At 59.4% G+C, this 53653-nt stretch carries 64 protein-coding genes and 2 pseudogenes (1 of these 66 cut by a window edge); 31 read left to right on the top strand and 35 right to left on the bottom strand.

Annotated elements, in window-relative coordinates; genetic code table 11:
- The 3 genes and pseudogenes from N436_RS28465 to N436_RS09920 all read left to right on the top strand — a co-directional run.
- Window positions 1-1042: pseudogene (locus N436_RS28465) on the top strand (hypothetical protein); the annotation flags it as partial.
- The gene (locus tag N436_RS09915) at window positions 1035-1853 is read left to right on the top strand and encodes a DUF6708 domain-containing protein (protein WP_256589906.1); all 819 of its coding nucleotides are present in this window, start codon (window positions 1035-1037) and stop codon (window positions 1851-1853) included. The pseudogene N436_RS28465 and the gene N436_RS09915, both read left to right, overlap by 8 nt.
- Window positions 1850-2104 (top strand): PAAR domain-containing protein, encoded by a 255-nt coding sequence (locus N436_RS09920; RefSeq protein WP_110740891.1) that lies wholly within the window; start codon window positions 1850-1852, stop codon window positions 2102-2104. Before N436_RS09915 ends, N436_RS09920 begins: the two co-directional genes overlap by 4 nt.
- Here N436_RS09920 and N436_RS09925 read toward each other — a convergent pair.
- Window positions 2059-2946 carry a TIGR03915 family putative DNA repair protein gene (locus N436_RS09925; protein WP_110740892.1) on the bottom strand — a complete coding sequence of 296 codons (888 nt, stop codon included), beginning with the start codon at window positions 2944-2946 and terminating at the stop codon, window positions 2059-2061. The two genes, N436_RS09920 and N436_RS09925, sit on opposite strands and share 46 nt — an antisense overlap.
- Window positions 2937-4157, bottom strand: coding sequence for a putative DNA modification/repair radical SAM protein (locus N436_RS09930; RefSeq protein WP_110740893.1), 1221 nt, complete (start codon window positions 4155-4157; stop codon window positions 2937-2939). The genes N436_RS09925 and N436_RS09930 overlap by 10 nt, the downstream gene beginning before the upstream one ends.
- Window positions 4158-4308: 151 nt before the next feature.
- Here N436_RS09930 and mqo point away from each other — a divergent pair, with 151 nt between their 5' ends.
- Window positions 4309-5874: a malate dehydrogenase (quinone) gene (gene mqo, locus N436_RS09935; RefSeq protein ID WP_105948763.1), complete on the top strand. Its 1566-nt coding sequence runs from the start codon at window positions 4309-4311 to the stop codon at window positions 5872-5874.
- On the opposite strand, the gene N436_RS09940 is transcribed toward mqo, so the two are convergent.
- From N436_RS09940 to N436_RS09960, 5 genes are read right to left on the bottom strand one after another with little or no spacing between them, the layout of a single operon-like run.
- A complete protein-coding gene (locus tag N436_RS09940) occupies window positions 5855-7381 on the bottom strand; it encodes a glycosyltransferase family 39 protein (RefSeq protein WP_105948762.1) in 1527 nt (508 codons plus the stop codon). The two genes, mqo and N436_RS09940, sit on opposite strands and share 20 nt — an antisense overlap.
- Window positions 7382-7384: 3 nt before the next feature.
- A complete protein-coding gene (locus tag N436_RS09945; protein ID WP_016486575.1) occupies window positions 7385-7657 on the bottom strand; it encodes a lipid-A-disaccharide synthase N-terminal domain-containing protein in 273 nt (90 codons plus the stop codon).
- Window positions 7654-8397: a glycosyltransferase family 2 protein gene (locus N436_RS09950; RefSeq protein ID WP_105948761.1), complete on the bottom strand. Its 744-nt coding sequence runs from the start codon at window positions 8395-8397 to the stop codon at window positions 7654-7656. Before N436_RS09950 ends, N436_RS09945 begins: the two co-directional genes overlap by 4 nt.
- A 34-nt stretch (window positions 8398-8431) precedes the next feature.
- Entirely contained in the window at window positions 8432-9406 is a 975-nt protein-coding gene (locus N436_RS09955) for an NAD-dependent epimerase/dehydratase family protein (protein WP_110740894.1), read from the bottom strand.
- A complete protein-coding gene (locus tag N436_RS09960) occupies window positions 9394-10731 on the bottom strand; it encodes a UDP-glucose/GDP-mannose dehydrogenase family protein (RefSeq protein ID WP_110740895.1) in 1338 nt (445 codons plus the stop codon). The genes N436_RS09955 and N436_RS09960 overlap by 13 nt, the downstream gene beginning before the upstream one ends.
- A gap of 244 nt (window positions 10732-10975) precedes the next feature.
- On the opposite strand from N436_RS09960, the gene N436_RS09965 reads away from it, so the two are divergent.
- Window positions 10976-12022, top strand: coding sequence for a class I SAM-dependent methyltransferase (locus tag N436_RS09965; protein ID WP_110740896.1), 1047 nt, complete (start codon window positions 10976-10978; stop codon window positions 12020-12022).
- A 160-nt stretch (window positions 12023-12182) separates the two neighbouring features.
- On the opposite strand, the gene N436_RS09970 is transcribed toward N436_RS09965, so the two are convergent.
- The 4 genes from N436_RS09970 to yghU all read right to left on the bottom strand — a co-directional run bounded on the left by N436_RS09970 (window position 12183) and on the right by yghU (window position 17504).
- Window positions 12183-13427: a saccharopine dehydrogenase family protein gene (locus tag N436_RS09970; RefSeq protein ID WP_016394970.1), complete on the bottom strand. Its 1245-nt coding sequence runs from the start codon at window positions 13425-13427 to the stop codon at window positions 12183-12185.
- A 33-nt stretch (window positions 13428-13460) separates the two neighbouring features.
- Window positions 13461-14558 carry a carboxynorspermidine decarboxylase gene (nspC, locus tag N436_RS09975; RefSeq protein ID WP_016715639.1) on the bottom strand — a complete coding sequence of 366 codons (1098 nt, stop codon included), beginning with the start codon at window positions 14556-14558 and terminating at the stop codon, window positions 13461-13463.
- 262 nt (window positions 14559-14820) lie between these two features.
- Window positions 14821-16524 carry an amidase gene (locus N436_RS09980; protein WP_110740897.1) on the bottom strand — a complete coding sequence of 568 codons (1704 nt, stop codon included), beginning with the start codon at window positions 16522-16524 and terminating at the stop codon, window positions 14821-14823.
- A 140-nt stretch (window positions 16525-16664) separates the two neighbouring features.
- The gene (yghU, locus tag N436_RS09985; protein WP_060499038.1) at window positions 16665-17504 is read right to left on the bottom strand and encodes a glutathione-dependent disulfide-bond oxidoreductase; all 840 of its coding nucleotides are present in this window, start codon (window positions 17502-17504) and stop codon (window positions 16665-16667) included.
- A 200-nt stretch (window positions 17505-17704) separates the two neighbouring features.
- Here yghU and N436_RS09990 point away from each other — a divergent pair, with 200 nt between their 5' ends.
- Complete coding sequence (locus tag N436_RS09990) at window positions 17705-18751, top strand: dienelactone hydrolase (RefSeq protein ID WP_110740898.1); 1047 nt, start codon at window positions 17705-17707, stop codon at window positions 18749-18751.
- On the opposite strand, the gene N436_RS09995 is transcribed toward N436_RS09990, so the two are convergent.
- From N436_RS09995 to N436_RS10005, 3 genes are all read right to left on the bottom strand, one after another.
- The gene (locus N436_RS09995; RefSeq protein ID WP_105948754.1) at window positions 18713-19906 is read right to left on the bottom strand and encodes an MFS transporter; all 1194 of its coding nucleotides are present in this window, start codon (window positions 19904-19906) and stop codon (window positions 18713-18715) included. The two genes, N436_RS09990 and N436_RS09995, sit on opposite strands and share 39 nt — an antisense overlap.
- A 246-nt stretch (window positions 19907-20152) precedes the next feature.
- Window positions 20153-21739 carry an ABC-F family ATPase gene (locus N436_RS10000; RefSeq protein WP_016715632.1) on the bottom strand — a complete coding sequence of 529 codons (1587 nt, stop codon included), beginning with the start codon at window positions 21737-21739 and terminating at the stop codon, window positions 20153-20155.
- A 32-nt stretch (window positions 21740-21771) separates the two neighbouring features.
- A complete protein-coding gene (locus tag N436_RS10005; RefSeq protein WP_110740899.1) occupies window positions 21772-22986 on the bottom strand; it encodes a site-specific integrase in 1215 nt (404 codons plus the stop codon).
- Window positions 22987-23024: 38 nt separating this feature from the next.
- On the opposite strand from N436_RS10005, the gene N436_RS28470 reads away from it, so the two are divergent.
- Entirely contained in the window at window positions 23025-23195 is a 171-nt protein-coding gene (locus tag N436_RS28470; protein ID WP_158286271.1) for a hypothetical protein, read from the top strand.
- A gap of 42 nt (window positions 23196-23237) precedes the next feature.
- Here the strand turns inward: N436_RS28470 and N436_RS10010 are convergent, their stop codons facing one another.
- Window positions 23238-23735 (bottom strand): hypothetical protein, encoded by a 498-nt coding sequence (locus N436_RS10010; protein ID WP_110740900.1) that lies wholly within the window; start codon window positions 23733-23735, stop codon window positions 23238-23240.
- A 68-nt stretch (window positions 23736-23803) separates the two neighbouring features.
- Here N436_RS10010 and N436_RS10015 point away from each other — a divergent pair, with 68 nt between their 5' ends.
- Window positions 23804-23989, top strand: a complete 186-nt coding sequence (locus N436_RS10015; protein ID WP_110740901.1) for a hypothetical protein — start codon at window positions 23804-23806, stop codon at window positions 23987-23989.
- A 16-nt stretch (window positions 23990-24005) separates the two neighbouring features.
- Here N436_RS10015 and N436_RS10020 read toward each other — a convergent pair whose 3' ends face one another.
- The 7 genes from N436_RS10020 to N436_RS28555 form a co-directional block, all read right to left on the bottom strand.
- Complete coding sequence (locus N436_RS10020; RefSeq protein WP_110812369.1) at window positions 24006-24221, bottom strand: hypothetical protein; 216 nt, start codon at window positions 24219-24221, stop codon at window positions 24006-24008.
- 46 nt (window positions 24222-24267) lie between these two features.
- On the bottom strand, window positions 24268-24660 hold the full coding sequence (locus tag N436_RS10025) for a phage protein NinX family protein (RefSeq protein WP_110740903.1): 393 nt from the start codon (window positions 24658-24660) through the stop codon (window positions 24268-24270).
- Entirely contained in the window at window positions 24657-24869 is a 213-nt protein-coding gene (locus tag N436_RS10030; RefSeq protein ID WP_110740904.1) for a DUF551 domain-containing protein, read from the bottom strand. The genes N436_RS10025 and N436_RS10030 overlap by 4 nt, the downstream gene beginning before the upstream one ends.
- A complete protein-coding gene (locus N436_RS10035; protein ID WP_256589907.1) occupies window positions 24866-25126 on the bottom strand; it encodes a hypothetical protein in 261 nt (86 codons plus the stop codon). Before N436_RS10035 ends, N436_RS10030 begins: the two co-directional genes overlap by 4 nt.
- The gene (locus tag N436_RS10040; RefSeq protein WP_110740905.1) at window positions 25123-25416 is read right to left on the bottom strand and encodes a hypothetical protein; all 294 of its coding nucleotides are present in this window, start codon (window positions 25414-25416) and stop codon (window positions 25123-25125) included. Before N436_RS10040 ends, N436_RS10035 begins: the two co-directional genes overlap by 4 nt.
- Entirely contained in the window at window positions 25391-25777 is a 387-nt protein-coding gene (locus N436_RS10045) for an HNH endonuclease (RefSeq protein ID WP_110740906.1), read from the bottom strand. The genes N436_RS10040 and N436_RS10045 overlap by 26 nt, the downstream gene beginning before the upstream one ends.
- A gap of 77 nt (window positions 25778-25854) precedes the next feature.
- Window positions 25855-26754 (bottom strand): hypothetical protein, encoded by a 900-nt coding sequence (locus N436_RS28555; RefSeq protein ID WP_177410877.1) that lies wholly within the window; start codon window positions 26752-26754, stop codon window positions 25855-25857.
- 59 nt (window positions 26755-26813) lie between these two features.
- Between N436_RS28555 and N436_RS10055 the strand changes: the two genes are divergently transcribed.
- Window positions 26814-27236 carry a hypothetical protein gene (locus N436_RS10055; RefSeq protein WP_146232426.1) on the top strand — a complete coding sequence of 141 codons (423 nt, stop codon included), beginning with the start codon at window positions 26814-26816 and terminating at the stop codon, window positions 27234-27236.
- Here N436_RS10055 and N436_RS10060 read toward each other — a convergent pair whose 3' ends face one another.
- Window positions 27237-27398 (bottom strand): hypothetical protein, encoded by a 162-nt coding sequence (locus N436_RS10060; RefSeq protein ID WP_256589908.1) that lies wholly within the window; start codon window positions 27396-27398, stop codon window positions 27237-27239.
- Window positions 27399-27528: 130 nt separating this feature from the next.
- Here N436_RS10060 and N436_RS10065 point away from each other — a divergent pair, with 130 nt between their 5' ends.
- On the top strand, window positions 27529-28713 hold the full coding sequence (locus tag N436_RS10065) for an HNH endonuclease (RefSeq protein ID WP_110740908.1): 1185 nt from the start codon (window positions 27529-27531) through the stop codon (window positions 28711-28713).
- A 2-nt stretch (window positions 28714-28715) separates the two neighbouring features.
- On the opposite strand, the pseudogene N436_RS28695 reads toward N436_RS10065, so the two are convergent.
- Window positions 28716-28961 (bottom strand): annotated as a pseudogene (locus tag N436_RS28695) (DNA cytosine methyltransferase); the annotation flags it as partial.
- A gap of 69 nt (window positions 28962-29030) precedes the next feature.
- Here N436_RS28695 and N436_RS28385 point away from each other — a divergent pair.
- A complete protein-coding gene (locus N436_RS28385) occupies window positions 29031-29417 on the top strand; it encodes a hypothetical protein (RefSeq protein ID WP_110812368.1) in 387 nt (128 codons plus the stop codon).
- Between the two features lie 31 nt (window positions 29418-29448).
- Here N436_RS28385 and N436_RS10080 read toward each other — a convergent pair whose 3' ends face one another.
- Window positions 29449-30213 carry a hypothetical protein gene (locus tag N436_RS10080; protein ID WP_110740910.1) on the bottom strand — a complete coding sequence of 255 codons (765 nt, stop codon included), beginning with the start codon at window positions 30211-30213 and terminating at the stop codon, window positions 29449-29451.
- Window positions 30214-30262: 49 nt separating this feature from the next.
- On the opposite strand from N436_RS10080, the gene N436_RS10085 reads away from it, so the two are divergent.
- Window positions 30263-31141 carry a nuclease-related domain-containing protein gene (locus tag N436_RS10085; protein WP_110740911.1) on the top strand — a complete coding sequence of 293 codons (879 nt, stop codon included), beginning with the start codon at window positions 30263-30265 and terminating at the stop codon, window positions 31139-31141.
- A 579-nt stretch (window positions 31142-31720) separates the two neighbouring features.
- Here the strand turns inward: N436_RS10085 and N436_RS10090 are convergent.
- On the bottom strand, window positions 31721-32578 hold the full coding sequence (locus N436_RS10090; RefSeq protein WP_256589909.1) for a hypothetical protein: 858 nt from the start codon (window positions 32576-32578) through the stop codon (window positions 31721-31723).
- Window positions 32579-32686: 108 nt separating this feature from the next.
- Here N436_RS10090 and N436_RS10095 point away from each other — a divergent pair, with 108 nt between their 5' ends.
- Window positions 32687-33256, top strand: coding sequence for a hypothetical protein (locus N436_RS10095; RefSeq protein ID WP_110740912.1), 570 nt, complete (start codon window positions 32687-32689; stop codon window positions 33254-33256).
- A gap of 102 nt (window positions 33257-33358) precedes the next feature.
- Here N436_RS10095 and N436_RS10100 read toward each other — a convergent pair whose 3' ends face one another.
- From N436_RS10100 to N436_RS10125, 6 genes are all read right to left on the bottom strand, one after another.
- Entirely contained in the window at window positions 33359-34174 is an 816-nt protein-coding gene (locus tag N436_RS10100) for a DUF2303 family protein (protein WP_110740913.1), read from the bottom strand.
- Between the two features lie 26 nt (window positions 34175-34200).
- Complete coding sequence (locus N436_RS10105; RefSeq protein ID WP_014756073.1) at window positions 34201-34548, bottom strand: hypothetical protein; 348 nt, start codon at window positions 34546-34548, stop codon at window positions 34201-34203.
- Between the two features lie 88 nt (window positions 34549-34636).
- On the bottom strand, window positions 34637-35095 hold the full coding sequence (locus N436_RS10110) for a hypothetical protein (RefSeq protein ID WP_110740914.1): 459 nt from the start codon (window positions 35093-35095) through the stop codon (window positions 34637-34639).
- Window positions 35092-35361 (bottom strand): hypothetical protein, encoded by a 270-nt coding sequence (locus tag N436_RS10115; protein WP_110740915.1) that lies wholly within the window; start codon window positions 35359-35361, stop codon window positions 35092-35094. Before N436_RS10115 ends, N436_RS10110 begins: the two co-directional genes overlap by 4 nt.
- An 18-nt stretch (window positions 35362-35379) precedes the next feature.
- Window positions 35380-35763: a response regulator transcription factor gene (locus N436_RS10120; RefSeq protein WP_110740916.1), complete on the bottom strand. Its 384-nt coding sequence runs from the start codon at window positions 35761-35763 to the stop codon at window positions 35380-35382.
- A 6-nt stretch (window positions 35764-35769) separates the two neighbouring features.
- Window positions 35770-36621 (bottom strand): ParB N-terminal domain-containing protein, encoded by an 852-nt coding sequence (locus tag N436_RS10125; RefSeq protein WP_110740917.1) that lies wholly within the window; start codon window positions 36619-36621, stop codon window positions 35770-35772.
- A 709-nt stretch (window positions 36622-37330) separates the two neighbouring features.
- On the opposite strand from N436_RS10125, the gene N436_RS10130 reads away from it, so the two are divergent.
- Window positions 37331-37651: a DUF1654 domain-containing protein gene (locus N436_RS10130; protein ID WP_110740918.1), complete on the top strand. Its 321-nt coding sequence runs from the start codon at window positions 37331-37333 to the stop codon at window positions 37649-37651.
- A gap of 352 nt (window positions 37652-38003) precedes the next feature.
- Here the strand turns inward: N436_RS10130 and N436_RS10140 are convergent, their stop codons facing one another.
- From N436_RS10140 to N436_RS10155, 3 genes are all read right to left on the bottom strand, one after another.
- A complete protein-coding gene (locus N436_RS10140) occupies window positions 38004-38471 on the bottom strand; it encodes a DUF2846 domain-containing protein (protein ID WP_146232425.1) in 468 nt (155 codons plus the stop codon).
- A gap of 172 nt (window positions 38472-38643) precedes the next feature.
- The gene (locus tag N436_RS10145) at window positions 38644-39618 is read right to left on the bottom strand and encodes a hypothetical protein (RefSeq protein ID WP_110740921.1); all 975 of its coding nucleotides are present in this window, start codon (window positions 39616-39618) and stop codon (window positions 38644-38646) included.
- A 517-nt stretch (window positions 39619-40135) separates the two neighbouring features.
- Complete coding sequence (locus N436_RS10155) at window positions 40136-40942, bottom strand: XRE family transcriptional regulator (RefSeq protein ID WP_110740923.1); 807 nt, start codon at window positions 40940-40942, stop codon at window positions 40136-40138.
- Window positions 40943-41046: 104 nt separating this feature from the next.
- On the opposite strand from N436_RS10155, the gene N436_RS10160 reads away from it, so the two are divergent.
- The 17 genes from N436_RS10160 to N436_RS10245 all read left to right on the top strand — a co-directional run.
- On the top strand, window positions 41047-41271 hold the full coding sequence (locus N436_RS10160) for a helix-turn-helix transcriptional regulator (RefSeq protein WP_110740924.1): 225 nt from the start codon (window positions 41047-41049) through the stop codon (window positions 41269-41271).
- A gap of 323 nt (window positions 41272-41594) precedes the next feature.
- Window positions 41595-42317 carry a helix-turn-helix domain-containing protein gene (locus N436_RS10170; RefSeq protein WP_256589910.1) on the top strand — a complete coding sequence of 241 codons (723 nt, stop codon included), beginning with the start codon at window positions 41595-41597 and terminating at the stop codon, window positions 42315-42317.
- On the top strand, window positions 42310-43689 hold the full coding sequence (gene dnaB / locus N436_RS10175) for a replicative DNA helicase (protein WP_110740926.1): 1380 nt from the start codon (window positions 42310-42312) through the stop codon (window positions 43687-43689). The genes N436_RS10170 and dnaB overlap by 8 nt, the downstream gene beginning before the upstream one ends.
- Window positions 43686-43904 carry a hypothetical protein gene (locus N436_RS10180; RefSeq protein WP_256589914.1) on the top strand — a complete coding sequence of 73 codons (219 nt, stop codon included), beginning with the start codon at window positions 43686-43688 and terminating at the stop codon, window positions 43902-43904. The genes dnaB and N436_RS10180 overlap by 4 nt, the downstream gene beginning before the upstream one ends.
- Complete coding sequence (locus N436_RS10185; RefSeq protein ID WP_110740927.1) at window positions 43886-44182, top strand: DUF1364 domain-containing protein; 297 nt, start codon at window positions 43886-43888, stop codon at window positions 44180-44182. The genes N436_RS10180 and N436_RS10185 overlap by 19 nt, the downstream gene beginning before the upstream one ends.
- Window positions 44179-44607 (top strand): VRR-NUC domain-containing protein, encoded by a 429-nt coding sequence (locus tag N436_RS10190; RefSeq protein WP_110740928.1) that lies wholly within the window; start codon window positions 44179-44181, stop codon window positions 44605-44607. Before N436_RS10185 ends, N436_RS10190 begins: the two co-directional genes overlap by 4 nt.
- Window positions 44604-45893 (top strand): site-specific integrase, encoded by a 1290-nt coding sequence (locus tag N436_RS10195; protein ID WP_110740929.1) that lies wholly within the window; start codon window positions 44604-44606, stop codon window positions 45891-45893. The genes N436_RS10190 and N436_RS10195 overlap by 4 nt, the downstream gene beginning before the upstream one ends.
- Window positions 45890-46168 (top strand): hypothetical protein, encoded by a 279-nt coding sequence (locus N436_RS10200; protein ID WP_146232424.1) that lies wholly within the window; start codon window positions 45890-45892, stop codon window positions 46166-46168. Before N436_RS10195 ends, N436_RS10200 begins: the two co-directional genes overlap by 4 nt.
- Window positions 46165-46482 carry a hypothetical protein gene (locus N436_RS10205; protein WP_110740931.1) on the top strand — a complete coding sequence of 106 codons (318 nt, stop codon included), beginning with the start codon at window positions 46165-46167 and terminating at the stop codon, window positions 46480-46482. Before N436_RS10200 ends, N436_RS10205 begins: the two co-directional genes overlap by 4 nt.
- Window positions 46483-46493: 11 nt before the next feature.
- Window positions 46494-47180: a hypothetical protein gene (locus tag N436_RS10210; RefSeq protein ID WP_110740932.1), complete on the top strand. Its 687-nt coding sequence runs from the start codon at window positions 46494-46496 to the stop codon at window positions 47178-47180.
- A gap of 482 nt (window positions 47181-47662) precedes the next feature.
- Window positions 47663-49495, top strand: coding sequence for a right-handed parallel beta-helix repeat-containing protein (locus tag N436_RS10215; RefSeq protein WP_110740933.1), 1833 nt, complete (start codon window positions 47663-47665; stop codon window positions 49493-49495).
- 69 nt (window positions 49496-49564) lie between these two features.
- The gene (locus tag N436_RS10220) at window positions 49565-49888 is read left to right on the top strand and encodes a phage holin, lambda family (RefSeq protein WP_110740934.1); all 324 of its coding nucleotides are present in this window, start codon (window positions 49565-49567) and stop codon (window positions 49886-49888) included.
- A gap of 4 nt (window positions 49889-49892) precedes the next feature.
- Entirely contained in the window at window positions 49893-50087 is a 195-nt protein-coding gene (locus N436_RS10225; RefSeq protein WP_110740935.1) for a hypothetical protein, read from the top strand.
- Window positions 50087-50425, top strand: coding sequence for an HNH endonuclease (locus tag N436_RS10230; protein ID WP_110740936.1), 339 nt, complete (start codon window positions 50087-50089; stop codon window positions 50423-50425). Before N436_RS10225 ends, N436_RS10230 begins: the two co-directional genes overlap by 1 nt.
- A gap of 157 nt (window positions 50426-50582) precedes the next feature.
- Complete coding sequence (locus N436_RS10235; RefSeq protein WP_110740937.1) at window positions 50583-51131, top strand: terminase small subunit; 549 nt, start codon at window positions 50583-50585, stop codon at window positions 51129-51131.
- Window positions 51064-52743, top strand: a complete 1680-nt coding sequence (locus tag N436_RS10240) for a terminase large subunit (RefSeq protein ID WP_110740938.1) — start codon at window positions 51064-51066, stop codon at window positions 52741-52743. The genes N436_RS10235 and N436_RS10240 overlap by 68 nt, the downstream gene beginning before the upstream one ends.
- A gap of 207 nt (window positions 52744-52950) precedes the next feature.
- Window positions 52951-53653, top strand: partial view of a phage portal protein gene (locus N436_RS10245; RefSeq protein WP_371920903.1) — the 5' portion only. 539 nt of this gene lie beyond the right edge of the window; the window shows 703 of its 1242 coding nt (coding positions 1-703); its start codon is at window positions 52951-52953; its stop codon lies off the right edge, out of view.

Consider the following 53653-nt stretch of genomic DNA (forward strand, 5'->3'; position numbering starts at 1 on the left):
GGCGCATGAGGCCAAGCTGGCGTTGCAAGGTTCGCTGCTGGGGATATTGGGCGGGCAGATTGAGTTGGCCGGACTGGCAATGCGATCCAGTGCCACCTACATAAAGGCGCCCTGGTCCCAAGGGACGGCAGCAGTTGGAGTGGCGCTGGTTAAGTTCGGCGCCCTATTCAGTTCAATAGCCGGAATTTTTGATACTGCACAAGCGATATCTGCCGCCAAGCGAGCTGCTGCTGAGGGAGACAGTACAGCGCGGATTTTTCATGCTACCTCTGCAGTCTTTTACGGAGTAGGTGCTGCAGCGTTTGCTGGCGCCGTGTTCAAATCACTGATTTTAGGACCATTAGGCTTGGCTGTATTATTGAGCCTGACGGCATATGCATTGAGCAAGCACGCTGAAAAGAATGAATCTTCAGCGTTGGAACGCTGGGCAAGGCGATGTTTGTTCGGAAAGGCTGATGAAACACCGGCAGTGCATTGGAATACGCCTGAATACTCTGATATCGCGTTTGCAGAGCTGAATGCGGCAGTCCTTGGCGTTCAAGCAAAGTTTAATTTTGAGTCAAGCATCACGACAGACCCGGCAGCGCCAAGGATTGGAGGTCTAGTCGGTGTGATGACAGAACAAAAACTTAGATTTCATGTGGTTTTGCCAAATTATAGGGATGACATTTCTGCTTTCCGCTGGGGGCTGACTCTCCATCGTTTCGGCGATGGAGAATTTCCTGAGTACGAGGGTGGCGAGACCATTATTGTCGATGACTTTCACGCTATCACTACAGGCGCCGTGTCGAAATCAGCTAGGTTTTCTAGTTTCGCCCCACCACGGATACCCGACTATAAGACTGAATTTACAGTCCTAAAAAATCAAAAAGACGGTAAGCAGGAAGGTGTTAGTTGGTTGGATATCTCTGGAGTAGTAGAGCTCATGCCCACTATCGGTAGACACTCCATAATTGGAGCAACGCTATTGGTGATGTATTGGCCAGATCGGACGGTTCCGAGTGCGTATGTAGAAGTGTGCGAGCGGGGAGAAAATGAATAAGCGTGAATCAAAAGCGCAATGGGAGCGAGGGCTTGGGTGGAGCTACGATTTGCCACATGTCAGCGAAACACCTGATCTCTGGTGTGGGGTGAAAAATTTAAAGCCATCGCCAAACTATTATGATGACGTGTATCTAGAACTGCCAAGGTCAACGTTCAGCTTAAGAGGGGTGGCGGCTTTGGTGGTTGCCCCGATTTTGCTTTTTTGCACTGGGCTACTAGTGTGGTTATATTGGATTTTATTTATTGAAGGCTTATTGCGGGATTGGCTGATGAACGTGTTCTTGATACTGGGGCCTCCGGCGGCTATCTGGTTTGTTGTGCCTTATGTAAAGTTAGATTTAGTAACCCCTAGAGACGAGCCAATCCGTTTCAATCGCCTGCGTCAAAAAATCTACATCTACGAGTTCAGATACGACCGCATCTTCATATTCAGCCGCAAACGCTGGGGCGTCAGGCCCGTCGCCTACAACTGGGACGACGTTACCGCCGAGGTCTACCGCGTCTACGCCCCAGGCCACGGCGGCCTGATCGAAAATGTCATGCTGTCAGTCCGTAATCCCGAAACCAACGAAGTCATTGACCGTGTCTTCTTCACGCATACCCTGCATCAGGGCGAAGCCTACTGGGCCATCGCTCGGCTCTTCATGCAACAAGGCCCCAAAGCCTTGCCAAAATTCGTGCACCCACCCCGCGACTGGAACGATGACGATGGCCTCAGCCACATGCATTGCCTGGCCCCAAAGGTTGAGTGGCCAGCAGACATTGACCGTGAGTCCCGTACAGCACCGTCTGAAGGAGAAACCCAATGAACCCGGTTGTACTTGTAGGCCACCGACATGAATGCCCGCTGCATGGTGTCAATCAGGTAGAGAGCGGCAGCGTGACCTATACCTTCAACGGCAGGGCAGTTGCGAGGGTCGGTGACCGCACCACGTGTGGTGCGGTTATCGAGAGTGGGGCAGAGCATTTCCTGATCGAAGGCGCGGCGGTGGCGCGCAAAGGTGATCGAACGGATCATGGCGGTGTGCTGGATGAGGGCGATGTCGGGTGGTTGCTGTAGGACTGTGTGGGCTTGCAGATCTGTTTGCCGGCCTGGGAAGCCACTTCAAGGGCCTGGCCGTCCCGTTGCTTGCCTTGGCGGGCAAGGCCTTCAAGCTGCGGTATCAGCATGCCTTCCGGCAAATGCCGCCAGAAACGCCCGGGCATGTGCAGGCGCAGGGCATCCGGGTTGAGGCGGGCAGGGTTGAAGGTATGGCGGTAATAGGTGCGCCACAGTTCGGCGCCAGGGTCGTCGGCATTGCGTGCCCATTGCTGCCAATACTCAGGGCAATGGCGTTGGTAATCGAAATCCTGGCCGTCGAAGCGAATGCCATCCCGTGGCGTGGCGATCAACCAGCGTAAACGCCCCAGACGGTCGGCAAAATGAGGGCTGGCACTTTCCAGAACGTCATGCGCCGGTTCGTGATAGGCCACCAGATCAAGTTGCAGGCGATCAGCCAACGCCTCTGGCAGCGGTACGAAGCGCACAAAGGCATGCAGGTGATGCGCCTCCCGGGTGACTTGCTTGATACGCCGTTGCAACTCACTGCCCAACCGGTCACCCGCCAGCATGGCCGTGCGGTCGCCATGGGCAACACGCCAGAGCACTTCATACAGCAGGTTCCAGCGCTGTTCGCCACGATAACGGGCAGCCTGCTCCAACTGGCTCAGCAGCACGGCCGGGACTTTGGCACGAAAGGGGCCTGGGCCTTCCGGGGGCGCTTCCGGTACTGCCAGCAGGTCGGCCATCGGGCCTTGCGACCAGGTGACCTCGGAGGGGTCGATGCCATGCCCAAGCAATACCCGGGCCTGATCCCGCCAGGTGGCGAACTGGTCATCACAATCGAGCGCGATCATCCCCACAACCCCATCTGCACGGGCGCCTGCGGCTCACGCAAACGCGCCCTTAGCAGGCCGCTGCGCAACTCGGCCTGGGCCGGGCGATAATCGCTGGTGACGATGAACGGCCGTGCCTTGTCCAGCACGCAGCGCAGTTGAATGAGGTCGTCATAGCGAATGCGCCGCTCTCGGCGCAGTGCGACCAGGCGCTGTACGCTACGCAGGCCAATGCCGGGAATACGCGCCAGCAGCGCGGGCTCGGCGCGGTTCACGTCCAGCGGGAATACCTCTCGGTTGGCCAGCGCCCAGGCCAGCTTGGGGTCGATGTCCAGCGCCAGGTTGCCGCTCTGGCCCAGCAATTCACCCGCCTTGTAGCCGTAGCCACGCAGCAGGAAGTCGGCCTGGTACAGGCGATGCTCGCGCAGTAGCGGCGGGGCAGCCAAGGGCACGCTGCCCGGGCTGTCGGGGATCGGGCTGAACGCAGAGTAATACACGCGCTTGAGGCCGTAGCCTTGATACAGCGACTCGGCATTGCGCAGCAGGGTGCTGTCGTCGGTGCTGTCGGCACCGACGATCACTTGGGTGCTTTGCCCAGCAGGGGTGAAGCGCGGGGCCTTGGGTTCGTTGGCCACGGCTTGTTGGCCCAAGTGAATCACGCCCATTGCCTGGCGGATGGTATGCGCCTGTTTTTCCGGTGCCAGGCGCTTGAGGCTGGCGTCGGTGGGCAGCTCGATGTTGACACTGAGTCGGTCGGCCAGGCGGCCGGCTTCTTCGATCAGCAGGGGGTCGGCATCCGGGATGGTCTTGAGGTGAATGTAACCGCGGAAGTTGTGTTCTTCGCGCAGTAACCGGGCTACGCGGATCAATTGCTCCATGGTGTAGTCCGCCGAGCGGATGATGCCGGAGCTAAGGAACAGGCCACTGATGCAGTTTCGCCGGTAGAAGTCCAGCGTCAGGCGGACCACCTCTTCGGGCGTAAAGCGCGCGCGAGGTACGTTGCTGGAGCGGCGGTTGACGCAGTACTGGCAGTCGTACAGGCAAAAGTTGGTCAATAGCACCTTGAGCAGCGACACGCAGCGGCCGTCGGGGGTGTAGCTGTGGCAGATGCCCATGCCGTTGGTGGCGCCCAGGCCGTCACCGCCGCGTGAATTGCGCTTGGGCGCACCGCTGCTGGCGCAGGACGCGTCGTACTTGGCGGCGTCGGCGAGGATGCCGAGTTTGGCGATGAGCTGCATGTGACTGACTCGAAATACTGACTATTCATACAGTATTTTGAGAATTCATGAATTGCAAGAGGCACGAAGCTTCGCATTGAACATACCCGAGTAAATCCGTCAGCTAAGCTTGTGCTGGACTAACGGACAGCAACGAGGCACGGGAGAGGTTATGAAGATCACCATCAAGCCGGAACTGGCGCTGGCCGGGCTGGCGCTGGCATTGGGCATGCTCAATGCCCAGGCAGCGGAAACCAGAAAGGTGGATGTGATGCTGGTGGGCGGCGGCATCATGAGTTCTACGCTGGCCGTCTGGCTCAACGAGCTGGAGCCAGGCTGGTCGATGGAGATGGTCGAGCGCCTGGACAAGGTGGCCGAAGAAAGCTCCAACGGCTGGAACAACGCCGGCACCGGCCACTCGGCCCTGGCTGAACTCAACTACACGCCGGAAAAAGACGGCAAGATCGACATCAGCAAAGCCGTGGAGATCAACGAGTCGTTCCAGGTCACCCGCCAGTTCCTGGCCTGGCAGGTGAAGCAGGGCGTATTGAAGAACCCCCATTCCTTCATCAATACCACGCCGCACATGAGTTTCGTGTGGGGGGACGACAACATCCGCTTCCTGAAAAAGCGCTATGAGGCGCTGCAGGCCAGCCCGTTGTTCAAGCCCATGCAGTATTCCGAAGACCACGAGCAGATTCGCAAGTGGGTGCCGTTGATGATGGAAGGGCGCGATCCCAACCAGAAACTGGCCGTGACCTGGACGCCAATCGGCACCGATGTGAATTTTGGCGAGATCACCCGGCAGTACGTGGGCTATCTGCAGACCCGGCCTAACTTTGACCTCAAGCTGTCGAGCGAGGTGCAGGAAATCACCCGTAACGATGACGGCTCCTGGCACGTCGAGTACAAGAATCTGAAAGATGGCAGCAAGTCGGCTACCGACGCCAAGTTCCTGTTCATTGGTGCTGGCGGTGCGGCGTTGCCACTGCTGCAGAAGTCGGGCATCGACGAAGCCAAGGACTATGCCGGCTTCCCGGTCGGTGGCTCGTTCCTGGTCACCGACAACCCGGCCATCGCCCAGCGCCACATGGCCAAGGCCTACGGCATTGCCGCGACCGGTGCCCCGCCGATGTCGGTGCCGCACCTGGACACCCGGGTGCTCGATGGCAAGCGGATGATTCTGTTCGGGCCGTTCGCCACGTTCTCGACCAAGTTCCTCAAACAGGGCTCGCTGCTCGACCTGCTTGCCAGTACCAGTGTGCACAACGCCTGGCCGATGGTGCGGGTGGGCGTACGCGAGTTTGACCTGGTGCAGTACCTGATCGGCCAGGTGCTGCAATCCGACAATGACCGCTTCGAAGCGCTGCGCACCTACTTCCCCGAGGCGAAGAAGGAAGACTGGCGGCTGTGGCAGGCCGGCCAGCGGGTGCAGATCATCAAGAAAGACGAAGCATTGGGTGGCGTGCTCAAGCTCGGTACCGAGGTGGTGACGTCCAAGGATGGCAGTATCGCCGGCTTGCTGGGGGCTTCGCCGGGTGCCTCGACCGCACCACCCATCATGCTCGATGTGCTGAACAAGGTGTTCAAGGACAAGGTGGCAACGCCACAATGGCAGGCCAAGATCAAGGAGATTATCCCGTCCTATGGCATTCGCCTGAATGACCACCCGGACCAGGTGCAGAAGGAATGGGCATACACCAATGAGGTGCTGCAGCTCAATCCGCCTGTGCCTTAGCCCATGTGAAACGGTAGATGTGGTTGGGCGCTGCGCTCTGGCATTGGCCGTTTTCGGCATCGGCGCCCACCACATACCATTCGGCCCGTGAGGTCTGGCCCAGCTTGCGGGCCTTGCTGGCACTGAAGCAGCGGCCCAGTTCGGTGGCTGGAATCAGGGCGAAAGCGGCAGGGTTCTGGCGTAACCAGTAGGCCGCCGTATCTGCCCTGGATTGGCCGGTGAAGCCGAAATGCACAATCGGTTGTCGGGCAAACAGCCAATGCCCCTCGCGCCAGTTCACCAACACCAGCTCAGCGCCACCGGTGGCGCGTTTCGCCTCGCTCATCAGCGTTTCATGCGGGTTGCGACCCTCCTTTAGCGGCTCGACAAAGCCACGTGCAAACCACAGGGCAAACCACATCAAGGCCACGGCAGTGAACACGCTGCGCCATCCCGGTCGGCGTTGAAACCAGTGTTTGAGTAACCATGGCACCAGTGGTGCGATGGCCAGCACCAGGCCTGGCAGCGCGGGGAAGATATACAGCTTGCGCTTGCCGCTGCTGAGGCTGAAAAACAGCAGCACCAGCGCCACCCAGCCAAGCAACAGCAGAAAGCGCCCATCGCGCTTCTGCAATTGCCGGCGCCAGGCGGGCACCAGCCAGGGCAGGGCGAGGATCAGTGGCAGCCAGTATTTGGGGATGACCTTGACGAAGAAGTACCAGAATGGCTCGCGATGGTCCCAGGCGTTGGCATAGCGGCTTGCGGTCTGGCGTAGCAAAATCTCCTTGAGGTACGCCAGCTCCGCCGCGCCACCGCCATGGGCGATCGACACCAACAGGGGCAGCAGCCACACCGCGCAACCGGCCAGCAACCACAGCAGCCCCAGGCTCCAGCGCCAGCACTGGCCAGGCATGGCGACTACACCGTGCCAGCGCCGGCGCACCGCCCAGGCATAGGGAAGCAACATCAGCGCCGGGACAAAGCCCACACCCTTACTGATAATGCCCAGCCCCATGGCCGCACAGGCCAGGTAGAACCAGCCCCAGGCTGGGCCCAGCAGCAGGTGGCGCACCATGCCGTAAAAGCCCAGTGCCACCCACAGGCACAGGAAACTGTCGATCTGCCCCGTACGCAGGATGCTGTAGCTCTGGTAGGTGGCCAGGAACAGCAACGCGGCGATTACGCCGATACGCCGGTTCCACAGGCGCCGCCCCAGGTCATGCAGCACCCAGGTGATGGTCGCCGCCGACAGCAGGCCCGGCAGGTAGAGGGCTATCCTGGGCGAGCCGGTCAGTTGGCTGAACAGGGCCACGGTCCACATGAACAGCGGCGGCTTGTCGCCGTAGATTTCCGCTGCCCGGTGGGGGATGAACCAGTTGCCGCTCTGAAGCATTTCCAGGGCGACGCCGAGAAAGCGTTCTTCGTCCACATTCATTGGCTGGCGCCAGCCAATACCGGCGCCCACCAACAACACCGCGAGGGCAATCAGGGCCAGGCGTTCGGCCCCAAGTGTCTTGAACCTGCGCAAGGGCTATTCCTTCTGTTCCTGATGGCGGGCGATGAGTTGCAGGTTGCGCAGGTAAACCAAGAAGCCGAAGCTCTGGCCGATGATGAATACCGGGTCCTGGCGGTAAATGGCGTAGGTCAGCAGCAGCGCGCTGCCGAGCATGCTCAGGTACCAGAAACCTACCGGGATGACACTGCGGCGTTTGAACTCGCTGTACAGCCACTGCAGCACGAAGCGCCCGGTGAAAACGGCCTGGCCGGCGAAGCCGATGATCAGCCACAGGGTTTCGCGGGTCATCCTTCGAGCTCCTGGGGGCGCGTGTCCAGACGGGTGCGGCGGATCAGCCACCAGACCCCGAACAGGTCGAGGATGCCGACCAGGGCGCGGTCCAGGTTGCCGTACTTGGACACCCCGGCGTGACGTGGTCGGTGGTTGACCGGGTGCACCAGCATGCGGCCGTTGTGGCGCAGGATAAGTGCCGGGATAAAGCGGTGCATGTGGTCAAAGTAGGGCAGGCGCAGGAAGGCTGCGCGCTCTATCAGTTTCAGCCCGCAGCCGGTGTCGGGCGTGGCGTCTTTGAGCAGGCGGCTGCGCAGGCCGTTGGCGAAGCGCGATGCCCAGCGCTTGCTGGCGCTGTCACGGCGGTTGACCCGGTGCCCGGCCACCAGCTTCACACCACCGCCCAGATCTTGATTGGCGCGTACCAGGGCCAGCATGCCCGGGATGTCTGCCGGGTCGTTCTGGCCGTCGCCATCGAGGGTGGCCAGCCATTGGCCGCGGGCAGCCTGCGCGGCATGCCACAGCGAGGTGCTCTGGCCCAGCGAGCGGTCGTGGCGCAGGATGCGCAGTTGCGTGTAACCCTGGCTTTTCAGGTGTTGCAGCACGCTCAGGGTGCGGTCGCTGCTGCCATCGTCAACCACCAGCACTTCATAGTGTTCTGTCGCCAGCGCGCTGCGAATTTCCATCAGCAGTGACGGCAGGTTGTCGACCTCGTTCCTGGCAGGTATGAGCACCGAGAGGTCAAGTGGATCTGTCATGAGGCTACCTGTGATCGTGTTGTGATTGCGTGGCTCAAACCCGGTAGAAATCCCGGTACCAGCCCACGAAAGCGTTTACGCCGTGTTCCAGCGACGTGCCCGGAGTGAAGTCGATCCAGCGCGCCAGTGAGCCCACATCGGCCCACGTCTCCAGCACGTCACCCGCTTGCAGCGGCAGGTAGTCGCGCTGCGCCTTGATGCCCAAGGCGTCTTCCAGGCATTCGATAAAATGCAGCAGCCGCACGGGTTGGCCACGGCCGATGTTGAACAGCTGGCAGGGCGGTTGCCCTTCGCCAGGCTGTGGTGGCCTCAGGCGCAGGCGCAGGACGCTTTCGACGATGTCGTCGATGTAGGTGAAGTCGCGTCCCATCAGGCCGTTGTTGTAAACCTCGATCGGGCGGCCTTCGAGCATGGCGCGGGTGAATTTGAACAGCGCCATGTCGGGCCGGCCCCAAGGGCCGTACACCGTGAAAAAGCGCAGGCCTGTGGTCGGTAGCCGGTACAGGTGCGCATAGCTGTGCGCCATCAGTTCGTTGGCGCGCTTGCTGGCGGCATAGAGCGACACAGGTTGCTCGACCGGGTCATCGACACTGAACGGCAGCTTGGCATTGGCGCCGTACACCGAACTGCTGGAGGCGTAGATCAGGTGGCGTGGCGGTTGTTGGCGGCAGGCTTCGAGGATATTGAGGAAACCGACCAGGTTGGCCTGGCCGTATACGCCGGGGTTTTCCAGTGAATAGCGCACCCCGGCCTGGGCCGCCAGGTGGATCACTTCACTGAATGCCTGCCCGTTGAACAGCTGCTGCAGGTCGGCAGCATTGGCAAGGTCGAGGGTCTGGAAGCGGAAGTTGGCAAAGCCGAACAGCTGCCGCAGGCGCGCCAGTTTCAGCTCGACGCTGTAGTAGGCATTGAGGTTGTCGATGCCGACCACGTCGATACCCGCCTCGCACAAGCGCTGCGCGACGTGGTAGCCGATAAAGCCGGCGACGCCGGTGATCAGTACGGGCATGCTGGCTGCACCTGGCCACGGCCGATGCCGTAGTACGTCAGGCCAGCGGTGGCCATGTGTTCGGGCTCGAACAGGTTACGCCCGTCGAACACCACCCGGTCGGCCAGCAACTGCGGCACCTTGTCCAGGTTGAGCACGCGGTAGTCTTGCCATTCGGTAACGATGACCAACGCGTCGGCACCCTCTAGTGCATCGTCCTTGCAGGGCACCAGTTGCAGGTCGGCACGCGGGCCGTAGTGCCGCTGGATCTCCTCCATCGCTTGCGGGTCGTGGGCCTGCACCCTTGCGCCAGCGGCCCACAATGCTTCCAGCAGGACCCGGCTGGAAGCCTCGCGGATGTCGTTGGTGTTGGGTTTGAACGACAACCCCCACAAGGCGAATACCTTGCCCTGCAGGCCACCGGGATAATGCCGCTGGATCTTGCTGAACAGCCGGCCCTTTTGATGTTCGTTGACCGACTCTACCGCGCGCAGCAACTGGGGTTCGAACCCTTCAGCCTCGGCGCTGCGGCGCAGGGCTTGCAGGTCCTTGGGGAAGCACGAGCCGCCGAAGCCGCAACCGGCGTAGATGAAGTCGTAGCCGATGCGCGGGTCGGAGCCAATGCCACGGCGCACCATCTCGATGTCGGCCCCCAGGTGCTCGGCCAGGTTGGCGATTTCGTTGATGAACGAGATCTTGGTCGCCAGCATGCAGTTGGCCGCGTACTTGGTCAGTTCGGCGCTGCGCGCATCCATGATCATCAGTTTTTCGCGGTTACGGCTGAACGGCAGGTACAGCTCGCGCAGCAGCTCTACCTCAGCCGGTTCTGCACCGCCGATGATGATGCGCTCCGGGCGCATGCAGTCGTCCACGGCAGAGCCTTCCTTGAGAAATTCCGGGTTGCTGATGACCTGGAATCGACCGGGTTCGGCGCCGGCCTGGGCAATACGCGACTTGATGCGGTGCACGGTGCCGACCGGTGCGGTGGATTTGTTGACGATCACCTTGGGGCCATCGGCATGTTCAAGGATTCTGTCGACCACGGCAAACACGTGCTTCAGGTCGGCGCTGCCATCCGCTTGTGGCGGGGTGCCGACTGCGATGAATTGCAACCTGGCGTATTGGGCTGCTTTCCCGGCATCGGTGGTAAAGCGCAAGCGACCGCAGGCCAGGTTTTTCTCCAGCATTGGCGCAAGGCCCGGTTCGAAGATCGGGCAATGGCCTTCATTGAGGATGGCAACCCGTTCGGCGTCGACGTCCATGCACAACACGGAGTGCCCCACCTGCGCCAGGCACACTGCCTGGGTGAGGCCGACATACCCGGTACCGAAAACCGTGACCTTCATTGTTCAGCTCCTTGATAAGAAAGCTGAAAAAAAATGTCACATCGTTGTTTAGGAATTGTTACCTGATGGACGAATTCAACGGCTATGTAGCCTGGATCGCGTTTCATCCGGGCAGAAGATCTAAACTTACCAACAGCTCGCGGTAACGCGCTGTACCACGAGCCCAAACCCTTGAACCGACCACCGCCTCCCCGGAGCGGATGTCCCTCGCTGGCGATGGCCTTCTTGCAGAGGAGGGCAGGTCATGGACGAGGCAAGGCTTCATGATTTCATGGGCAAGCTGGTGGGCGACATGGGCGCCGCAGCGACGCTGGCAAATGTAATCTTGGGTGACGAGCTGGGCCTGTACCGGGCGATGGCCGACAGCCAGCCGACCACGCCCGAGGCGCTGGCGGCCAGGACCGGCTGTCACCCTCGGCTGGTGCGCGAATGGCTGAACGCCCAGGCGGCATCGGGCTACATGACGCACGACAAGGGCCTTTTTGTGTTGCCCGAAGAGCAGGCCATGGCCTTGGCGCTGGAGGATTCCCCGGCTTACATGGCGGGTGGCGCTGCAGTGATCGCGGCATTGTTCCATGACAAGGACAAGCTGGTCGCGGCCATGCGCGGCGATGGCGGGCTGGCCTGGGGCGACCACCATCCGTGCATGTTCAGTGGTACCGAACGGTTCTTCCGGCCAGGTTATCGAACGTTCCTGGTGGCTGAATGGCTACCGGCGCTGGAGGGGGTGGTGGCTAAACTGCATGCGGGCGCCAAGGTGGCGGATGTGGGGTGTGGGCACGGCGCCTCCACGCTGGTCATGGCCCAGGCATTTCCGGCGTCGACTTTTGTGGGTTATGACTACCACGGTCCCTCTATTACCACCGCCAATGAACGTGCGCGCGAAGCGGGGCTGGCGGAGCGGGTGAGTTTCCAGCAGGCAAGTGCCAAGGATTACCCGGGGCATGACCATGACCTGGTGTGCTTCTTCGATTGCCTGCACGACATGGGCGACCCGGTGGGGGCGGCCAGGCACGCCTACCGTGCATTGAGGCCTGACGGTACGGTGATGCTGGTAGAGCCTTATGCCGAGGATTCGCTGGACGGCAACCTGAACCCGGTCGGGCGGTTGTTCTATGCCGCGTCGACGTTCATCTGCACGCCGAATTCGTTGTCGCAGGAAGTGGGCCTGGGGCTGGGCGCGCAGGCTGGGGAGGCGCGGTTGCGGGCGGTGTTCGAAGAGGCGGGGTTCAGCCGGTTCCGGCGGGCGACGCAGACGCCGTTCAACCTGATTCTGGAGGCCCGAAAGTAGGGTGTAATCCTGTGCTGGCCTCTTCGCGGGCACGCCCGCTCCCACAGGATCATCACAGGCCTGAAACTGACGCATTACTTGTGGGAGCGGGCGAGCCCGCGAAGAGGCCTGGCCTGTAAAAGCAGAAGGGGCACCATGTGGCGCCCCTTCTGTTTGCTGCTTAGGCTTCAGCGTCCCAAGGACGATCGCCTTTTTCATCTTTCACGCGGGTCGGCAGGCCCATCACGTCCAGCGCCTTGAGGAACGGCTCGGCTGGCAGCTCCTCGACGTTGACCATGCGCTTGGCATCCCACTCGCCACGGGCTACCAGCAGGGCGGCAGCCACTGGCGGTACGCCGGCAGTGTAGGAAATACCCTGGCTGTCGGTTTCGGCGTAGGCCTCTTCGTGGTCAGCCACGTTGTAGATGAACACTTCGCGCGGCTGGCCATCCTTGGTGCCTTTGACCAGGTCACCGATGCAGGTCTTGCCGGTGTAGCCTGGGGCCAGCGAGGCTGGATCCGGCAGCACAGCCTTGACCACTTTCAGCGGTACCACTTCCAGGCCTTCGGCGGTTTTCACCGGTTGCTCGCTGAGCAGGCCCAGGTTTTTCAGCACGGTGAACACGTTGATGTAGTGTTCGCCGAAGCTCATCCAGAAGCGCACGTTCGGCACGTTGAGGTTCTTCGAAATCGAGTGAACTTCATCGTGACCGGTCAGGTACAGGTTTTGCGAACCTACCACCGGCAGGTCGTCGGTACGCTTGACCTCGAACATGGTATTGCTGGTCCACTGGCTGTTCTGCCAGCTCCACACTTGCCCGGTGAACTCGCGGAAGTTGATTTCCGGGTCGAAGTTGGTGGCAAAGTACTTGCCATGCGAACCGGCATTGACGTCGAGAATGTCGATCGAATCAATGCTGTCGAAGTATTGCTGCTGCGCCAGCTTGGCGTAGCTGTTCACCACACCCGGGTCGAAACCGACACCAAGAATGGCAGTGATGTTCTTTTGTTGGCACTCTTCGAGGTGTTTCCACTCGTAGTTGCCGTACCACGGCGGGGTTTCGCAGATCTTGCCCGGCTCTTCGTGGATGGCGGTGTCCAGGTAGGCGACACCGGTATCGATGCAGGCGCGCAGCACCGACATGTTGAGGAAGGCGGACCCCACGTTGATCACGATCTGCGATTCGGTTTCGCGGATCAGTGCCTTGGTTGCCTCGACATCGAGGGCGTTGAGCGAGAAGGCCTGGATGTCGGCGGGTACCTTGAGGCTACCCTTGGCCTTGACGCTGTCGATGATGGCCTGGCATTTGGAGATGTTCCGTGACGCGATAGCGATACGACCCAGTTCGTCGTTATGCTGCGCGCACTTGTGGGCCACCACCTTGGCGACACCTCCTGCACCAATGATAAGAACGTTCTTCTTCAATTTACCCTTTGCTCCTTACTTGAGTAGCCAGTCTTACGACAGGCTGGAAACGTAGTCTTCGAAACCGAACTCGCGGACGACTTCGACGCTGCCGTCGAGCTGCTTGACCACGATGGAAGGCATTTTCAGACCGTTGAACCAGTTTTTCTTGACCATGGTGTAACCCGCTGTGTCGACGAACGACAGGCGATCACCAATGGCCAACGGACGATCGAATTGGTACTCGCCGAAAATGTCACCGGCCAGGCACGACTTGCCGCAGACCATGTAGGTGTGCTCGCCGTCATTCGGGGCCATCTTGGCATTGAGGCGATAGATCAGCAGGTCGAGCAGGTGCGCTTCGATGGAGCTGTCGACCACGGCCAGGTGCTTGCCGTTGTACAGGGTGTCGAGCACGGTCACTTCCAGCGAGGCGCTGTTGGTGATGGCCGCTTCGCCCGGCTCCAGGTATACCTGCACGCCGTATTTCTCCGAGAAGGCCTTGAGGCGCGCGCAGAAGGCGTCTACCGCATAGTCTTCACCGGTGAAGTGGATGCCGCCACCCAGGCTGACCCACTCGACCTTGTGCAGCAGGTGGCCGAAGCGCTCTTCGATGTGCGTGAGCATCTTGTCGAACAGGCCGAAGTCGCCGTTCTCGCAGTTGTTGTGGAACATGAAGCCGGAGATCTGCTCGATCACCTGTTCGATCTTGGCCGGGTCCCATTCGCCCAGGCGGCTGAACGGGCGGGCCGGGTCGGCCAGCAGGTAGTCGGAGCTGCTGACTTGCGGGTTGACGCGCAGCCCGCGTACCTTGCCTTCGGACTGTTCGGCAAAGCGCTGCAACTGGCCGATCGAGTTGAAGATGATCTTGTCGCAGTTCTCCAGCATTTCCTCGACCTCATCGTCGGCCCAGGCCACGCTGTAGGCGTGGGTTTCGCCGGCGAACTTCTGGCGGCCGAGCTTGAGCTCGAAGAGGGAGGACGAGGTGGTGCCGTCCATGTACTGCTGCATCAGGTCGAACACCGACCAGGTGGCGAAGCACTTGAGGGCAAGCAGCGCCTTGGCACCGGAGTGTTCACGCACGTAGGCGATCTTCTCCATGTTGCTGAGCAGCTTGGTTTTGTCGATGAGGTAATACGGCGTCTTGATCATTTAAAGGCCCCCGGCCAGGCCGGCCAAAAAAAGGACACGCATTGTGCCTTCACTTGCCGCAGACCGAAAGGGTGCGATACGCATTTCGTCAGGGTTGACGCCGTTGCGAGGGCATTTTTCCGGTTGCAGTGGGCTTAGTAGATCAGGTGTATGTGACTATCGTAATCACCACCCACAGGTATTGCCGCGCATTCAAGGGCGCTGCAATACCTGTGGGGGCCGGTTTTTGCGCGAATGGGCCGCCAAGCGGCCCCGGTGAAACTCAGCCCAGGGCTGGGGTGCGTGGCGGGATCATGCGGCGCGAGCCGGTCGCCTCGAAGGCTGCACCAAAGCTCAACAGCGCATTGTCGCTATACGCGCGCCCGGCAAAGGTCAGCCCCACCGGCATGCCGATGTCGGCCATCACGCCCATCGGTACGGTGACGGTTGGCACCCCCAGGTGACGGATCGCCAGGTTGCCGTTGGCCACCCAGATACCGTTGCTCCAGGCGATGTCGGCCGAGGACGGGTTGACATCGGCGTCGGCCGGGCCTACATCGGCAACGGTCGGGAACAGCACCGCGTCCAGGCCCAGGTTGTCCATCCAGTCTTCCAGGTCCAGCTTGCGGGTCTTTTCCAGGCCACGCAGGCCGTCTGGCAGGGTCTCGATCTGGTCCCAGGTCTTCAGACCACGCTTGGCCATGTTGACGTATTCGTCCATGCCGGCAGCCAGGTCGTCCTCACGGTTGGGCAGGGTGCCCGGGTCGTGCGGGAAGATCTGTGGGCCGTCAACATCGGCCAGGCGGTTGAGCTTGGGGTCACCGTTGGCGCGCAGGAAGTCGTCGAAGCCCCAGCCCGACAGTTCCCACAGTTCGTCGTGCAGGAATTCCTTGCTGACGATGCCACGGTTGTAGACAGTCGGTGCGCCCGGGCGGTCGCCCTCGCAGTTGGACACCAGCGGGAAGTCCACTTCCAGCACTTCGGCACCGGCCGCTTCCAAGGCCTGGCGCGCCTGCTGCCACAAGTCGATCACCGTGGCGCGGGTGTTGATGCGCTGGCCGGTCGGGCCGCCGATGCCCGGCTTCTCGGAGGTGCCAGCTTCGGCATCCGCATTGATGTACATGCGTGGCACACCAAAGCGCTTGCCTTTGAGGGCACCGGCATCCACGGCCAGGTCCAGGTAAGACGCAGGGCGCACCGTCGACGCTGCCGGAATCGGCACCCAAGGCTGCAAGCGCCACAGGTCGCCGCGCTTGTCAGCGTCATCGGCTACCACCACATCGAGGATTTCCAGCAAGTCGGCCATGGTGCGGGCGTAAGGCACCACCACGTCCATGGTCGGGGTCAGCGGCCAGTTGCCACGCACCGAAATCACCCCGCGCGATGGGGTATAGGCGCACAAACCGTTGTTGGACGCCGGGCCACGGCCGCTGGACCAGGTTTCTTCAGCCAGGCCGAAGGCGCTGAAGCTGGCGGCGGTGGCGGTGCCGGCACCGTTGGACGAGCCCGAGGCGAATGGCGCGGTCAGGTAGTTGGCGTTGTACGGGCTTTCGGCGCGGCCATACACGCCGCGCTGCATACCACCGTTGGCCATGGGCGGCATGTTGGTCTTGCCCAGGCACACGGCGCCGGCGGCGCGCAGGCGCTCGATGGTGAAGGCGTCGCGCTGGGCGACCAGGTCCTTGAAGGCAGGGCTGCCGGAAGCAGCGGTCAAGCCTTTGACCAGGTAGCTGTCCTTGGCGGTGTAGGGGATGCCGTCCAGCGGGCTCAGCACCTGGCCCTGTGCGCGGCGGGCGTCGGAGGCCTCGGCTTCTTTCAGCGCCTCAGGGTTGCGCACCACCACGGCGTTCAGGGCCGTGGCGGTGTCGGCGCCATCGTAGGCGTCGATACGCGCCAGGTAGGCCTTGACCAGCTCGACCGCCGTCGTGCGGCCCGACTCGAGCGCGTCGCGCAGCTCGGCAATGGAAACCTCGGTTACCTCGATCATGCGTTCACCAAAAAAATGTGCAGGTGGGGGCTAATGCGAGGAGTGTACAAGAAGGGCTTGACGGACGCAGGTTTGCGCGGGGGCAAATGGTTTTATGCAGGCGGGCATTGTTGGGGTCGCGTAGCGAGCCCGGCTAGCCCTCAATCCAGGTCCGCCGCGCAATGCCGCTCGGGCACCTGGCTGTCTTCATCTCCCCAGGTCCGGTTCACCCGGGTACCGCGCTGCACCGCCGGGCGCTGGGCAATTTCCTCGGCCCAGCGCTGCACGTTGGGGTATTCGTCAACCGCCAGGAACTCCGCCGCGCCATACAGGTTGCCGCGCACCAACTGGCCATACCATGGCCACACGGCGATATCGGCAATGCTGTATTCGTCGCCGCCCAGGTAGCGGCTTTCGGCCAGGCGGCGGTCGAGTACATCCAGCTGGCGCTTGGCTTCCATGGTGAAGCGGTTGATGGCGTACTCGTACTTCTCTGGTGCATACACGTAGAAATGGCCAAAGCCACCCCCCAGGTAAGGCGCTGCGCCCATCTGCCAGAACAGCCAGTTCAGGCTTTCGGTGCGTGCAGCCGGCGATTTCGGCAGCAGGGCACCGAACTTGTCCGCCAGATACAGCAAGATCGACCCCGATTCGAACACCCGTACAGGTGGCTCGACGCTTCGGTCGAGCAGGGCAGGGATCTTCGAGTTGGGGTTTACCTGGACGAAGCCACTGGAGAACTGGTCGCCCTCGCCGATGCGGATCAGCCAGGCATCGTACTCGGCACCGCGATGGCCCAGAGCAAGCAGCTCTTCAAGGGCAACGGTGACCTTTACGCCATTGGGCGTGGCCAGGGAATACAGCTGCAGCGGGTGTTTGCCCTGCGGCAGGTCCTTGTCGTGCGTCGGGCCTGCAACCGGGCGGTTGATGCTGGCGAACTGGCCGCCGGATGCTGCGTCGTTGCGCCAGACCTTAGGTGGCACATAGGCGGGCTTGCTCATGCATGAATCTCCTTCAATGGCGCGAAACGGTCACGTAAAGACGTGGACCTGCATCTATGCCACGGGTTCGACGCCATGCGCAAATGCATAGGGCGCGCACGCCACATGCATGACGACGGTTTCATCCAGTTTTCATGCGGTTCCGGCCAGGCCGGCTCTATGCTGGGCTATCACTTCGCCCTGCAAGGAACCGCCGGCCGATGACCCTTCCACGCTGCATGTTGGCACTGGCGCTGCTCGGCGGCCTGCTGGCCCACGCCGAGGCTGCGCCATGGGTGGCCGGCCTGCACCACATGACACTGGCCGACCCGGTCGATAACCGGCCGATGCAAGCACTGGCTTTTTACCCGGCCGTTGGTTCAACCCATCGCAGCCGTATAGACGGCTACCCGGTCGAGGTGGCTGAAGAGGCACCCGTTGCCATGGGCCAGTTCCCGTTACTGGTGTTGTCCCACGGCAACACCGGCAGCCCGTTGGCCTTGCATTACCTGGCCACGTCCCTGGCGCGCCAGGGGTTCGTGGTGGTAGCGGTCGTGCACCCGGGGGACAACGCCCGCGACCACAGTCGCCTGGGTACCTTGAGCAATCTTTATGGCCGGCCGCTGCAAGTCAGCGCTGCCATCGGTGCTGCCCGTGACGATGCATTGCTCGGGCCTTACCTGAATGATGGCAAGGTCGGTGTGATCGGCTATTCGGCCGGCGGCGAAACCGCGTTGATATTGTCTGGTGCGCGCCCCGACCTGGACCGCCTGCGCCAGTACTGCCTGGAACGCCCGAACGACGCCGACGCCTGCAAAACCCACGGGATTCTGATTGCCGACCGCAGCGAGCTGGCGCCGCAGGCAGACCAGCGGGTGGGGGCGGTGATGCTGATGGCCCCGTTAAGCTTGCTGTTCGGGCGCCATGCCCTGGCCGGGGTGCAGGTACCCGCCCTGATCTATAGCGGAGACAGCGATCAACTGGTGGCCGTGGACCGCAACGCCGAAGCATTGGCCCGCAAACTGCCGGTTACACCGGATTACCGCCTGCTGGCCGGCGCTGGGCACTTTGTGTTCATGGCCCATTGCGACGTCGAGCAATACACGCGAATGCCCGTACTGTGCAAAGATGCCGAGGGCGTGGATCGCCGCCATATTCATCATTCGCTGGAGCGCGAAACGGCGGCGTTCTTCAGCCAGGCACTGGGTGCACCGCAACCGGGCGAGCGGTCAGCCGAAGCGGGCGCGCCGCGACAGCAACAGCGTTAGGCCCACCCCGGCCAAAGCCAGCAGGGCCGCCACGCAGAAGATCGAGGCATAGCCGAAGTGCACGGCCACTGCGCCCATTACAGGCCCGGCGATGGCCAGGGCCATGTCAAAGAACACCGCATAGGCGCCTAGCCCCGCGCCACGGCTGCTGCTGGGGACCTGCTTGATTGCCTCGACGCCCAGCGCCGGGTACACCAACGACAGCCCGAAACCGGTAAGCCCTGCGCCGACCAGCGCCCAGGCCGGGGAAGGTGCCAGCCATAGCAAGCTCAGGCCAAGCACTTCGGTGGCCATGCAGGCGACCGCCACGTTGTAGCCACCAAAGCGGTTGACCGCATTGACGAACAACAGCCGCGAAATGATGAAGCACACACCAAACGCACTCAGGCACCAGGCAGCGCCGGCCCAGCCGCGCTCCAGGTAGTACAGGGTGACGAAGGTGGTCAGGGTGCCATAGCCGATCGAGGCGAGGGTCAGGCCCAGGCCACACGGGGCGACACGGCCGAACGCGGACCAGAAGGGCAGGCGCTCACCGCGCACCACCACCACGTCAGGACGTTTGCGCAGCACCAGCAGGGCAGCCACGGCCAGCACCAGCAAGGCGGGCCCCAGTACGCTGAAGTCCAGCCCGTCCACGGCCAGTACGCCCAAGGGGGCGCCTATCGCGATAGCACCATACGAGGCAATCCCGTTCCACGAGATCACCCTGGCGGTGTGTTCGGGGCCGACCTGGCTGATGCCCCAGCTCAATGTGGCTACACCAATCAACCCCTGGGCGATGCCCAGCAGCAAACGGCCTGCGAGCAGCAACGCAAGGCTCAGCAGCGGCAGCGTCAGGGTCCAGGCCGACAGCAGGGTCAACACCCCGCAGCCGGCAATCCCCAGCAGGCCGAAGCGGATGGCCTGCTTGCCCCCAAGCGTATCGGCAACGCGCCCGGCAAACGGGCGGCTGAGCAAGGTGGCCAGGTATTGCAGGCCAATGGTCACCCCGGCGATCACCGCGCCAAAACCCAGCTGGTCATGCACATAGCTGGGCAGTACCGCAATCGGCAGGCCGATGCAGAGGAAGGCAATGAAGGTGTAGAAAACGATCGACAGGATCTGCAGGGTGATGTGCAGGGTATTGCGGGTGGGGGCGGGTTGTTGCGCGGTCATGGGCTCTTTCGCGGGCGGGCGGTTGGGCGTGGTTCCATGATGGCTGTTACAGGAAGGAAATGAAAGCAGGCTAACGAATTATTCGTCGGGGAATGCCAGCCTGAGGGACTGGCGGTGGATGCTTCGCGGGCTCGCCCGCTCCCACAGCTACTGCACAGTACTCAAGGCCTGCGCAGTACCTGTGGGAGCGGGCATGCCCGCGAAGAGGCCGGCTCAGCCATATAGATGGCCATGCCGCCCCATCAATCAGACCAGCACACCCTGGCTACGCAGGTAGTCGTCATAGGTACCGCTGAAGTCCACTACGCCATCGGCCGACAGCTCGATGATGCGCGTGGCCAGCGACGATACGAACTCGCGGTCGTGGCTGACGAACAGCAGGGTGCCTGGGTAGTTTTCCAGCGCCAGGTTCAGCGCTTCGATCGATTCCATGTCCAGGTGGTTGGTCGGCTCGTCCATCACCAGTACGTTCGGCTTCTGCAGGATCAGCTTGCCGAACAGCATACGGCCTTGCTCACCACCGGAAATCACCTTCACCGACTTGAGAATCTCGTCGTTGGAGAACAGCATGCGCCCCAGGGTGCCGCGGATCACCTGCTCGCCAGAGGTCCACTGGCCCATCCAGTCGAAAAGGGTCATGTCGTCTTCGAAGTCGTGGGCGTGGTCCTGGGCGTAGTAGCCCACTTCAGCGCTGTCGGTCCACTTGACCGAACCAGCATCCGGGGTCATCTCGCCGACCAGGGTGCGCAGCAGCGTGGTCTTGCCAATACCGTTGGGGCCGATGATGGCAACGCGCTCGCCCGCTTCGACGGTGATGTCGAAGTTCTTGAACAACACCTTGTCGTCGAAGGCTTTGGCCATTTTTTCGACGACCACGGCCTGGCGGTGCAGTTTCTTGGTCTGTTCGAAACGAATGAACGGGCTGACACGGCTGGACGGCTTGACCTCGGCCAGCTGGATCTTGTCGATCTGCTTGGCGCGCGAAGTCGCCTGCTTGGCCTTCGAGGCGTTGGCCGAGAAGCGGCTGACGAAGGTCTGCAGCTCGGCGATCTGGGCTTTCTTCTTGGCGTTGTCCGACAGCAGTTGCTCACGCGACTGGGTGGCTGCGGTCATGTACTCGTCATAGTTGCCCGGGAACAGGCGCAGTTCGCCGTAATCCAGGTCAGCCATGTGGGTGCAGACGCTGTTGAGGAAGTGTCGGTCGTGGGAAATGATGATCATGGTGCTGTTACGCGCCGTGAGGATCGTTTCCAGCCAGCGGATGGTGTTGATGTCCAGGTGGTTGGTCGGTTCGTCGAGCAGCAGCACGTCCGGGTCCGAGAACAGCGCCTGGGCCAGCAGTACACGCAGCTTCCAGCCCGGTGCCACTTCGCTCATCGGGCCGAAGTGTTGCTCCAGTGGAATACCCAGGCCCAGCAGCAGTTCACCGGCGCGGGATTCGGCGGTGTAGCCGTCCATTTCGGCGAATTCGGTTTCCAGTTCGGCGACGGCCATACCGTCTTCCTCGGTCATTTCCGGCAGCGAGTAGATGCGGTCGCGCTCGGCCTTGACCTTCCACAGTTGACCGTGGCCCATGATCACCGTATCGATCACGGTGAATTCCTCGTAGGCGAACTGGTCCTGGCGCAGTTTGCCCAGACGGGTGTTCGGCTCGAGCATGACCTGGCCCCCGGATGGCTCCAGGTCACCGCCGAGGATCTTCATGAAGGTCGACTTGCCGCAACCGTTGGCGCCGATCAGGCCGTAGCGGTTGCCGTTGTTGAATTTGACGGAAACGTTTTCGAACAGCGGCTTGGAGCCGAACTGCATGGTGATGTTAGCTGTGGAGATCAAGTGCTTGTCCTGCGGGGGTTCCAGAGGTGTATTTAGGCCTTCGTGTCAGTTTTGGGCCAATTTTGGGCCAATTCGACTCGGGGCGGCAGCTTCTCCAGCTCCCTCCAGTCCGAGGAGGAGCTGATCCATTTCGCGTAGGTAGAAAGCAACATCTCAACGCTGTGGCCAAGCTGGTTCGCTATGAACGCAGGGTTCATCCCAGACATTAGGCACATGGTTGCGTAGGTGTGGCGGGTGTCGTACTGACGGCGTTCACGGATGTTCAGCGCCTTGAGCGCTGATTTGAAGTGGCGGATTGTAACACTTGGCTCGTTGATCCACAGCCCACCTTTGCTCGGTTGGAACACAAAAGGGCTTACTGGGTGGGCCGATTTGGATGCCATGCGTCGAAGTGTCGCCATCCGCTGGGCCTGATTGATGGCGTTCAGCGCGCGCTCGTTGAGCAACACCACCCGGTGATACTTGGTCTTCGTGCGCTCCTCAGGCGCCCGATTGACGATGATCCGGCGAATCGTTGCTGATCGCTGATCCAGGTCGACATCCTCCCACTTCAGGCCCATGGCTTCGCCAGGCCGGACCCCGGTGAAGAAGCAAAACTCGAAGAACGCAGCGTAGATCTGGCAGTATTTCTGAAGAGTCGCGTAGAGGTGCGAGATAATCGTCTCTGCCTCCGACCTGGTGTAAGGGTCCACAACTTTTTTGACAACCCTAGGTTTGTCCAGTGATGCGGTGGGGTTCTTGGTGATCAAACCGTCGAAAACCGCTGTTTTGAACACGCTCGCCAGCTTGATGATTGCATTGCGCTTGACCCCGACCGACGTCCATTGAATCTGCGAGATAACTCCACGAAGCATGGTCGGCGTGATCATGTCGATCCGGCGTAAGCCGAGGTAGGGCATCCAATAGATGTTGAAGACGCTCTTGTAGTTGTCCCGGGTGCCCTGAACAATGTCTCGACTATCCAGCCACATCTGTGTGTAGGCACCCAGGCTGGGAATAGCGTCAGCAGCTTGCCGCGCCGCCTCCGAGCCCGGGAAGAGCTCGGCGTACTTCTCGTCATCAAGCAAGTTGTGCCGAATGAGGTTGACTACTTGATCACGTAAACGGCTGGCAGCTTTGATCCCCTGCGCTGTCGGGGGATGTGCGACGGTTTCCCCGCGACGCTCACCGTTCCAAGTGAAACGGATTCGGAGCGAGTCTCCTCGGATTTCAATTCCAAGGGGCAGACCCACAGGCTTTCGAGCCATTCCTCATATCTCCATCTGCTGTACATGATGTTGCGGCCGTGTCTATTCCAGACGCCCTCAGGGATCTTCCCGCGCTGGCGCCTGGTTTGAAGCGCGCGCAGCGTAATACCCAGCAGTTCGGCCATCTTCTCTTCCGTCACCTTGTCCATTTCCTGGGCAACGGCTTGTTCTTGCCCGGCATTTTCGTCGCCCGGCTTTTTCCTTTTTGAGTGCATAGGGTCTCCGCGCCGCCGGTGGCGGCAGGTTGGTGGTCAGGCCGGAATCTTTTCGAGCACCGCGTCAGCCACCTTGATAGCGGCTTGGGCGTCGTTGACGTAGGCAGAGTCGAAGCCACCGGCGTAGTGGATAACGCGCTGGCAGGCGTCCAGCGCTTTGCGCATCAGGCGCAGCGCCTGCACCAGTTCTTCCTGTAGAGCGCCTTCGGCGCGGCCGATATCCCAGAACTCTTGGCCCCAGTGACCTTCCGGCGGAGGGTTGCTGTTCTGCTTGCCCATGGTCAGTGAGCCGATGATTACGTCACAGAGCAGGCGCTTGTAGACGTTCTCGCCATCAAGGCCCAGGCCGCCGCGCCGCCGCAGGGTGCTCACGACCTCGTCAACGTTCAGGCCGCTGTCTTTGAGCACGATGTCGAGCTCGGGCTTGTCTTGGGTGTAGATGACCAAAGCCAGCTTGGCGCCTGGCCAGAGGTCAGCCGCGATACGCTCCAGGCAGTCGTTCGCGGTGTGGTGGAATCGTTCTGTTGCGGACATAGGGAATCCTCGCCTGCGCCTGTCGGCGGGCTCATGTGGTTTAATCGGGGTTCAAGAGGAGGAACGATATGGCCAAGGAAACTAGAAAGCCGTGGGGCTATGCAGCAGTCACCCTGATACCAACCGGTATCGGGTTCGCTTTCAGTGGGCTGATGACAGAACAGCCTGCATTCATCTACAGCGGCCTTGGCATGGCCATACCGGGTGTTCTGCTTGCCGCGACGCACTTCTGGTCGTCACGCCGGCGGGCTTGAGTTGTAGGGGGAGGGGTTAAGCAGGAATGTTCAGATCTGCAGCAACGATGCCGTGATCAACTGGAGGCGGAATCGCGTACCCGCAGGTCACCTCCAGAGCAGCCTTTTCGGTTCGGTAGCTGAGCACCACAATGGTCGGTGGTTCAGCATCGGTTTTGACGATCACGCTCCAGTATCCGAACTTTCGATGTGCCGGAGTGATTACCGCAGCGACATGGCGATCGTCGTTCATCGCGGCGCCTTCCATACCAAGTAGGCCATGTACATCAGGGGCAGGATCATTGGCATAGCTCCTTGGGAACCTGGACGGTATCGCCGAGCATCAACGCAACTACCACCCCGCAGGCCGCTATGGTTTCAGTGGTCCCGCCCATGAGCACGTCCTTATCATCGATCGTTCTCCACGCTGCCCAACAGTCCGAGCCGTGCTGAGGGGCGTGGAGGCTAATGTTGTGCTTGCGTATCAGGCCGCCGGCCAGAGCCCAGTTCTCGTGGGGGTCATAGCGCACATCGCGGATGGTGACCTCGCCGGTGTAGCGCACGAACACCCGCCATGGGTTGCCGTAAATTGGTGGTGCGAGCAGTACGTCCAGGCCTTCCGCTTTGCCGACGGCCCAGGCCAACTGTTCGCCGACTAGGTCAGCTGTCTTCACTTCTATTAGGTCAGTCATGGCTGCTCACCCGGCGGTGATGGGAGAGGCTGCCAGTGAGTAACCTGGCTATCCCAGAATTCGAAACGGCCCTTCTTCCCGGCGCGCTTATTCCAAACAGCGCAATCCGAGATCCGCCCCATGCTGTGATGATTGATCGCCACGATCACCGCAAATCCATCAAGTTCGTCAGCGGGCTGTTTGTCGCTGTATTTAATCCATTCGCTCACAGCTGATACCTCTCATCAATCCAGCGCCCAGGCGCCAGAGCGGGTGTAGGTTCGGGTTGGGTTTCGTGCGGGGAGAGCTGGCGCTGGTTGCCGGCTTGCGGGTTGATCACTGGCGCGCATTTCGTTTGCGGCTCGGGGTCAGCTCCAGCGCCGGTGACGAAGACCAGCAGGCAGAACAGGAAGGCAACTGCGATGATCTCGTCCAAGTCGAAAAGGCCGCCCGTTGCTTTACGGACTGGATCGTTGGCGCCGATCATGAATGCACCTCGGCGTTGTAGCGCTTGTAGTCCTCGCCGAACTCCCAGCAGTAGGTCGCCGGCCATGCACCACGGGTACCCTGCGGCACGATGTTGTACATGCAGTCGTAGGTGCCGTGGCCCGGGGTTGTCTTGATCCAGACATGCTCAGGACCACCCAAGCACCAGCCAGGGTGATCCGCAACGGCAGCCTTCATGAACTCTTCCAGGTTGTGGTGACCCTTGCTCATGCAGATGTAGGTGTCTTCGCCGACGCTACGTACATCAAGCGGATAGGTTTTGGATGCCATCGTGCTGCACCTTTTCAAAGTGGAAGACGACCTCAACCCCGGTCTCGGCGATCAAGCCGTAGGCCTTGGCCAGGCGGTAGATGGGGTGGTACTGGTTGAGGCTGTTTACGTGGCCGGCCAGCCAGCTGCGCCAGTCCTCCAGCTGCATGCGAGACTTGCTCAGGTTGCAGGGCACGCAGGCGGGCATCATGTTGGCCAGGTTGTGGTTCTGCATCTGCTCGGCCATCCGGTCATCAGGCAGTCGAATCACAGGGGAGAAGTGGTCGGCGTGCCAGCGATCGCCCAGGTCGTTGCCGCAGTACGCGCAGCGGCCGCCGTACTTCATGCGGACCTGCTCGCGCTCAGCTTTCTTCAGGCGCACGGATGCTCCTTGGCCGCCATATCGCGGCAGTGAATAGAGGGGAGAGGGTTTACAGCTTGGGAGTACGGATGTTCTCTTTACGCCCCGGGCAGAGCGAAGGCGCCTCTGAACTCTTGCTCCAGGTCTCGGACCTCGCGCTCAAGATCAAGGAGGTCGACGCTATCTTCTCGTTGGCCGCGACCAAGCAATGAATCGCCGTAGTGGCCAATGGCGGTGGCCGCTCGATCCAGCAGGTCTTGGATATCATTCGCCCGCACTGCTTTAAGGGGTGCACCTTGTTTGCCTGGCGCCTCCGGCTCTGCGCTGAGGGATATGGCTTTGATCCGGGTAACGAGATCGGCAGGCAAATCGAAATCGACGCCCGACCAGTGGCGCTTCTCGATGTCAGTCAGCAGCGCATCCCGCTCGGCCAGCTGGGCCCGCAAGCTGTCGCGCTCTTCCTCGAGCAGGATGATTTCGTAGCCACTGTGGCGGCACAGCTCCAGTTCACTGGCCGCCGTCGGATCAACATCGAAGTGCTGTCGCAGCTCGTCCTCTTTCCAATGGCTACCCCATTCGCCTGTGCACCCGATTTGATGGCTCCCGATGAAGTCATCCAGACCAGTCTCGGCCTCTAGCGCGATGATCATTTCAACCACCTCGGTACGACCCTGGGCGCGAGCAGCCAGCAGCTCCTGCTTCAGCCGATCAACCTCGACGGTATCGAACATAGGCCCGAACGGTGTGATGGTCTTGCCAGTTGTCGCCGCATCCCTCTCTGCCTCTTCTTTGGTCCACCAGATGGCAGTACCAACCATCCAGGCTATAGGCTCGGGGTGGGGCTGCGGGGTGGAAATGGCCTTGAGCTGTCGCAGGAAATTGGCAGCATCGCTCATGAAGCCAAGCGCGCTATCGCCTGCATAAGCCTCTTCAAGCGATTCGATGGTTGCTTGCACGCTTACCATCTCGGTGTTGCTGGATCGGTTTTCTGTGGGCATGGGGATACCTCGCGGCTATAGTTTGCGCTCTGGGGAAGGGGATCAATGGAATGCGGTTCTTGCAGAACTATTTGAAATACAGGCGTGCGCTCCGGGCGCAGGCGAAGGCAGAGAGAGAACTCGAGAAGATCTATCCGCCGAACTTGTCTTCTGATTTTGATAGCGGAGAGTTCGCAGACTACATTCGGCGAGAGGATCAGCTCTATGAATGGAAGAAGCTCATCCAGACAGACTATTTCCGGAACAAAGCGATCAATTTGAACGTGCCTATGCCGGATCAGGAAGATAAGGAAATGTACGGTACCGTCGATTGGGATGATGATCCCAAGCAGCCCAAGTATCTGACTGACAAAGGGCTTAGGGTCATCCGTGATGCAATCAGAGAGGAGCAGAGGCAGCGCCGTGAGCCAGTCAATTACTGGTTTGCAATAGTGGTTGGGGTGATTGGCTCGATAGCCGGGCTGATCTCTGCTTTCAAGTGATCAGTCCCCGCAGAAGCAGTCGATGTCTTCAGCCAGGTAGTCGAAATCGAAATCCGTCTGCTTGGCGCGCTGGTCCGCTGACCAAGCCAACACTCGGTAGTTGGGCCGGTCCTGCCGGAACACCTGACCGAACCGCTCTTCGGTGCCAGACCACCAGATCACCCTGGGAGGGGTCTTCCTGGATGGTCCTGATCAGTTTGACCGGGTCTGTACGAATGCAAGGATTGCTGCTAGTGCGTGATGGCAATATGATTCCTGCTTTTGCGCTCAGAGGTGACTGGTGAGTAAGTACATGCCCCTGGCCGATTTTCTTCGGTCCCAGACTGTTAACTCCGTTGAACTGACCTTCGCGCAAATTGATGAGCTAGTGGGCGGTCTGCCACCGGTCGCGAGAAATCACAACGCTTGGTGGGCAAATTCCAGGACTGATGATTCACACACCTGGGCGCATCTTTGGATCGAAGCTGGTTGGGAGCGCAAGTCCCTTGACTTGAGTGCAGAGGTTGTAGTTTTTGAACGGCACTCACGCGAGCAAGAGATTTCAGGCTTCTGGTGGGTCAATCATAAGCAGACTTACCAAGCCGAACTTGAAGGGGGCTACATCTGGTCACCCACAAAAAATAAAAATGGCGCTCGAAACCAGACATACATCAACCTGACGCTGGTTAGAGCCGGCGACGTTGTCATTTCCTACGCTGGAGGGCAGATCCGGGCTATCGGCGTTGCGACTTCTGTTTATACCGAACAGACGAAGCCGGAAGCCTTTGGTCAAGCCGGCCAGAATTGGTCTGATACGGGATGGTTAGTTCCTATCGAGTGGACCGTACTGGACAAGGCTGTTTTGCCTAAGGATCACATTACTGCTATTTCAAGTCTCTTGCCTGCGAAAAACTCCCCTTTGCAAGCTAATGGCAACGGTAACCAGGGATGTTACCTCGCTAGTATCTCGCCCGAGCTAGGCTCCTTCATTCTCCGCCTATCTAATAGTGCTGGGAGCGCGATTATCGAGCGGGTTCATGAACTGGAAGACCAGGTAAGAGCGGACGAAGCTGAGCGTGAAATCCAGCTAAATCAGGAACTGGCTGCTACTGAGCGCGAACAGTTGGTCCGCTCGCGTGTCGGCCAGGGAACATTCCGCCTTCAGGTACTGGACCGTGAGAAGTCGTGCCGTCTGACTGGGGTTTCCGATAAGCGATTCCTGATCGCTAGCCACATCAAACCTTGGAAGGATTGCTCGAACCTTGAGCGTTTGGACGGTAACAATGGACTCATGTTGGCGCCACATGTGGATAAGCTGTTTGACCGAGGCTGGATAACGTTCTTGGATGATGGGGAATTGCTGGTTGCCGATCCTGCGAAGGAGGTTGTGTCAGCATGGGGATTGGCGTCTGGCATGAATGTTGGGGACTTCACAGTAGAGCAGCGAGGCTACCTGAGTTACCACCGGTCTGAGGTCTATAAGGGCAAGCTCCAGTGAGATGCACAGGTCGTCGTGCGCGATGCGTTGTGCTCCGGGTGGTATGACTTCTTTCCGCGAGCTTTCGCGTGCGATGCCTGTAGGATGTCGAGCGGGGGCACATGCTCCCAGCGAGTTAGGTGTAGGTCCTGGCAAGCGGGCTGTGTAGGGGAGACGGCTACCGGCCAGTGGTTTGCTGCCCAGAGAACATGGACGCCTGCGGTGCTCCATCCGCCGAGGCCGGCGAACAGGTCGATTGCCGTGGACATGGGGATACCTTGACCTCATGGATTTCTAGATAGACTGGCCCCCGCATATCTACTGATCAGGTGAGGGCTATGGATGTGAATCGACAAGCAGCATTTCGGAAACAGGCATGGCTGGACTATTGTGGGGTTACCGCTTTGCTGCTTATCGCGCTAGCGGTACCTGCACTGTCTTTTCTAGAAGCGGCTCGGCCATCAGGTGAGTCGCTGGGAGTATGGTTTCAGCGTAGTGGCGCTATCACGACCGTGTTTTCAATGTTCGCCGCAGCCACCAACAAGGTTTTGGTCGATAGGCTGCATGTACCAGGTACTTGGGGCGATGATGATGGGCTCGCCGTTCTGGAGGGGTTCAAAGTACGTCTCGCTGTAGCCAACAAGTTGTCTTTTGGACTGATCGTGATTGGCACCGTGGTTTGGGGCTACGGCGATGTGATCATCAATCGTTTAATTGCAGGCTAACCGGCCTAGCCATGCGGCACATGTGCGAATTTCAGGCCTTGGCGATGATGTCGGCCTCTGCGATCTCGCAGAAGAACGAGCAGGATGGGATCTTCTCGTTGCGGCGCACCGGGCCATCGCCGAGGTCGCGCAGGGAGAAACGCACGTTGGTGGTGCGGTTGCGGAACAGGTAGGAGCCTGGGCCCAGTTCGTCCTGGATCGCGCACAGCGCTTCGAAATCTTCAGGAAAATCCTCACGAATGGCCCGAAAGTACCCTTCGCCACCCTTCACGCAGCCTTTGCAATTGGCGTTGTCGTAGCCCATCCGGTACATCAGCGGCAGCTCGATGCCGGCGCGCAGCAGAATTGCCTTGCAGTCGTCCTTGCCGAGGCCTCGATCAATCAGCGGGGCGATCACTGGGCGGTCTGGATTGCGCTCCCGGAAGTCATCCAGGCGATCTGCCTCCTCGGCGGTGTAACCGAACACCATCACGTCGCCTGGCTGCTTCCAAGTGTCGAGCAATCGCCGTTTGAGGATCTTGGTGCAGGGTGCGCCGGTTCGGCCCTTCATGTAGCGCTCGCGGCGGAACACCTCGTGAGCGTCGGCACCGTACTTCTCGTCCCGCAGGACGGTGATCGGCTGGTTGAACCATGCTTCGCAGTCCAGGGCGAACCGGCGGTTGTCCTCATGCTCATTGGCGAGGAAAGCGTTGATGATCTGCACATCGTGCGTTGTGCCGTACTCGGCGAGGGCCAGCTTCGTGGCCACCGCCGAAGCGGCGCCGCAACTGAACTGGCAGACGATTCGATTGGGCATGATGGCTCCTGGCCTGTATCATCGCTGGCGGATGAAGTGAGGTCGTCAAATGGCTGAAGAGTATTCAAAAATGCTACTTAGTATGGATGGCGCATCAGCTCTGATGGCTCAGATTTTTGGAGTGGTTGGGCTGTTTTGGATGCTTATATTCAGTCTTGTGTGCCGAGATACTGTCTCGTCAACCAAGCTGATTGGAAGCGCCTTGGTATTAGGTATGGCTTTCGCTGCTAATCACGTTGTGACTTATGGTTTGTCTATATTTATAGTGGCCACTCTGGTCACTGAGTTGCATTTTCTTGAAAAAATAGCCGCATTGTTCTGGAATAGAGACAAGTATTGGGAGCACCTTCAAAAGCAGAGTCCCGAAGCTATCGTCCAAAAAGCTGAAGCTGAAGCTTTGGAGATGCAAAGCGAGTCCTCCTCGGCTGGAAATGAACCCTCAAAAGACGATGTTAACCCAAGATCTTCTTCCAGAGAGAATGCTGAGCCCCGTGGGTATACTGACTTCAGCACTGCCAGAGATAAAACCGTCGAACAGTTGCTGAAAGCTGAAGATCGGGTACTTCAAAATCTTGTGGATTCAGGAGGTTATTTTGAAGGCGGAGAGCTGCTAAGAAGATATGCGATTCGCTACGCGGATAAGTTCGCTCAGTTTGACGGAATCATTAAGTTTGCCGACGTCCATTATGTCGTCGAGGTTAAGCATGGTGCAGCAGTGCGTAGTGCCAATAACGCGATTGCTAAAACTAAAGAACTTGCAATGATTTACAAAAAGATTACTCTTCGTCAAGGTTTGGAGGTTGGCGTCAGGCCAGTTGTGATCTTCCCTAATACGATATCAAAGGATGGGGTTGATACAGCTTCGGCAACGTTATTCGTATTTGATCCACAGGACTATCGGGTGACGAAGTGGAGTATTCATAAATGATGCATCGTGGATGTGCTGCTTTGTCCAGCAACCTTGCACAGACGCCGCCCTCGCCGGGCAGGCGTTATCGTTGAATAGGGGAAGGCAGTGGGCCGCGTGAGCTATAGTGCGGCTCAAAAAAGGAGGCGTTATGTATTGGTTGCTAGCGGCCGTTCCGGTCTTTATTTATTGGGTTTTTCAGAATGACAGGTCGCACAACCGCACCATTCGTGAGTGCTACGAGTTAAGAGAGGAGTTGAAAGAGCTCCGGCAGCGGGTGGCTTCACTCGAAATCGATCTGGAGCGTGTCCAGTCAGGTAGGTAGTCTTGATCGTCTTCTGCTCCATCGTGGAGGGCGCTGGCGGGAAGCGCCGGGGTGGCGTACGTCGTTAAATTGGGCTAATGGTGAGGTGACCGGTATGGAGCCGGAAGCGGGGACTCTCAGTGGCAAAAAAACCAAGACTTACCAGGGCTGAGCGGCATCAAAAGAAGCATCAGTTTGACGATCTCGCTGCTCTTCTTGAGGCAACTCCGGTTGAGTACCGGGCGAAGCTCTACGAGAAGATAGAGCGAGAACGAGTAGCTGTAGCTATGGAAAAGTCAGGGAAGAAGCGCCGCGGCGGCTGGCCGTTTGTTCCCGGAAGCTTTGAGGGTGGCTCTCGCTAGTAATGAAATACCCCAGGCGGACAGCGCCGGAGGGTCAGGCGGCTTTGACCCGCCCTGCTGGGCGACGATTGCTTTGGCCGCATGGTTGATCAGGTAAAGGCGGTTGATCAGGCTGTCGCGCGGCTTGTCGATGGTGATCTCCCAGTAGTCGCAGCCCAGGCCAAGCACTTCGTGGTGCTCGCCCATGAACATGCGGGCTTGCTCGACGTAGCTGATGTCGTCGGCCTCGTTCAGGCGGTCATTCAGCGAGTCCCAGAATTCGCGGCCATCACCGCCATATTCAATGGCTGCGAGATGCTCTTTAACTACCTTCCGGAGCTCGTCCCAGCGGCTGGCCTCGTGGCGCCCACCGTCGTTGCGCATCCACTCGGGAAGGGCGCTGTACTGATCCTCGTCGATTTGCTCGCAGACCTGGTTGCATACGCCAGTCACCAGTGCCGCGCGGAAGGCTTGCTCATCAAATTCACGCTCGCGACAGTGCTCTTCGAGCTTCGAATGGATGTAGTAGCCGATGTCGTCACCGGCCAGGAACTCGATGCCGTAGGACAGTCCGACGTTGAAGGTCAGGCCGTCGATATCACCGATCGTGGCGATACCGAAGCGGGTGATCAGGATGTCGAAAGCGTAGCTGGTGATTCGCGGTGCCTTGCAGCGCCAGGCCTTCAACTGGTCAGTGTCAGCCAGCACGGTGTATTCGTGGTCCTTCAGGCACTCGGCGGCGCGGTCGCGGCGTTTGGCCTTTTCGGCTTTTCGCTGGGCGATCCATTCTTGGTGGCGTTGTTCGTCGTTCATGACTTTTCCCTGAGCATGCGCCGCCCTCCGTGGCCGGATGCGGCATGGTGGCAATTTGGTTTTTGTTAGTGTCTGATACGCGCCTGAAAAAATTCAGCAGGTGCGGAAATGAAAGAAGAACTGGTCGTGCCAGCTGTTGCTGCGCTAGTCGTAGGTCTGATCGCTGGGATAGTGTCACTGGTCGTTTCTATTCTGGCGAAGGACCAAAAGACCTCGGAATTTAGACAGGCCTGGATTGATGGACTGCGAAACGATGTATCTCAGCTCGTGGCTCACTTTGGCGTCATGAAAACTGTTGCAGGAATTGTGAGGGAGCGAACTCAGGCAGAAATTGATGACTACCTGATCAACAAGCAAGAGCAGTTTCTTGAGATTGAGATGCTCGTGTCTCGCATCCGGCTACGGTTGAATCCGGAAGAACACGTAGAAATGCTTCGATTGCTGGAAGATCTTGAAACCATTCGTGATAGCGAAATCAGCCCGCGGGCAGAGAATATTTCAGTCCAGGCTCAGGACATTCTCAAAACTGAGTGGGAGCGGGTAAAGCGAGGGGAACCGTCCTTCGTCTGGCTTAAGCGCGTCTCAAAATGGGGCGTTTTGTCAACGTTGTCCGCGGGCGCGGGTGTATGCGCCGCGATAGTCTATGAACACTTTGGTCTACCCGGAATAACCGGGTGACAGTACCTAGTCACCAGGATCCTGCTGAATCATCAGCATGCTCTTACAATAGAACGCCAGCGCCACAGATCAGAATCATGCGATCTGTAGCGCTGAGCCTGGCTATTTGGCGTCAAAGGTGCCCAGGGACAGTTTCGCGGCGGTGCCGACTTTGGAGTCGAGAACGGCCTTGAACTCCTGCGCAATGGCCTCGCGCTGGGCTTCCTCGCCGATCCAGCGCAGTTTCAGCACCGGTTGCGCGCCGCCGGTGATAACTGACAGGCGCAGGCGGATTACTTGCTCGCCCAGGCCTTCGAACGGTATGACTTTGAAATCCAGCCAAGCCGGCAGGGTTTCTTTGCTGCTTGCCTCGATCTGGTCCATGGTGCTGCGGCTGGCGCGGGTTTCACCTACGGCGTGGTCGCTCTCGGACGATGCCTTCACGGTTATGGTGCGAACTGCGGCGATCGCTTTGGCGATGCTCATGGTCTGGCCATTCTCATCGGTGGCCGACAGGTGCTGGTTCCAGTCTTCGATCCAGTCGCTCATGGCCTTCTGCACCAGGCTTTGACCGCACACTGCCTGAACGGCGGCGAATGCAGCAGAAGCCTTCAGGCGCAGCACGGCGCGGTCATCGGCATGGCCTGGTTCTTCGGCGGTACCGATGTTGAACACCACGATGCAGCTCATGTTGTCCTGATCGATGAAGCCGCGCGCTGCTGGCGCCGACCGCTCGACAACGTAGGCGCTGTAGTCAGCCAGCGAGTGGGTGGCGTAGGTACCACGGAAGCGGTTGCGGCCGGCCTGGTAGCGTTCCAAGTCAACCACGTTGAAGTTCTGCGGGACAACGGCAACCTCGCCGAGGGCCGGCAGCTTGATGCCTGCTGCAGCGACGGCGTTTTCTTGGATCAGTTCGAGAGCTTCTTTGCTGAGGGACATGCGCTTTTCCTTGTAGGTGCAGTGAGTTACGAGCGTGGGTGTACAGGTGCTTCGTCACGGGTGAAGAGCTGGTCGTGTTTTTCGGGGAACAGAGAGATGTTGCCGCCGGTACCGACGTACATCGGCGTGTCGAGGCTGGTGTTCTCGCTGCGGGTGCCGCGCTTGGTAGGCACCTTGTAGTCGAGCTTGTGCTTGATCTTCACCTGGTGGGAGTCGCCGATCTGGCTGAAGTCCAAGGTGATGGTGATCTTTCCGGCCTTGCCGTGATCGACAACACCCGCAGCTACCTCGGAGAGGGCGTGGCCAATCTGGCTGGCGAAGGCGCCGCCATTGAGCTCCTGCAGGAACTCGGTGGTGTCAGTGGGCTTGGACATTGCTGCGTCTCCTGGTGAACGATGCCGCTGGGCGGCAGATTGATGTGTTGCTGGCGCCGGCCGTGCCGGGCGCGTGCGGTGGTGCGGTTCATGCTGCTTTCTGCTGATTCCAGGCCCCGACAGCGGCAAAGATCTTTGCAGCCTCTGCTTCGTCGAGCGTTGTGTCGGTGGGTATGGCGATCCAGCCGGCCGCGACCAAGTGGTTAGGGTTGGCCGTGGCCCGCAGGTCGGTGTAGGTAGTCTCGATTAAGTCGGTCAGATGGTCGGCCCGGTAGTTGCCTTGTGGCGCGACCTCAATCGACTTGTGGTACCTCTCGCCGAGCTCTGTCCGGCACATCACGCTCAAGTAGATGGTCCATCGGTGCGGGATGTCGCACACGGCATCAACCACCTGGCGCACGCAGATTTGCTTGAGGTTTTTCCAGTTCATCAACACCTGCTGGCCGCTGGGGTCAATGTTCACGACGGCCGCGTGGTTGGCCGAGACCAAAGCCCGGCAGGTCCGCTCTAGCCGTGAGCGCATGTTGTGTGGCTTGCGCTTGCTCATTGCATGCCGCCTTGCTTGCTCGCTGCTCCTGCCTCCATAGCGTCCACGAACCGAATTGCAGTCTCGTAGGTGAAGGCGAAGCCCTGCTTGGCGCCTGTAGCGATTTCGATCACATCCCAAACTCTGTCCTTGCCCGACGCCTGATAGCGCGGGGCGCCTTTGCCAATCTTCGCAAAGGCCTCGTTGCGGGCCTCTTGGGTTCGCGCCAAGAGCGCCTTGAGCATGTCCACCTTCTCTTGGAAGGCCGGGTGCATTGTTGTCTGCATGGGTGATCCTCGGGTGGGTCAGGCGTGGTATTCGAAGGCTTCGGCCTTTCGAACGATTCGAACTTGGGCGGTGCGGCGCTCTGGCGCGCGGCGGTCGCGGCGCATGGGGTCGCTGTCGTTGATCACCGCATGCATGGCAATGAGAGCGGCGAGGGCGATGCAGAGCGGGCTGATGATCTGCTGACGCATGGCCTTGGTGACCGCCTCGATACGGCGGCCAGCTTCCAGCTTGAACAGAGCGGCCTCGATGCGGTTGGCCACGGTGCCCGGGCTGACCGCCATCTCGCGGGCGATTTCTTTAGTGGTGAGGCCTTGGGCCACCCACAGCAATGCTTCCAGCTCACGGGGAGCCAGCGCCCTGCCGAGCTGGCCAATCCATGAGCCGCAAGTGATCGTGTCCATGAGCTGTTATCTCGGTTTGGCGCCGTCCAGGGCTTCGCGCAGTTGCAGGACAAGCGCAGTGGGAATGGTAAGGGTGCGGCTGTCCTCATCGATCGAGTCCAGTGATGCAATTAAATTGCGTGACGCGGTGTGCACTGCTTCAAGCCTTGGCTTCGGTATCGAAGGCCCTTTCATCGAACCAACAGTCACTCGCTTCTTGCCGCTTGCCTGGGCTTTCTCAAGTTCGGCTCCCAGTACCTTGCCTGCACCGTCTCCGTGCTCCCGGACGACTTGCGCAGCTGTCGTAGCTGAAACGTGGCCGGCAGCTACCAGGTTCTGCACATCAGTGTTTGCGTTGCCGACAGTGAGCACCTGCTCGACGTGCTGCCGTGTCTTGCCGACTTTGGTGGCTATCTGCTCCACCGGCCAGCCGAAAGCCCGGAGGCGCTTGTAGCCTTGAGCCAGCTCCAAGGGGGAGAGCTTTTCGTTTTCCTGGCTGGTGATGATGCGTGCCACTCGATCGGCATCGCTGCCTTCGAACGCGATCACGGGCACCCAGGCTTCCAGTACCTGTGGCCTATCTTTGTTGGGCGTCCGTGGCAGACGGCCCTTGGCATCAAGCTTCAACAGCGCCCGGCGCCTGCGGTGGCCATCAACCAGCCAAACACCACCTTCGGCCCGTGGGCGAACTTCCAGCGGAGGGATTTGACCGCCTGCTGCGATGAACTCTGCGAGAGCATTGATGCTCGCTTCGAGTGCATCGCCTTCGGTGCGGAGGTTGAAACCTGGCTCCTCGTGCAGATCCTCCAGTTGAACCTTCATGGCATCGGCGCGCCGCACCTCGCCATCCTTGATCATTTGCTTGAACGACTTCGCCATTTGAGTTCACTTCCGTTGGGCTGCATTGGTCGTGACGCTCGCTGCCGTGTACCTCCCGGACCAAGGGGAGGGCGAACGTCACGACCAATGCAGTCGATAAGGTTGATGGTGGTGAGGCGTAAGTGGCGTAAGGCGCACGATGTTGAGCTTTACGGAATTGGTGCCCCGGCCTCGCTACTGGCGACAGGCCGGGGATGCTGCATCATCGGTGATTCGTTGTTTCGGGTGGGCTACCGGGTTCTCCGGCCGATGCGCGGTGACATCGACGCCACAACTTACCGCTGCCTGTCATGGTTACGGGTGCAGCCTTCAGGCTTCCTGCACCTCACGGGTGAATCGCTACCTACTTCATGGCGAGGGTTCTCCTCTGGCCGTGGTTAAGGGTTTGCCACCAAGATCCGAGGTCGATACGGCGTCGCTTAGGGAGGCTCCTGCCTATGAGCGTGCTAGCTACCTTTCCCACCTGGTGGGGTAACGCGTCGAGTTGTGTAAAGAGCGGTGGCCGGTGAGGGCCTCGGCAGTCCCCTGGTGAGTGACTGCGTGTTGATGTAAATATCACGCATCGTGTTTTTTATGTCAACACAATATGTGATTTATTTTGCCTGAGGGTGTGTTGAGGACTTTCCCTACGAGGCGGGTTCACGTTTCACGAGGCGTGATGTATGCTCATTGCAATAGCTGGATGGATATACAGTAAAGGAGATGTCTTATGTCCAAGCAGAAGAAGACGGCACCACAAGGACGCCAAGAGATGACCGGGGTAGAGCGGCTTGGGCTGCGGGTTTCGTCGATGATCAATCATCCCATTGCACAGTCTCAGCGCTGGGTGACGATCCATCGCCTGGACACGGATGGAGCCATGGAGTGGGAGGAGGTGATGGGGCTGCTGGCCGAGACGCCAGAGCTGGATCTGAGTTTCAACGACGACGAGAGCGTGACCGTTCGGTGGGAGCCGCAGAGCGCCGAAGATCGTGACGATCTGGTCGTGGAGCGTGATTGGGAGAAGGTGGAGGAAGAGGCGCCTTTCTGACTGCGCAGGGCAGGGTGAGCGGGAGGAGCTATAAATGATAATGATTTGTATTATCTTATATTGTAGAATCCCTCCCTCCACGGAGGAGCAGCTCAATGAACAGTACCCAAACCCGCTCAGCAGCATTCATCGCATGGCTTTCGCGGCACATGCGCAGACCCGTTCTCGATGAGGCAGCTTACGATCGAGCATTGCTTGAGGCGGCGAACTTGGAGCATCGGCGGCAGGTCTCGCATGTCGAATGGGTCGAGATGGTGCGCACAGCGAACAGGGCCTTGATCCAATGGTCCGTGTAGGGAGCAGGCAAAAAAAGCCCGCTTCGGGGCGGGCTTCATGCTAGCAAGATGACCTGTTAGTACTGCGACTCGATGAGCTTGCACTCGCGTACGCCGGCCTGCCCCTCCTTGCTGTCGACGATCGTCATACCGCTACGCCCGACCGCAAATCCCATTTTGATTTGCTGGTGGATGAAAACGTTCTGCCCTGGTCGGGTCTCCACCTTCAGAATGTCCGTATTCTCTCCGTCGGCAGTGATGATGTGCTTCCCTGGGGGAACCTCTTTGTACAGATAGCTGTACGCGACTGTTTTTCCCAGCTCCCTGCCATTGAGCAAGACCGGCATTTTGATGGCCGCGCCGAAGTACTCATTCCGGTAGATGTAAATGCCCGACATGTCTGGGGAGGGCGAAAACTTCTTGGCCGCTCCATCGTCATTGGTGTTGGCCATTGGTACAGAAGCGCAGCCTACCAGTGAAAGGCAGAGGAGTGCAGTGGCAGCGAGTGATCGCATCAGCGTGATCCGTTTGGTGTGGGTGGTCACGCATGATATCAAAATGCCCTCTAGCGTCACGCTTGCTGCCCATCGCGCAGCCAAAGAAAAGCCCGCACTGCTATGCGGGCTAACGTAGGGAAGCGGATGAGCTTTCACTGTGAATAGTAGGGCGTGAAAAAAGCGTGAAGGCGTAAAAAGCCCGTCGAGGCTGGCCCTTACATCATTGTGGCTGGAGGGCAGGGTGAACTACCGCCAGCACCGACGAGCTTATGATCTCTCCGGCCTCGATGACTGCGAACTGTTGCACCTTAATGGGGCGTGAGTCTCGCATCGAGTCGAACAGCACTTTCACATCCTGGGGAGCGAATGTTGAAAGATCCACCTTTCCAGGAAAGCTGTATTCGGAGTCAGTCATCTTAAGAGTGAGCGAAAGACTTGTTTTACTACGTTTGATCATCTCGATGTAAAGGGTGTCAGTGCGCGGCTCTCGAACCCTGTCCGGTGCCTCGTTATCACGGACCATCTGAAGATCCTGGGCGTCATAATGCTCTCCCTGGATCTCCATACCTGTAGCGTCCGGAGCGCCTTTGGCGATTGCGCGATAGCCTTCAACAGCGTGCGATCGCACACGAACTCCTTGGTCCGGAAGGTCTTTGTCAATAAGCGCTTTCGCGAGAATCTCAGAGAGCTTGGCGTGCTGAGCTTTATCAACCGTATCAGCTTCGATCTGATGAGTTCGAGTCGCTAACGCCGTCCACTCCTTGAACGTCAGAACCCCTGCGATTGAAAGCACAATCACTATCACGATAGAGGCTGTCTGGGCCCCCGTCAGCTTATTCATCGGAAGAACACTGAATAGCTTGTTGAGAATTTCATCCAGCGCCCCCTTTCCTTCGGTGCAGCCTTTCGATATGGAAAAGACAAGATCTAGCTCTGCTTTCTCCAGATTCGTCAGTCTCCCCTTTGATGGAGAACCATACCGGACGTCCGCATAAGCCCTCAAGATCTGATCGTGGAATTCGACAAAGCCTTCCATCAGACGAGGGGTCATGGTTCCGTGATAGCGCTCTCCTTCGATAGCCACATGAAAAATCGGCCAGCCTTTGAATCGAGGCGCTGAACATTCGCCCCGTGCAATTTTCTCAATTGCCAATATGAAGGATTCTGGGCCATCGACCAAAACGCTATCTTTCATCAACCGCATTCCTTGCAAGTATTCTATGTCGTGCTCGGGTCTTTTATCTGGAGGGACTGCCGATGCCTATGGCTGACGTCTACCTCTCTCAATACTTCCCGGCTTCACCTCTTCCTCGCACCCCGCCAACCGATCCACCCAAGTCTGCATCACCTGGCAGATCCTGATCACTGTCTGGGCGTCATACTCGTTTCCGGCTTGGCTAGACCTATGAGCCTCATCAGATAACCCCGTACCAGTGGCTCAGCACCATCAGCTCCAGGACCACTACGAACACGCATAGCAAGATGAAGCCGGGACTGAAGACCCGCTTTCGATTGGAGCCTCCGCCCAGGCAAGAAAGGTCAGCGCCGTCGGATGCAGCAACGAGGAGCCCTAGAAGGGCATAGATCCACGCCTTACTCCAGAAACCACGCTCTCGCCACTCAGTCATTCGATTCCGTCCGCACTTTCAATCCGTTGTCTTGCTTCGCCTCTGACCCCGGTAACCAGAGGGCTGTCCTGGCAAAAGACCTGGCTAGACCAGGTGGGCATTCCATACCAGGAGCACCCTGGCCTGGATGTAGGTCTCATCAACCCGGATGTCTTCAGGCGGATGATTCGTGTTGTCCGAGATCATCTTGAAATGATCGCGACCCTTCTTCTGCAGGCGCTTGATGTACTGATGGCCCTGATGGGAGAAGTAGTAGATCCCGTCGCCCACGAACTCACGGATGCTGATGTCAACGACCAGCGGGTCGCGGCTCTTGATGGTTGGCGCCATGGACTGACCGACACCCGTTATGAGCTTCAGATGGAAATGCTCTTTGAACTCCACCCCCATCTCTCGCAGGTGAGTAGGGCTGACGCGAATGTCCTGCAGCATTTCAGGGAAGTCGTGAGCTACTTCACCATCGCCCATTGCTCCGCGCACGTCGTAGTGAGCAATCCACACCTCATCGCCCACGAGGCCTGGGCGAACGAAGTCAGCCGCGACGACATTGCTGGCGCTCGGCTCCTCAGCCGCAGCAAGGAGGCGCTGACGGGCCTCTTCCGGAATGCCTTTGCCGCTCTTTGCGAGCATCTGCCTGACAAGATCAGTCGTACTCCGGGCTGGCGCCGAAACCTCGGTCACTGCCGCAGAGCTCAGGAGTAGCTCGGATTGGTCGACTCCAAGGGCAGCTGCCATAGCGGCAATATCCGCCAGCGTTGGCTCTCGCGTACCGGCTTCATAGTTTCCGACGCGTGACTGCGATTTCCAGCCGCAAGCATCTGCCAGCTGGGCCTGGGACATTCCCGTCGCTTTTCTCAAGCGCTTAATGCGCTGGCTCAGTGATTCATTCATGCGCGGGATTTCATCACGAAATGAAATACACGGCTTTCACTTATTGTGATTGATATTAACACGATGCGTGTTTATCCTGAGTGCTAGTCATTGAGGAACCCCGAATGAACAACGTTCGCAAGATCCGGGTAGCTGCGGGGATTAGCCAAGCCCGGCTATGCCGGGAGCTCCGCTGGAACCAATCGCGTCTGGCCAACTACGAGGCCGGGCGACGGTGTGTCGGCCTGGATGCGGCCCGGAAGATTGTCGCTGCGCTGAACGGGCTTGGCGCCGAGTGCAGCCTTGACGATGTCTTCCCGCCAACGGCTCGCGACCCAGAAGCAGCCTGACATTTGAATCATTACTGATCTGGCACTGAGCCAGTAGATGACCGAAACACCTGCTGATCCATCCAGTACCTGAATCGCAGGCATAAAAAAACCGGGTGGCAGCCCGGCTTCTTCAACAGCATCAAATCGAGGTCGATTATGCACTCTGCAATGGATGCAAGCAACACCGCGCCCGTAGCCATTTTGCACCAGAAAGCTTTCCACAAATCCGCCGCCCTCAACGCAGCGCGAATGATCCGACACCAGTACGCGCCTGCGTCTAAGCATGCATTTCGTGCCGAGTGCGTGGAGCACCTGCGCGCGTCCCTGTGCGAGACCCAGCCATGAGCACGATCATCATGACGGCTTGTTGGCCACTCCAGGGTATGAGTCCGGCCCAGAAGTCCGTGCTGATATCCCTTGCCGACAACTCAAACGACGACGGCGTCTGCTGGCCTTCGGTGGCTCGTATCGTAGAGCGCACCTGCCTGTCCGAGCGTGCCGTACGCAACGCCTTGCGCTGGTTGGAGCAGTCTGGAGTGTTGTCTGCTCACCATCGAACAGGCCGTTCCACCTGGTACACCGTGAGCCCATCCAGCTACGACCCCGGCACCACGTGCCCCCCGGCAGCAGATGCCGGGGAACCCCGGCAGGAAATGCCCCCCACCCCGGCACCAGATGCCCCTCACCCCGGCACCACGTGCCCCCAGAACCGTAAAGGAACCATCAAGGAACCGTCAGGAGATACCGCGAGCATGCGCGAGGCGTTGAATTCGGTGCCAGTCGATCAAATCGTCGGCCTGTTCAACGAACTGCTGCCAACTCTGCCGAGCGTGGTTCTGATCAACAAAGACCGCTCAGCAAAGATAAAGGCACGCTGGGCGGAAAGCCCTGTCCACCAAGACCTTGAGTTCTGGCGTGATTTCTTCACCACTGTTGCCGGCAGCGATTTCCTGATGGGCAAGATCGATGGCAGGAATGGTGCCAAACCCTTCCGGGCAACGTTCGATTGGCTGATTGCCCCTTCCAACTTCGTGAAGGTGGTCGAGGGCAATTACCATGCGTGAGCCCTACAACCTCGAGGCTGAGCACAGCCTGCTCGGCGCCATGCTCCTCCGCCCGGAACTGATCGACGTTCTCTCCGACGACCTATCGGCGGAGTCGTTCTACTTCGCCGACAATGCCGATGTCTTCCGAGGGATCATGTCGGTGCGCTCCGCCGGTCGCTCCGTGGACTTCCTGACTGTGGCCGATCACCTGGGCACGTTGTCCTCAGGTGATAGCGCACTGGCGTATTGCGCCGAGATCGCCAAGAACACCCCTAGCGTTGCCAACGCAAGCGAGTATGCCCGGATCGTTAGGGAGCGCGCCGTGGAGCGGGCCCTGTATGACCTGAGTGACCGAACGCTGGAGATCGCCCAGAGTGGCGGCGACATCCAAGACAAGATCGCCGCCGTGCAGGCAGCCGCCATGGCGATCGACACTGGCACTGATGGTGATGAGATCGTCAAGGCTGGTGATCTGATGGCCGAGCAACTGGAGGTCTGGCAGGAGCGGCATGACCGCCTGTCACGCGGTGAAACGTTGATTGGCCTATCCACCGGCTTGGTTGACCTCGACGAGAAACTGGGTGGCCTGCAGCCGGAGCAGTTGATCGTTGTGGCCGGCAGGCCTGCTATGGGCAAAACCACGCTCGCCATGGGTTTTGTGCTGGACGCTGCGGTCCGTCAGAAGAAGTCAGCCTTGGTCGTCAGTCTGGAAATGAGCAGGGCCCAGCTCATTGATCGAGCCACTGCGGCAGAAGGGAAGATTCCGCTCAACCTCATCAAAAACGGTTCTGCCTGCCAGTCCCACGGGGCGGAACTGTGCGCGGCAGTTGGCAAGATCCAGCACGCAAACCTGTTCATCGCAGACCGCGCCGGCGCCACGGTCGGCCGCATTCGCTCGATGGCCCGCCGGCACAAAATGCGCTATGGGCTCGACATCCTGATGATCGATTACCTTCAGCTGATGGAAGGCGAGGGTGGCAATCGCACTGAAGAGGTCAGCGGCATAAGTCGCGGATGCAAGTTGCTTGCACGCGAGCTCGGCATTCCGGTTGTGCTGCTTAGCCAGCTTTCTCGCAAGTGCGAGGAGCGCCCAAACAAGCGCCCGGTGCCCTCTGATCTTCGTGAGTCGGGCGCAATTGAGCAGGACGCAGACGTGATCCTGTTCGTCTACCGCGATGAGGTTTACCACGAAGACAGCGAGCTCAAAGGCATCGCCGAAATCATCGTGGGGAAAGGTCGAGACATTGAGGCCGGAACCGTACGTGCGGCGTTCTTGGGGCAGTTCAACCGTTTCGAAAATCTCTCTGCGAGCTGGCAGCCTCCCGCCAAAGCGCCTGCGCCCGAGCGATCCCTGAGATCTCGCTATGCCCAACGAGGAGCCGCTGCATGACTGATCCAATGCACCTACCGCCCAAGCTTCCCGAGTATCGCTGGGCACGGTATTGCCGCAGTGACCTGCTGGATCTTGCCCACGAGCCAGCCCAACCGATGGCGCTGTATCGCGACGAGCAGGCAGCTCGTAGTCATGGCCAGTGCATGTGGCCGAACACCTTCCGCGTCATTGATCTTCATGGAGAAGACAGCCCATGCGGCAATCGAAACTGACCAAGGCCGCCCGCGGCCGCGAATGCCAGGTGCGTATCCCTGGCGTATGCAACGGCAACCCCGAGACCACCGTCCTTGCGCACTACCGCCTAGCTGGCACCTGCGGCGTCGGCAAGAAACCACACGACATGCAGGGCGCCTGGTGCTGCAGCGCTTGTCACGACGCTTGCGACGGCCGCAGCCGGGCCATTGATCGTGAGACCGCCCGCCAATACCACGCCGAGGGCGTGATGCGCACCCAGGCGCTGCTGATCCACGAGGGGGTGCTGGTCGCATGAATGCTCCCGCCCTTCGCCCGTACAAGGCCAAGCCGGCCCGCGCCAAGCCCGTCGACAGGGAAGGGCAGGAGCAGGCTGCCCTGCTCGAAGAGATCCACCTGCGCTATCCCGAGGTCTTCGAACTGATCTACCACGTCCCGAACGGCGGTCACCGGCACAAGGGCGTGGCGCTGAAGCTCAAGGCGCAGGGCGTGAAGGCCGGAATCCCTGATCTGGTGCTGACCATGGCCCGAGGCGGGTACTTCGGTCTGTACATCGAATTCAAGGCGACCGTTGACCCGGCGCCTGTCTCGTCCAGCCAGCAAGCGTGCATCCGCCGGCTGAACGACCAAGGCTACCTGGCCGTTGTGTGTCAGGGGCATTTCGACGCCATGGAGTGCCTGAGGGCGTACGTGGCCTTGCCTAAAACGGAGGCTGCAGCATGACCAAAACCGCCGCTGTGAAAATCAGCGATGCAGAGATTCGCCGGCAGGCCGCCGGCCAGGTCCGTGACCTGCGCGCACTGGGCAACCAAGGCCTGTACTTCCGGTTTCACCGTTCCCGTGAGCGCGGGTCCTGGTACCTGATCCATAAGGGCAAGTGGTGCCGGATCGGCTCGTACCCTGACCTGAGCGCCGCCAAGGTGGCTGCAGCACTGCCGGATATCCGCCTGCGACTGGAGGCAGGAGAGGGTTCGAGCCTGTCGAGCTGGGTGCTGACCGGTGAGCTGCTGGCCTGGTTCGCTGAGCGCATGTCCCGTGACCGTAACCTATCGGCTAAGCGCAAGAGCACGGCGGCCTCGGCGATCAAGCAGCACCTCGTGCCGCGGCTGGGCGAAACGCCGCTGGCCCAGATCGACAAGGCGCTGCTCGACCGCGAGCTGATGTGGCCGCTGCAAGAGTCGCTGTCGATTGATTACGTCCGCTTGGTGTTTCAGCTGCTGGCTCTGGCCTTCCGGCAGGCCGCCAAACTCGGGCTAATCAACACCAACCCCATGGCCGGCATCCGCTTCCGTGATTTCTCCAAGGCCAAGGTCACGGTCAAGCCGTCGCGGCTGCGTGGTGTGCACCTTGAAGACCTGATGGCGGGAATGAAGACCACCCTGGCAAACAACCCGCAGCATGGCCTGCTGGCCCTGATGATGTTGTGCCACGGCACCCGGCTGGGCGAAACCCGCATGGCGCGCTGGAGCCACATCAGCCTGGCCGAGCGGGAGTGGTTCATTCCTGCCGAGCACACGAAGACCGGCGTTCAGCACCGCCTGCCACTGACCGACCAGGTGCGCTTTCTGCTGATGGCCTGCCGCGAGATCCAGATCAATCAGGGCTACGAAGGCGAGTACCTGTTCCCGGGCCGACAGGGCAATCCCATGAGCGAGTCGAAGGCCTCAGCGGTGTTCGCGGTCATGGGCAAGGGCGAGTGGACCAGCCACGACCTGCGCAAGCTGGCCCGCACTGGGTGGGCTGACCTTGGCGTCGATCACCTGGTGGGAGAGCTGCTGATCAATCATGCCATGGGCCACAACGTGAAGGTGTACATCCAATCCGACGTCATGGCCCGCAAGCGCGAGGCACTGGAGAAGTGGCACGCACACCTTGATCAGAAGGGTTTCGCCTCGGTTCACGGCTTGACCGGTGATAGATCAACGGATTCATGGATTCTCTGCAAGGCCGCAGAGCGCGCGGGTTTCGACGGACTTCCGGTATCCACCATAAGCGAGGATTCGAAATGATGAACAACAGCCAATTGATCGATAAAGCCCAGGCCATCTGCGGGTGCCTTTCCTACGACGACAGCACCCCAAATGGCAGCCCCAAGTCGGTGATCGCCGAACTCTGCCATCGCCTCGGCGAGCGCACGGTGCGCATCAAGAAGGAATTGGGCGGCTACACCATGACTACCCTTTACGGTCGCCAGCGTGCGCTTACCTGGAAAGAGGAATTGATGTGGCGGCTTTTCGGTTGGCCACCGCGAGGCTTCGTGCTGGTGGACGAGGTAGGTGAGTGAGGAAGAGCCACGGCCCGTCCTTCAAGAAGGCCGTGATCGAGCTGGACAAGTGCCCTTTGTGCCGTGGGAGAGCGGTCACTCAGGGCGTGTTTCACGAGCTGCCATGCGACCACTGCAACGCCTCGGGCTGGGTAGCGGCTGCAACTGGCGAAGCCCTGGCCCTGGATGAACTGGTTACCCAGCTCAGCCTTAAGCTGCAGGCCGCGCACCGGCAGATCGAGCAGTTGAAGAACCCTCAGGCATCCGGGCCTGAGGCGACATATCAGGGAAGCAACCGGCTCGGCGCCGGCGGCACCAACTACACCGGGGATTGAGGGGGAAGGACATGATTTACAGCAGCGTATCGGGTGCAGTAGTTGCCGCTCTGGCGGCGGGCGAGAAGGGATCGGCGAAGGCCCAGGCTTGGCAGAAGCTGTACAAATCGGCAGAGGAGGAGGGCGGCTGCTTGGCCTCATTGGGAGGCCGATCAGGCGGCATTGACCGCACGCAGGTCGACTACTGGCTGTCGGCGCGCCTGCACCATATGTTGAAGGAAAGGCACTGGGAAGCCCTGGTCGCGAAGTACAGCACCAACAAGGCGAAGAAGGTCCAGGCAATCACGTTAGTCCGACCGCTGATCGCGAGCCCTGCGCCGGCATTGTTCATCTACAAAGCGGTGACAGCCTGGGCCATCCCAAAGCTCAAAGGCGCGCGCCGCAAAGCCCCGCAATCTGTATCGGTGGACATCCCACTGGATTCGTCGACTTGGCGCCGTGAAGCCACAGTCAATGCTGCGGTGGCAGCCGGCCAGGCTGCGCGGAAGCGCATCGAGGCTTTGGAAGAGGATGTGATCATCCTGCCGGACAGCTTCTACGACATGAACACTTGGGACCTCGGCGCCGCGCCGGAATCGACCCGCCGCCGCTGGAGGGCTGAGATCAACGAAAAACTTGATGGTCTGCTGGACGATGCGCTGGCTGAAGTAAAGGTGATTCTTGAGGCTGAAGGACTGCTGACTAAAGCGGTCGCGTGATTTCCTGTTGACATCAGTGGGCGACTGAGCGAAATTATCTCCATCCTGTCATTCCTGCGCGTTGCTGAGGAGTGTCACTACAAAAGCCCGGCCATTGAGCTGGGCTTTTTTGTTTCTGGAATACGCTTACCACTGACACGAATGGACTGTTCTCAATAGTCAGTAGTAACGCACTCACTTGAACATTCTAAACAAGACCTCTCACTTCTCAGTCGCCTCAACTAACGAAAATTCGTCGATGCTGTGTCTTATGTGGATGTCCTGAGGGCCGCCACAGTAAAGCTATGCAAGAAATTTTTATTGTCTGTGTCGCACCGCGAAGTACGCAGTGCTGAGCGGTTTGGCGATGCGGGCAGTTATCTTCATTCTATAGATCAATATCAGTTGGTGCTTATTGTCAGTGTTGATGATTTGCACTTTCGATACTGATTTATTTCGTCAAGCTAGGCCGACTCTCGGCTCGGCTAATATAAGGATGCACCATGACTACTGCTATCAACATCTGGGATTATGCCAACCTCGTTACATCAAAGCCGAATATCGCTGATCCAAATACCTGGAATTGGACCCCAGCTGTAGCTGAGGCTGTACGTGTCGGGGGTGAAATTGAATTCACCGGCAACCAAACGTACATCATCAGCTCTGTGCAGATCTTGGCCAACTGCCGCATTCACTTCCAAGTAGGTACGGTCATCCAGCGATTGGCAAACTTTGATGGCGAGGGCACATCCTATTGGTCGAATGGAGCTGCAGTATTTGAGTTGGGTGCTCCAGGCCTGAATGTGGAGTTCCTGGGCCAATGGACCTACGATGGCAACGAAGCCTCTATGATCAAAAAGGAACCTACAGGTTTCTTTGTAAAGTGCATGCCTAAGTCCTTAGAGCCGCAAGATGACACCAAGCTCAAGATTTCGGGCGGCACTTTCCGTAATGGTACTTCCGGCTATCTCTGCCTGCGAGGTACTGATATGGCTCGCCAGTTCAATACCTTGGTTTCAGTCGTTGATTGCTTCTTCCACGCCACACGCTACGGTACCGGCCGAGATGACCCGAACACGCAAACTGCGCTGGGCTATTCGCCGAACTACATTTTGTGTGCCGATTATGTGCAACTGAGTTGCCATAACTTCTGGGCCGATTTTGAAAAGCCAATCAGCACGGGGAAGTATTCGGTAACTGCGATTCTTGGCACCTACGTCGGTCGTGATCCACTGACATCCGGCCAGTGTTCCATTACCTTGACCGGCAGGACTAACTTACGCCGCATGGGTCGCGGGGGGCCGGGTTACGACGGTAGTTGGGCAACTCCACTAAATGGTATCGGCTGCATCGATGTTTATGGTAACGGAGAGAACCTCTTCGTTGAAGATGTCCGCGCGATCGATTGCTACAGCATCCCACTGCGTGGCAAATCCTCGCTGAAGGAATTCACTGCGCTCAAGGGTCGTTTTGAAAACTGCGTAGGCGGTATCAATATTTCACCATCGTCCACTGGGCCGGTTCGTTGTACCGTGTCGATTGGGCAGATCCGGACTATTGATTGCAACATTCCGGTGATCGAAGTGACTGGCTCTACCCCGGCTGAGTCAGTTCCTATGGCTACTATCGAATCCGTGCACTGTACCAACTCAAAAGGCCAAGATAACCAGGCAAACGTCGGTGTGAACCTCACCGGTGTTGTGCGTCTTCGTAATATCGAGGTTTGTACAGTAGAGGCCGCCTACTCTGACAAGAGCGATGAATACGGTATTTCGTGCACCAGCATCCAGGACTTGACCATCGCCAAGGCGCGAATCAAGAACTGCGGCCGTATCGGTGTGCACGTCACGGGCTGCACTGACGTCAACATCACTGCAAACGTCGAGGCTTGCGGCGGTGAAGGTATCAACCTCTCCTCCTGTACCGGCAAGGTGCGTATTTCCCGTTGCGTAACCAAAAACACAGTGAACTACGGCATTTTTGCCAACACCGCGCCAGCGCAAGAAGTTGTGATGGTGGACAACACTGTTTCGGAAATTTCGGGCATTAGCCGAGGCTTGTACTCAGCGGCTGCACTGAACCGTATTCATGGCAACATTGTGGGAACTGGAGTAACTACCCCGTATCTATCGGCAGGCACTTCGCGCAACCTGTCCAGTGAAAACAGCTGGGAGCCTGCGGACTTCTGGGGATCCGGTGTTGCTCCGACACTCGGCACGTACAAGCGTGGTGACCGCATCAAGAACATCACTCCTACTGGGGTAGCAGGTTCTGTGCGTGAGCAGACCTGTACCGCGGCAGGCACGCCCGGTACCTGGGCACCTACCAACTTCTAGTTTGTTTCACTGAGCCCGCTGATGAAGCGGGCTTTTTCACAGCCACTCCCCGCAACGGGAGGAATCGAGATGCCAAACATGCCCGAGAAGGATCCTGGCCTGTGGGCCGCTGTGCTCACCTGGGTGCTGGCCCATCAGCCTCAACTGGGTGCTGCTGGCTTGTCCGTCGCGATAGCCGTCCTCCGGGTGGTGTATGGCGGAGGCACCCGACGACAGATGTTCTTGGAAGGCGCCCTGTGCGGCCTCATCACCCTGGCTCTGGTACCGCTGCTCGAATGGATGGGCTTGCCGCAAGGCATGGCCACCTTCGCCGGCGGTATGGTCGGCTTCATGGGTGTGGAGAAGCTTCGCGGCTACTCCGACCTGTTCCTATCTCGCAAGGCTCAGGGGTAAGTAGATGATCACATTGACCGACATCAACGGCCTCAAGCGTTACCTAGCTCCCGCCGCCATAGCTCGTGTGGACGAAGCCTGCGCCAGCAGTCAGTGGCACGGCATCTGCGCCATCGTTCGCATGTTCGACGGTCAGGTGCTGGGGGTTAAGCAGCGGGCTGATGACATCGTGCGCCTGATCACCGAGTCGAAAGGCTGATGGCCAGGCTCAAGACGCTCGGCTCCCGCATCAAGGAGAGCGCAGGATCGCGGGTCAAGGTGGTCACACCTGGTAGTTGGCGAAGTGGCATGACCAGCTCCCAGCGTGGCTACGACTACCGATGGCAGAAAGCGCGAGATCAGTACCTGCGAGACAACCCGCTGTGCGTCTACTGCGAGCAGAACGGCCGCACAACTGCGGCAAGGATTGTGGACCACATCGTTGCTCACCGTGGAGACATGGTTCTCTTTTGGAATCAGGCTAACTGGCAGAGCCTCTGCAAGCCTTGCCACGACTCCGTCAAGCAGGCCGAGGAGGCGGCGGGGCTGGGTGGCTGACACGTCAGCGGATCGCCGAAACCCAGCACGGTGGCCTAGAAGCACGCCAGTGACGTGCCACTAAATGGGTAGGGGGTCAAAAGCTAGGGGTTCTCATCTAGCTAGACCGCCACCGACCCCACGTACACATTTTTTCCCGTTTCAGGAAAAGTTAACTATGGCTTTAACCGACAAGAAGCGGCGGTTTGTTGACGCTTTGCTGTCGGGGGCCACAAATCGTGAGGCGGCGATTGCTGCCGGATATTCGGAGAAGACCGCTTCGCAAGCGGGCTCCAAGCTAGCCAAGGACCCCGACGTGCTCGCAGAGGTCGGGCGGCGCCTGAAGCAAAAGCAGGCAACCAGCACCGAAGTTAAACCTACGCGAAAAGTTAAAGCTGAACAGCCAGAAATCGAGCAGCCCGGCGAGGTGTCTCTCACAGAGACCGACGACCCGCGAGCCTTCCTTACTGAGCTGATGAACGCCGAAGGCGCCGACATGCGTATGCGACTGGAAGCGGCCAAGACGCTGATGCCTTATGTGCACGGCAAGGTTGCCGACCAGGGCAAGAAAGAGCAGAAGGCCGAGGCCGCCAAACAGGTCGGTAAAGGGAAGTACTCCCAAGGCAAGCCCCCCCCTCTCCGTAGTGAAGAATTGACCTATGCAATGGACAACGGCCTGCCCGGATTGGTGGAGGTGCCTGGCTGCGGGCGAATCAATCATCCCTGAGCCGCTGTTTCCAGACGAAGCTGAAGCCGGCCTCGATGTGTTCAAGGGGCTGAAGATTGTCGATGCTCCCGGTAGCCCCACCATTGAGGCCGCGTGCGCACCTTGGGTCTTGGCGTTTGCCGGGGCCATCTTCGGCAGCTACAACAGCGAGACCGGCGAGCGTCTGATTCGAGAGGTGATGCTCTGCATCCCGAAAAAAAACAGTAAATCCACGATTGCTGCCGGGATCATGCTAACGGCGCTGATTCGCAACTGGCGCCTGTCGGCTGAGTTCATCATTCTGGCGCCGACCAAGGAGATTGCCGACAACTCGTTCATCCCGGCCAAGGACATGGTCAACAATGACGACGAGCTGAAAGCGCTGCTGCATGTCCAGCCGCACCTGCGGCTGATCACTCATCGTGAGACGGGCGCCACCTTGAAGGTGGTGGCTGCGGATAGCGACGTGGTTGGCGGCAAGAAGGCGGTCGGCGTCCTGATCGATGAGGCCTGGCTATTCGGCAAGAACCCCAAAGCCGCTGACATGATCCGGGAGGCTACTGGCGGTCTGCTGTCGCGACCTGAAGGCTTCATCATCTGGTTGACGACCCAGTCAAACGAGCCGCCGGCTGGTGTGTTCCGTTCCAAGCTCAACTACGCACGCGGCGTGCGTGATGGCCGGATCGACGACAACCGCTTCTTGCCGATCATCTATGAGTTCTCTCAAGAGATGATCAAGAGCGGCGAGGCGCGGAAGCCTGAGAACTTCCACCTGGTCAATCCGAACATCGACTACTCGGTTGACCGGCCTACGCTTGAGCGCCTGTTTATGCAGGCTGAACTGGACGGCGAAGCTGAGCTACGAGGCTTCCTGGCCAAGCATCTCAATATCGAAATCGGCCTAGCACTGATGTCCGACGCCTGGGTCGGTGCGGAGTTCTGGGAGCCTCAAGGTACCAGCTGGCTCAGCCTTGATGAAATCCTCACGCGGTGCGAGGTAATCGATGTTGGTGGAGACGGTGGTGGCTTGGATGACTTGCTCGGTCTTGCGGTGATTGGGCGGGAGGCTGGTACTCGAAGATGGTTCCACTGGGCTCACGCGTGGGCCCACCCCTCTGTCCTAGAGCGGCGCAAATCTGAGGCACCACGCCTCAGAGATTTGGAAAAAGCCGGCGACCTGACGATTGTCGAGCGTATCGGTGATGACGTGGAGCAGTTCGCAGCAATTGTTGCCCGCGTCAATGCAACTGGATTGCTGGATAAGGTGGGGCTCGACCCGGCAGGGATCGGCGCCGTTCTTGATGCTCTGGCCGACGCAAACGTTGAAGAAGACAAGATCGTTGGTATTTCCCAAGGCTGGAAGCTTACCGGTGCAATCAAGACCACTGAACGGAAGCTCGCCGAGGGCACCTTGTTGCACTGCGGCCAGCCGCTTATGGCCTGGTCATGCGGCAACGCCAAAGGGGTGCCCTCGGCGAACGCCTTCCTGATCACCAAGCAGGCCTCGGGCACGGCAAAGATCGACCCGCTGATGGCTACATTCAACGCCGTTTCTCTGATCAGCCTCAATCCTGAGGGGCGCGGGGGAATGGATAACTTCATGGCTGGAATTCGGGACCCACTGATCGCATGAACGCATTTCATATTTTCATCGCCTGCGCAGTGGTCGCTTTCTGCTTGGCATGCAGCGGGGTCTGGATGCTGGCTGGTACTGGCTGGGCTTTGCTGGCCGGATCGCTGAGCTTCTTCTGCATCGCTGGCTTCATACGCAGAGGGCTTGTCAGTGATTAAAACCTTATCCCAGGCCCTAGGCGCTGCTGCTACCAAGCCTTCAGCCAGTATGAGTGAATGGCTGGGTAAGACTATCAAGCTTTCGGATGGAGGTTTCTGGAGTGCCTTTAACGGCGCCCAGTCCAGTAGTGGTAAGTCAGTCAGCGTCGACAAGGCCATGCGCTTGTCCACCGTGTGGGCATGCGTCCGCATCATCTCGACCTCTGTAGCCGGCTTGCCGTTGAGCATCTACCGGAGGATGCCCGATGGTAGCCGAGAGAGTGCCCGCGATTTCCCGCTGTACGACGTTGTCCACAACAGCCCCAATGAAGACATGGCTGCCTTCCATTTCTGGCAGGCAGTCGTCGCCTCGATGCTGCTGTGGGGTAACGCCTACTGCGAGATCCATCGCTCTGCTGGGCGTGTCATCGCCCTGGACTTCCTGATGCCGTCGAGAGTCGACCCTGAGTTCGACGACGATGGACGACTCAGGTATTTCTTCAGGCCCCGAAAGGGAGCCCGCCGAGAGATCAAGCGGCAGGACATGCTTCACATTCCTGCCTTCACCCTGGATGGGCGAGTTGGCCTTTCTGCGATTCGGTACGGTGCTGATGTGTTCGGTTCGGCGATGTCTGCTGACGATGCCGCCAACAGCACCTTCCGGAACGGCATGATGCCGACGGTCGCGTTTTCGGTAGACAAGACGCTCAACCCGGCTCAGCGCGTCGAGTTTCGCGAGTACGTAAAGACGATCTCCGGGGCGTTGAATGCCG

Origin of the sequence: Pseudomonas sp. RV120224-01b (assembly GCF_003208145.1) — a bacterium.
Taxonomy (GTDB): Bacteria; Pseudomonadota; Gammaproteobacteria; order Pseudomonadales; family Pseudomonadaceae; genus Aquipseudomonas; species Aquipseudomonas monteilii.

What these genes read in the sequence shown, in the direction of transcription:
- N436_RS10020 (WP_110812369.1), bottom strand. Translation starts at nt 24,221, where the DNA reads ATGAACGACGATCGCCATGTCGCTGCGGTAATCACTCCGGCACATCGA.
- N436_RS10110 (WP_110740914.1), bottom strand. Translation starts at nt 35,095, where the DNA reads ATGAGCAAGCGCAAGCCACACAACATGCGCTCACGGCTAGAGCGGACC.
- N436_RS28555 (WP_177410877.1), bottom strand. Translation starts at nt 26,754, where the DNA reads ATGCCCACAGAAAACCGATCCAGCAACACCGAGATGGTAAGCGTGCAA.
- N436_RS10100 (WP_110740913.1), bottom strand. Translation starts at nt 34,174, where the DNA reads ATGTCCCTCAGCAAAGAAGCTCTCGAACTGATCCAAGAAAACGCCGTC.
- N436_RS10185 (WP_110740927.1), top strand. Translation starts at nt 43,886, where the DNA reads ATGCGGCAATCGAAACTGACCAAGGCCGCCCGCGGCCGCGAATGCCAG.
- N436_RS10220 (WP_110740934.1), top strand. Translation starts at nt 49,565, where the DNA reads ATGCCAAACATGCCCGAGAAGGATCCTGGCCTGTGGGCCGCTGTGCTC.
- N436_RS09950 (WP_105948761.1), bottom strand. Translation starts at nt 8,397, where the DNA reads ATGACAGATCCACTTGACCTCTCGGTGCTCATACCTGCCAGGAACGAG.
- N436_RS10145 (WP_110740921.1), bottom strand. Translation starts at nt 39,618, where the DNA reads ATGAAAGATAGCGTTTTGGTCGATGGCCCAGAATCCTTCATATTGGCA.
- N436_RS09965 (WP_110740896.1), top strand. Translation starts at nt 10,976, where the DNA reads ATGGACGAGGCAAGGCTTCATGATTTCATGGGCAAGCTGGTGGGCGAC.
- nspC (WP_016715639.1), bottom strand. Translation starts at nt 14,558, where the DNA reads ATGATCAAGACGCCGTATTACCTCATCGACAAAACCAAGCTGCTCAGC.
- N436_RS10115 (WP_110740915.1), bottom strand. Translation starts at nt 35,361, where the DNA reads ATGCAGACAACAATGCACCCGGCCTTCCAAGAGAAGGTGGACATGCTC.
- N436_RS10080 (WP_110740910.1), bottom strand. Translation starts at nt 30,213, where the DNA reads ATGCCCAATCGAATCGTCTGCCAGTTCAGTTGCGGCGCCGCTTCGGCG.
- N436_RS10130 (WP_110740918.1), top strand. Translation starts at nt 37,331, where the DNA reads ATGTCCAAGCAGAAGAAGACGGCACCACAAGGACGCCAAGAGATGACC.
- N436_RS10095 (WP_110740912.1), top strand. Translation starts at nt 32,687, where the DNA reads ATGAAAGAAGAACTGGTCGTGCCAGCTGTTGCTGCGCTAGTCGTAGGT.
- N436_RS10225 (WP_110740935.1), top strand. Translation starts at nt 49,893, where the DNA reads ATGATCACATTGACCGACATCAACGGCCTCAAGCGTTACCTAGCTCCC.
- N436_RS10230 (WP_110740936.1), top strand. Translation starts at nt 50,087, where the DNA reads ATGGCCAGGCTCAAGACGCTCGGCTCCCGCATCAAGGAGAGCGCAGGA.
- N436_RS10240 (WP_110740938.1), top strand. Translation starts at nt 51,064, where the DNA reads ATGCAATGGACAACGGCCTGCCCGGATTGGTGGAGGTGCCTGGCTGCG.
- N436_RS09920 (WP_110740891.1), top strand. Translation starts at nt 1,850, where the DNA reads ATGAACCCGGTTGTACTTGTAGGCCACCGACATGAATGCCCGCTGCAT.
- N436_RS10015 (WP_110740901.1), top strand. Translation starts at nt 23,804, where the DNA reads ATGGCCAAGGAAACTAGAAAGCCGTGGGGCTATGCAGCAGTCACCCTG.
- N436_RS10155 (WP_110740923.1), bottom strand. Translation starts at nt 40,942, where the DNA reads ATGAATGAATCACTGAGCCAGCGCATTAAGCGCTTGAGAAAAGCGACG.
- N436_RS09960 (WP_110740895.1), bottom strand. Translation starts at nt 10,731, where the DNA reads ATGAAGGTCACGGTTTTCGGTACCGGGTATGTCGGCCTCACCCAGGCA.
- N436_RS10085 (WP_110740911.1), top strand. Translation starts at nt 30,263, where the DNA reads ATGGCTGAAGAGTATTCAAAAATGCTACTTAGTATGGATGGCGCATCA.
- dnaB (WP_110740926.1), top strand. Translation starts at nt 42,310, where the DNA reads ATGCGTGAGCCCTACAACCTCGAGGCTGAGCACAGCCTGCTCGGCGCC.
- N436_RS10170 (WP_256589910.1), top strand. Translation starts at nt 41,595, where the DNA reads ATGAGCACGATCATCATGACGGCTTGTTGGCCACTCCAGGGTATGAGT.
- N436_RS10005 (WP_110740899.1), bottom strand. Translation starts at nt 22,986, where the DNA reads ATGGCTCGAAAGCCTGTGGGTCTGCCCCTTGGAATTGAAATCCGAGGA.
- N436_RS09990 (WP_110740898.1), top strand. Translation starts at nt 17,705, where the DNA reads ATGACCCTTCCACGCTGCATGTTGGCACTGGCGCTGCTCGGCGGCCTG.
- N436_RS10200 (WP_146232424.1), top strand. Translation starts at nt 45,890, where the DNA reads ATGATGAACAACAGCCAATTGATCGATAAAGCCCAGGCCATCTGCGGG.
- N436_RS10065 (WP_110740908.1), top strand. Translation starts at nt 27,529, where the DNA reads ATGCCCCTGGCCGATTTTCTTCGGTCCCAGACTGTTAACTCCGTTGAA.
- N436_RS10010 (WP_110740900.1), bottom strand. Translation starts at nt 23,735, where the DNA reads ATGTCCGCAACAGAACGATTCCACCACACCGCGAACGACTGCCTGGAG.
- N436_RS10125 (WP_110740917.1), bottom strand. Translation starts at nt 36,621, where the DNA reads ATGGCGAAGTCGTTCAAGCAAATGATCAAGGATGGCGAGGTGCGGCGC.
- N436_RS10040 (WP_110740905.1), bottom strand. Translation starts at nt 25,416, where the DNA reads ATGGCATCCAAAACCTATCCGCTTGATGTACGTAGCGTCGGCGAAGAC.
- N436_RS10090 (WP_256589909.1), bottom strand. Translation starts at nt 32,578, where the DNA reads ATGAACGACGAACAACGCCACCAAGAATGGATCGCCCAGCGAAAAGCC.
- N436_RS10025 (WP_110740903.1), bottom strand. Translation starts at nt 24,660, where the DNA reads ATGACTGACCTAATAGAAGTGAAGACAGCTGACCTAGTCGGCGAACAG.
- N436_RS10195 (WP_110740929.1), top strand. Translation starts at nt 44,604, where the DNA reads ATGACCAAAACCGCCGCTGTGAAAATCAGCGATGCAGAGATTCGCCGG.
- N436_RS28385 (WP_110812368.1), top strand. Translation starts at nt 29,031, where the DNA reads ATGGATGTGAATCGACAAGCAGCATTTCGGAAACAGGCATGGCTGGAC.
- N436_RS10180 (WP_256589914.1), top strand. Translation starts at nt 43,686, where the DNA reads ATGACTGATCCAATGCACCTACCGCCCAAGCTTCCCGAGTATCGCTGG.
- N436_RS10105 (WP_014756073.1), bottom strand. Translation starts at nt 34,548, where the DNA reads ATGTCCAAGCCCACTGACACCACCGAGTTCCTGCAGGAGCTCAATGGC.
- N436_RS09930 (WP_110740893.1), bottom strand. Translation starts at nt 4,157, where the DNA reads ATGCAGCTCATCGCCAAACTCGGCATCCTCGCCGACGCCGCCAAGTAC.
- N436_RS10120 (WP_110740916.1), bottom strand. Translation starts at nt 35,763, where the DNA reads ATGGACACGATCACTTGCGGCTCATGGATTGGCCAGCTCGGCAGGGCG.
- yghU (WP_060499038.1), bottom strand. Translation starts at nt 17,504, where the DNA reads ATGAGCAAGCCCGCCTATGTGCCACCTAAGGTCTGGCGCAACGACGCA.
- mqo (WP_105948763.1), top strand. Translation starts at nt 4,309, where the DNA reads ATGAAGATCACCATCAAGCCGGAACTGGCGCTGGCCGGGCTGGCGCTG.
- N436_RS10160 (WP_110740924.1), top strand. Translation starts at nt 41,047, where the DNA reads ATGAACAACGTTCGCAAGATCCGGGTAGCTGCGGGGATTAGCCAAGCC.
- N436_RS10210 (WP_110740932.1), top strand. Translation starts at nt 46,494, where the DNA reads ATGATTTACAGCAGCGTATCGGGTGCAGTAGTTGCCGCTCTGGCGGCG.
- N436_RS10215 (WP_110740933.1), top strand. Translation starts at nt 47,663, where the DNA reads ATGACTACTGCTATCAACATCTGGGATTATGCCAACCTCGTTACATCA.
- N436_RS10190 (WP_110740928.1), top strand. Translation starts at nt 44,179, where the DNA reads ATGAATGCTCCCGCCCTTCGCCCGTACAAGGCCAAGCCGGCCCGCGCC.
- N436_RS09915 (WP_256589906.1), top strand. Translation starts at nt 1,035, where the DNA reads ATGAATAAGCGTGAATCAAAAGCGCAATGGGAGCGAGGGCTTGGGTGG.
- N436_RS09945 (WP_016486575.1), bottom strand. Translation starts at nt 7,657, where the DNA reads ATGACCCGCGAAACCCTGTGGCTGATCATCGGCTTCGCCGGCCAGGCC.
- N436_RS09980 (WP_110740897.1), bottom strand. Translation starts at nt 16,524, where the DNA reads ATGATCGAGGTAACCGAGGTTTCCATTGCCGAGCTGCGCGACGCGCTC.
- N436_RS09995 (WP_105948754.1), bottom strand. Translation starts at nt 19,906, where the DNA reads ATGACCGCGCAACAACCCGCCCCCACCCGCAATACCCTGCACATCACC.
- N436_RS10035 (WP_256589907.1), bottom strand. Translation starts at nt 25,126, where the DNA reads ATGATCGGCGCCAACGATCCAGTCCGTAAAGCAACGGGCGGCCTTTTC.
- N436_RS10235 (WP_110740937.1), top strand. Translation starts at nt 50,583, where the DNA reads ATGGCTTTAACCGACAAGAAGCGGCGGTTTGTTGACGCTTTGCTGTCG.
- N436_RS09955 (WP_110740894.1), bottom strand. Translation starts at nt 9,406, where the DNA reads ATGCCCGTACTGATCACCGGCGTCGCCGGCTTTATCGGCTACCACGTC.